Annotated in this window: 45 protein-coding genes (1 of these 45 running past the window's edge); 33 read left to right on the top strand and 12 right to left on the bottom strand. The window is 63.7% G+C overall.

Annotated features, from left to right (window positions below):
- The 18 genes from SPHV1_RS01665 to cobA form a co-directional block, all read left to right on the top strand.
- Positions 1-1,246, top strand: the 3' portion of a protein-coding gene (locus tag SPHV1_RS01665; RefSeq protein ID WP_054944380.1) for a glycogen/starch/alpha-glucan phosphorylase. 1,184 nt of this gene lie to the left of the window's left edge; 1,246 of the gene's 2,430 nt are visible here — the last part of the coding sequence; its start codon lies beyond the left edge, outside the window; it ends in the stop codon at positions 1,244-1,246.
- A complete protein-coding gene (gene glgB, locus SPHV1_RS01660) occupies positions 1,243-3,417 on the top strand; it encodes a 1,4-alpha-glucan branching protein GlgB (protein ID WP_054944379.1) in 2,175 nt (724 codons plus the stop codon). The genes SPHV1_RS01665 and glgB overlap by 4 nt, the downstream gene beginning before the upstream one ends.
- Before the next feature lie 15 nt (positions 3,418-3,432).
- Entirely contained in the window at positions 3,433-4,695 is a 1,263-nt protein-coding gene (gene glgC, locus SPHV1_RS01655) for a glucose-1-phosphate adenylyltransferase (RefSeq protein ID WP_082430722.1), read from the top strand.
- Positions 4,696-4,699: 4 nt separating this feature from the next.
- A complete protein-coding gene (gene glgA / locus SPHV1_RS01650; RefSeq protein ID WP_054944378.1) occupies positions 4,700-6,169 on the top strand; it encodes a glycogen synthase GlgA in 1,470 nt (489 codons plus the stop codon).
- Complete coding sequence (glgX, locus tag SPHV1_RS01645) at positions 6,166-7,971, top strand: glycogen debranching protein GlgX (RefSeq protein WP_054944377.1); 1,806 nt, start codon at positions 6,166-6,168, stop codon at positions 7,969-7,971. The genes glgA and glgX overlap by 4 nt, the downstream gene beginning before the upstream one ends.
- 131 nt (positions 7,972-8,102) lie before the next feature.
- On the top strand, positions 8,103-8,681 hold the full coding sequence (locus SPHV1_RS01640; RefSeq protein WP_054944376.1) for an ANTAR domain-containing response regulator: 579 nt from the start codon (positions 8,103-8,105) through the stop codon (positions 8,679-8,681).
- Between the two features lies 1 nt (position 8,682).
- Positions 8,683-9,891: a CmpA/NrtA family ABC transporter substrate-binding protein gene (locus tag SPHV1_RS01635; protein ID WP_054944375.1), complete on the top strand. Its 1,209-nt coding sequence runs from the start codon at positions 8,683-8,685 to the stop codon at positions 9,889-9,891.
- Positions 9,892-10,113: 222 nt separating this feature from the next.
- Positions 10,114-11,541, top strand: coding sequence for a CmpA/NrtA family ABC transporter substrate-binding protein (locus SPHV1_RS01630; RefSeq protein WP_231634389.1), 1,428 nt, complete (start codon positions 10,114-10,116; stop codon positions 11,539-11,541).
- 28 nt (positions 11,542-11,569) lie between these two features.
- Positions 11,570-12,622 (top strand): ABC transporter permease, encoded by a 1,053-nt coding sequence (locus SPHV1_RS01625; protein ID WP_054944374.1) that lies wholly within the window; start codon positions 11,570-11,572, stop codon positions 12,620-12,622.
- Between the two features lie 32 nt (positions 12,623-12,654).
- Complete coding sequence (locus SPHV1_RS01620) at positions 12,655-14,349, top strand: ABC transporter ATP-binding protein (protein WP_054944373.1); 1,695 nt, start codon at positions 12,655-12,657, stop codon at positions 14,347-14,349.
- Between the two features lie 211 nt (positions 14,350-14,560).
- Positions 14,561-15,799: an alginate export family protein gene (locus tag SPHV1_RS01615; protein ID WP_054944372.1), complete on the top strand. Its 1,239-nt coding sequence runs from the start codon at positions 14,561-14,563 to the stop codon at positions 15,797-15,799.
- Between the two features lie 154 nt (positions 15,800-15,953).
- Positions 15,954-16,775, top strand: coding sequence for a formate/nitrite transporter family protein (locus SPHV1_RS01610; protein WP_054944371.1), 822 nt, complete (start codon positions 15,954-15,956; stop codon positions 16,773-16,775).
- A gap of 96 nt (positions 16,776-16,871) precedes the next feature.
- The gene (locus SPHV1_RS01605) at positions 16,872-18,680 is read left to right on the top strand and encodes a bifunctional protein-serine/threonine kinase/phosphatase (protein ID WP_054944370.1); all 1,809 of its coding nucleotides are present in this window, start codon (positions 16,872-16,874) and stop codon (positions 18,678-18,680) included.
- A complete protein-coding gene (gene cynS / locus SPHV1_RS01600; RefSeq protein ID WP_231634387.1) occupies positions 18,680-19,120 on the top strand; it encodes a cyanase in 441 nt (146 codons plus the stop codon). Before SPHV1_RS01605 ends, cynS begins: the two co-directional genes overlap by 1 nt.
- Before the next feature lie 359 nt (positions 19,121-19,479).
- Positions 19,480-21,987 carry a nitrite reductase large subunit NirB gene (gene nirB / locus SPHV1_RS01595; RefSeq protein WP_054944368.1) on the top strand — a complete coding sequence of 836 codons (2,508 nt, stop codon included), beginning with the start codon at positions 19,480-19,482 and terminating at the stop codon, positions 21,985-21,987.
- Positions 21,987-22,355 (top strand): nitrite reductase small subunit NirD, encoded by a 369-nt coding sequence (nirD, locus tag SPHV1_RS01590; protein WP_054944367.1) that lies wholly within the window; start codon positions 21,987-21,989, stop codon positions 22,353-22,355. The genes nirB and nirD overlap by 1 nt, the downstream gene beginning before the upstream one ends.
- 5 nt (positions 22,356-22,360) lie before the next feature.
- Entirely contained in the window at positions 22,361-24,940 is a 2,580-nt protein-coding gene (locus SPHV1_RS01585; RefSeq protein ID WP_054944366.1) for a nitrate reductase, read from the top strand.
- Positions 24,937-25,731, top strand: coding sequence for a uroporphyrinogen-III C-methyltransferase (cobA, locus tag SPHV1_RS01580; RefSeq protein WP_054944365.1), 795 nt, complete (start codon positions 24,937-24,939; stop codon positions 25,729-25,731). The genes SPHV1_RS01585 and cobA overlap by 4 nt, the downstream gene beginning before the upstream one ends.
- 64 nt (positions 25,732-25,795) lie before the next feature.
- On the opposite strand, the gene SPHV1_RS01575 is transcribed toward cobA, so the two are convergent.
- Positions 25,796-26,569, bottom strand: a complete 774-nt coding sequence (locus tag SPHV1_RS01575) for a zf-HC2 domain-containing protein (RefSeq protein WP_054944364.1) — start codon at positions 26,567-26,569, stop codon at positions 25,796-25,798.
- Positions 26,566-27,063, bottom strand: coding sequence for an RNA polymerase sigma factor (locus SPHV1_RS01570; protein ID WP_054944363.1), 498 nt, complete (start codon positions 27,061-27,063; stop codon positions 26,566-26,568). The genes SPHV1_RS01575 and SPHV1_RS01570 overlap by 4 nt, the downstream gene beginning before the upstream one ends.
- 83 nt (positions 27,064-27,146) lie before the next feature.
- On the opposite strand from SPHV1_RS01570, the gene SPHV1_RS01565 reads away from it, so the two are divergent.
- The gene (locus tag SPHV1_RS01565; RefSeq protein ID WP_054944362.1) at positions 27,147-28,394 is read left to right on the top strand and encodes a S8 family serine peptidase; all 1,248 of its coding nucleotides are present in this window, start codon (positions 27,147-27,149) and stop codon (positions 28,392-28,394) included.
- 137 nt (positions 28,395-28,531) lie between these two features.
- On the top strand, positions 28,532-29,371 hold the full coding sequence (locus tag SPHV1_RS01560) for a hypothetical protein (RefSeq protein ID WP_054944390.1): 840 nt from the start codon (positions 28,532-28,534) through the stop codon (positions 29,369-29,371).
- Positions 29,372-29,484: 113 nt separating this feature from the next.
- Here the strand turns inward: SPHV1_RS01560 and SPHV1_RS01555 are convergent, their stop codons facing one another.
- On the bottom strand, positions 29,485-30,795 hold the full coding sequence (locus SPHV1_RS01555) for a hypothetical protein (RefSeq protein WP_054944361.1): 1,311 nt from the start codon (positions 30,793-30,795) through the stop codon (positions 29,485-29,487).
- Positions 30,796-31,074: 279 nt separating this feature from the next.
- On the opposite strand from SPHV1_RS01555, the gene SPHV1_RS01550 reads away from it, so the two are divergent.
- The 9 genes from SPHV1_RS01550 to SPHV1_RS01510 all read left to right on the top strand — a co-directional run bounded on the left by SPHV1_RS01550 (position 31,075) and on the right by SPHV1_RS01510 (position 41,930).
- Positions 31,075-31,959: a proline dehydrogenase gene (locus tag SPHV1_RS01550; RefSeq protein ID WP_054944360.1), complete on the top strand. Its 885-nt coding sequence runs from the start codon at positions 31,075-31,077 to the stop codon at positions 31,957-31,959.
- Positions 31,960-32,159: 200 nt separating this feature from the next.
- Positions 32,160-33,830, top strand: a complete 1,671-nt coding sequence (locus SPHV1_RS01545) for a hypothetical protein (protein WP_231634385.1) — start codon at positions 32,160-32,162, stop codon at positions 33,828-33,830.
- 4 nt (positions 33,831-33,834) lie between these two features.
- Positions 33,835-35,103, top strand: coding sequence for a glycosyltransferase family 4 protein (locus SPHV1_RS01540; protein WP_054944358.1), 1,269 nt, complete (start codon positions 33,835-33,837; stop codon positions 35,101-35,103).
- Between the two features lie 219 nt (positions 35,104-35,322).
- Positions 35,323-36,357 (top strand): glycosyltransferase family 2 protein, encoded by a 1,035-nt coding sequence (locus SPHV1_RS01535; protein ID WP_369817853.1) that lies wholly within the window; start codon positions 35,323-35,325, stop codon positions 36,355-36,357.
- Positions 36,354-37,235, top strand: a complete 882-nt coding sequence (gene rfbF / locus SPHV1_RS01530; RefSeq protein WP_342743664.1) for a glucose-1-phosphate cytidylyltransferase — start codon at positions 36,354-36,356, stop codon at positions 37,233-37,235. The genes SPHV1_RS01535 and rfbF overlap by 4 nt, the downstream gene beginning before the upstream one ends.
- Positions 37,159-38,214 (top strand): NAD(P)-dependent oxidoreductase, encoded by a 1,056-nt coding sequence (locus SPHV1_RS01525; RefSeq protein ID WP_054944357.1) that lies wholly within the window; start codon positions 37,159-37,161, stop codon positions 38,212-38,214. The genes rfbF and SPHV1_RS01525 overlap by 77 nt, the downstream gene beginning before the upstream one ends.
- Positions 38,215-38,224: 10 nt before the next feature.
- Positions 38,225-39,490 carry a class I SAM-dependent methyltransferase gene (locus SPHV1_RS01520; protein ID WP_054944356.1) on the top strand — a complete coding sequence of 422 codons (1,266 nt, stop codon included), beginning with the start codon at positions 38,225-38,227 and terminating at the stop codon, positions 39,488-39,490.
- The gene (locus SPHV1_RS01515; RefSeq protein WP_054944355.1) at positions 39,487-40,716 is read left to right on the top strand and encodes a class I SAM-dependent methyltransferase; all 1,230 of its coding nucleotides are present in this window, start codon (positions 39,487-39,489) and stop codon (positions 40,714-40,716) included. The genes SPHV1_RS01520 and SPHV1_RS01515 overlap by 4 nt, the downstream gene beginning before the upstream one ends.
- Positions 40,717-40,775: 59 nt before the next feature.
- Positions 40,776-41,930, top strand: a complete 1,155-nt coding sequence (locus SPHV1_RS01510; protein ID WP_054944354.1) for a glycosyltransferase family 8 protein — start codon at positions 40,776-40,778, stop codon at positions 41,928-41,930.
- A gap of 13 nt (positions 41,931-41,943) precedes the next feature.
- On the opposite strand, the gene SPHV1_RS01505 is transcribed toward SPHV1_RS01510, so the two are convergent.
- The 5 genes from SPHV1_RS01505 to SPHV1_RS01485 all read right to left on the bottom strand — a co-directional run bounded on the left by SPHV1_RS01505 (position 41,944) and on the right by SPHV1_RS01485 (position 47,699).
- The gene (locus tag SPHV1_RS01505) at positions 41,944-42,243 is read right to left on the bottom strand and encodes a hypothetical protein (protein WP_231634381.1); all 300 of its coding nucleotides are present in this window, start codon (positions 42,241-42,243) and stop codon (positions 41,944-41,946) included.
- An 80-nt stretch (positions 42,244-42,323) separates the two neighbouring features.
- Positions 42,324-43,835, bottom strand: a complete 1,512-nt coding sequence (locus tag SPHV1_RS01500) for a lipopolysaccharide biosynthesis protein (protein ID WP_054944352.1) — start codon at positions 43,833-43,835, stop codon at positions 42,324-42,326.
- Positions 43,836-43,910: 75 nt separating this feature from the next.
- Entirely contained in the window at positions 43,911-44,828 is a 918-nt protein-coding gene (locus SPHV1_RS01495) for a glycosyltransferase family 2 protein (RefSeq protein ID WP_054944351.1), read from the bottom strand.
- A gap of 260 nt (positions 44,829-45,088) precedes the next feature.
- On the bottom strand, positions 45,089-46,177 hold the full coding sequence (locus SPHV1_RS01490; protein WP_054944350.1) for a GNAT family N-acetyltransferase: 1,089 nt from the start codon (positions 46,175-46,177) through the stop codon (positions 45,089-45,091).
- A 64-nt stretch (positions 46,178-46,241) separates the two neighbouring features.
- Positions 46,242-47,699, bottom strand: a complete 1,458-nt coding sequence (locus SPHV1_RS01485; protein ID WP_054944349.1) for a glycoside hydrolase — start codon at positions 47,697-47,699, stop codon at positions 46,242-46,244.
- Between the two features lie 417 nt (positions 47,700-48,116).
- On the opposite strand from SPHV1_RS01485, the gene SPHV1_RS01480 reads away from it, so the two are divergent.
- From SPHV1_RS01480 to SPHV1_RS24205, 4 genes are all read left to right on the top strand, one after another.
- Positions 48,117-49,211 (top strand): GNAT family N-acetyltransferase, encoded by a 1,095-nt coding sequence (locus SPHV1_RS01480; RefSeq protein WP_054944348.1) that lies wholly within the window; start codon positions 48,117-48,119, stop codon positions 49,209-49,211.
- Positions 49,198-50,340: an aspartyl/asparaginyl beta-hydroxylase domain-containing protein gene (locus SPHV1_RS01475; protein ID WP_231634380.1), complete on the top strand. Its 1,143-nt coding sequence runs from the start codon at positions 49,198-49,200 to the stop codon at positions 50,338-50,340. The genes SPHV1_RS01480 and SPHV1_RS01475 overlap by 14 nt, the downstream gene beginning before the upstream one ends.
- 35 nt (positions 50,341-50,375) lie before the next feature.
- Positions 50,376-51,167: a glycosyltransferase gene (locus SPHV1_RS01470; RefSeq protein ID WP_231634379.1), complete on the top strand. Its 792-nt coding sequence runs from the start codon at positions 50,376-50,378 to the stop codon at positions 51,165-51,167.
- 28 nt (positions 51,168-51,195) lie between these two features.
- A protein-coding gene (locus SPHV1_RS24205) for an IS630 family transposase (protein ID WP_156367193.1) occupies positions 51,196-52,154 on the top strand; the annotation gives its coding sequence in 2 pieces (ribosomal slippage) (positions 51,196-51,537 and positions 51,540-52,154; 957 coding nt in all).
- Between the two features lie 279 nt (positions 52,155-52,433).
- Here the strand turns inward: SPHV1_RS24205 and SPHV1_RS01455 are convergent.
- The 4 genes from SPHV1_RS01455 to SPHV1_RS01440 form a co-directional block, all read right to left on the bottom strand.
- Positions 52,434-52,664, bottom strand: a complete 231-nt coding sequence (locus SPHV1_RS01455) for a hypothetical protein (protein ID WP_079730259.1) — start codon at positions 52,662-52,664, stop codon at positions 52,434-52,436.
- A 462-nt stretch (positions 52,665-53,126) separates the two neighbouring features.
- Positions 53,127-54,281 carry a glycosyltransferase gene (locus SPHV1_RS01450; RefSeq protein WP_054944344.1) on the bottom strand — a complete coding sequence of 385 codons (1,155 nt, stop codon included), beginning with the start codon at positions 54,279-54,281 and terminating at the stop codon, positions 53,127-53,129.
- Positions 54,278-56,419 (bottom strand): Wzz/FepE/Etk N-terminal domain-containing protein, encoded by a 2,142-nt coding sequence (locus tag SPHV1_RS01445; protein WP_054944343.1) that lies wholly within the window; start codon positions 56,417-56,419, stop codon positions 54,278-54,280. Before SPHV1_RS01445 ends, SPHV1_RS01450 begins: the two co-directional genes overlap by 4 nt.
- 55 nt (positions 56,420-56,474) lie before the next feature.
- A partial coding sequence (locus SPHV1_RS01440; protein ID WP_054944342.1) for an outer membrane beta-barrel protein occupies positions 56,475-57,671 on the bottom strand: 1,197 nt, incomplete at its 5' end.

The raw sequence follows: 57,671 nt of genomic DNA, 5'->3' as shown, positions 1-57,671 counted from the left end.
GGCGCGCAAGGCAGGTTGCGACGACGCGCAGATCGCGGCCATCTCGCTCATCGACGAGGGCGGTGAGCGGCGCGTGCGCATGGCCAACCTTGCCTTTGCCGGCGCCCATTCGATCAACGGCGTGGCGGCCCTGCATACCGAGCTGATGAAAGAGACGGTCTTCGCCGACCTGCATCGGCTCTATCCGGATCGGATCAACAACAAGACCAATGGCGTCACTCCGCGCCGCTGGCTGCAGCAGTGCAATCCCGGGCTGACCAAGGTCATCCGCGATGCAATCGGCGATGAATTCCTCGACGATGCCGCCAAGCTGGCCGACCTCAATGCGCTGGCCGGCGATGCCGCGTTGGGTGAGCGGATCGCCGAGGTGAAGCGTTCGAACAAGGTCGCACTGTCCGATTACATCAAGCGGACCATGGGCATCCGCCTCGATCCCGATTCGCTGTTCGACGTGCAGATCAAGCGCATCCACGAATACAAGCGCCAGCTGCTCAACCTGGTCGAGACGGTGGCGCTCTACGACCAGATCCGCAGCCATCCCGAACGCGACTGGATCCCGCGCGTGAAGATCTTCGGCGGCAAGGCTGCGCCGAGCTATCACAACGCCAAGCTCGTCATCAAACTGGCTAACGACATCGCCCGCAGGGTCAACGCCGACCCCTCGGTTGGCGGGCTGCTCAAGGTCGTCTTCGTGCCCAACTACAACGTCAGCCTGGCCGAGCGGATCATCCCGGCGGCGGACCTGTCGGAACAGATCTCGACCGCGGGCATGGAAGCCTCGGGCACCGGCAACATGAAATTCGCGCTAAACGGCGCGCTCACCATCGGCACGCTCGACGGCGCCAATGTCGAGATCAGGGACCATGTCGGAGACGACAACATCGTCATTTTCGGCCTCACCGCCGAACAGGTGGCGGAAAAGCGCGCCGACGGGTACAATCCGCGCGAAATCATCGAAGGTTCGCGCGAACTGGGGCAGGCACTCTGCGCGATCGCCTCGGGGGTGTTCTCGCCCGACGATCCGAACCGCTATGCCGGACTTGTCGGCGGCATCTACGACCATGACTGGTTCATGTGCGCGGCCGACTTCGACAGCTATTCCGCGGCCCAGCGCTCGGTCGATGCGCGCTGGGAAGACAAGACGGGCTGGCGCAAAGCGGCGATCCGCAACATCGCCAATGTCGGCTGGTTCTCCTCGGACCGGACCATCGCGGAATATGCCAAAGACATCTGGAAGGTCATGTGAAGCCAACGAAGAGCGCCCTTGAATCCCTTCTTCTAGGTTCTCACGCCGATCCTTTTTCGTTGCTTGGAATGTATTCCGGTCCGACCGGCACTTTCGCCCGGGCGATCCTGCCCGGAGCCGATACGGTCGAGGCTTTCAGTCTCGACGGCAAGGCGCTCGGCGCGCTCGACAAGGTCGATGACCGCTTCCTGTTCGAAGGCAAGCTGCAGGGCGATCCGCAGCCGGTGCGCTATCGCTGCAGCGCCGGTGCGCATGACTGGCTCGTCACCGATCCCTACAGTTTCGGGCCGGTGCTGGGTCCGCTGGACGATCTGCTGATCGCGGAAGGCACTCACCAGCGCCTGTTCGACAAGCTGGGCGCCCACATCATCGATCACCAGGGGGCGAGCGGCGTCCACTTTGCCGTCTGGGCGCCCAACGCCCGGCTCGTGAGCGTGGTCGGCGATTTCAACGACTGGGACCCGGCCCGCCATGTCATGCGCCATCGCAAGGACATCGGCGTCTGGGAGATCTTCATTCCCGACATCGGCGATTATCGCGCCTACAAGTACCACATCGTCGGGGCCGACGGCGCGGTGCAGCCGCTCAAGGCCGATCCGTTTGCCTTCATGGCCGAGATCCGCCCCAAGAGCGCTTCGATGACTGCGCACCCGGCCAAGCTCGACTGGGGAGACGAGGCGCATCGTGCACACTGGGCATCGGTCGATCCGCGCAAGGTGCCGATCTCGATCTACGAGGTCCATGCCGGTTCGTGGCAGCGCGACCAGTGGAATTGGTTTCTCAACTGGGACGAACTGGCCGAACGGCTCATCCCCTATGTCGTCGACATGGGCTTTACCCATATCGAGTTCCTGCCGATCAGCGAGCATCCCTACGATCCCTCGTGGGGCTACCAGACCACCGGCCTGTTTGCGCCGACCGCCCGCTTCGGCGAGCCGGCGGGCTTCGCACGGTTCGTGGACGGTGCGCACCGTGCCGGCATCGGCGTGCTTCTCGACTGGGTTCCGGCGCACTTTCCCACCGACGAACACGGCCTGGTCCGCTTCGACGGCACCGCGCTTTACGAGCACGAGGACCCGAGGCTCGGCTATCATCCGGACTGGAATACGCTGATCTACAATTTCGGGCGGCGCGAAGTCTCCAGCTTCCTCGTCAACAATGCGCTGTTCTGGGCCGAGCGCTACCATGTCGACGGGCTGCGCGTGGATGCCGTCGCCTCGATGCTTTACCGCGATTATTCGCGCAAGGCGGGCGAGTGGATCCCCAATCCGCAGGGCGGGCGGGAGAACTGGGAGGCGGTGGATTTCCTGCGCGCCACCAACCGCGCGCTCTATGGAACGCATCCCGGCTTCATGACCTTCGCCGAAGAATCGACGGCATGGCCCGGCGTGACCCAGCCTGCCTACGATGCCGAGGGTGGGGAGCGGCCCACTTCGCTTGGTTTCGGCTTCAAGTGGAACATGGGCTTCATGCACGACACCCTGCAGTACATGAGCCGCGATTCCGTCCACCGGCGCTACCACCATAAGGACATCACTTTCGGCCTGATGTACGCCTTCAGCGAGAACTTCGTTCTGCCGCTCAGCCATGACGAGGTGGTCCACGGCAAGGGCTCGCTGCTCAACAAGATGAGCGGCGACGACTGGCAGAAATTCGCCAATCTGCGGGCCTACTATGCGCTCATGTGGGGGTATCCAGGCAAGAAGCTGCTGTTCATGGGGCAGGAATTCGCGCAGCGGCGCGAATGGAGCGAGGAGCGCGCACTCGACTGGGAACTGCGCGATGCCCCCGCGCATGAAGGCATCCGCAATCTGGTGAAGGATCTCAATCGCCTCTACCGCCAGAAGCCCGCGCTTCATGCCGGCGATTGCGACGCGGGCTGCTTCGAATGGCTCATTGTCGACGATGCCGAGAATTCGGTCTTCGCCTGGCTGCGCAAGGCGCCGGGCGCGAAGCCGATTGCGGTGATATCGAACATGACCCCGGCGCTGCGCAGCGGATACCGCGTGCCGCTGCCGCACGAGGGCAAGTGGAACGAGATCCTCAACAGCGATTCCGCGCATTACGGCGGATCGGGCAAGGGGAACCTGGGTCAGGTGAAGTCTGAAGGCGGCGCGGCAACGGTGACCTTGCCGCCGCTGGGTACGATCATGCTCGAATATGCGGGCTGAAGCAGGAGAGGGGTGATGAGAAGTCCAATCGGTCAGCCGCTTGCGCGCGATGCCATGGCCTATGTCCTTGCCGGTGGGCGGGGCAGCCGTCTGGCGGAACTGACAGACAATCGCGCCAAGCCTGCGGTCTATTTCGGCGGCAAGACGCGGATCATCGACTTCGCCCTTTCGAACGCGATCAACTCCGGGATACGCCGCATCGGCGTCGCCACGCAGTACAAGGCGCATAGCCTCATCCGCCACATGCAGCGGGCATGGAACTTCATGCGCCCCGAACGCAACGAGAGCTTCGACATACTGCCCGCCAGCCAGCGCATTTCCGAAATGCTGTGGTACGAAGGCACGGCCGATGCGGTATTCCAGAACATCGACATCATTGCCGCGCACGGGCCGAAGTACATGGTCATCCTGGCCGGCGACCATGTCTACAAGATGGACTACGAGCTGATGCTGCAGCAGCACGTCAATTCCGGCGCGGACGTCACTGTCGGCTGTCTTGTCGTGCCGCGCAAGGAAGCGACCGGCTTCGGGGTCATGCACGTTGACAAGGACGATCGCATCACCGCCTTCGTCGAAAAGCCCGCCGATCCGCCGGGCATTCCCGGGCAGGAGGACATGGCGCTCGCCTCCATGGGCATCTATGTTTTCGAGACGGAGTTCCTGTTTGACCAGTTGCGCCGCGATGCCGACGATCCCGATTCCAAGCGCGACTTCGGCGGGGACATCATCCCCTACATCGTCAAGAACGGGAAGGCGCAGGCCCACCGCTTCACCCATTCGTGCATTCGCGCGGCCGAGGAGATCGAGGAATACTGGCGCGACGTCGGTACGGTGGACGCCTATTTCGAGGCCAACCTGGATCTCACCGATACCGTGCCCAAGCTCGACATGTACGATCGCGACTGGCCGATCTGGTCGGACGCGGTGGTCGCCGCGCCCGCCAAGTTCGTCCATGACGAGGAAGGGCGGCGCGGCATGGCGATATCCTCGCTGATCTCCAACGACTGCATCGTCTCGGGCTCGACCGCCCGGCGTTCGCTGCTGTTTACCGGCGTCAAGATGGGCAGCTATTCCAGCGTCGATGAAGCGGTGATCCTGCCCTATTGCAACATCGGCCGCGGGGCGCGATTGAGCCGCGTCATCATCGATTCCGGCGTACGTATCCCTGAAGGGCTGGTAGTCGGCGAAGACCCGGTATTCGATGGCCAGCGCTTCCGCCGCACCGAAAGCGGTGTATGCCTGATTACCAAGTCCATGATCCAGCGACTGGAGAAGTGAACGAGTGCCGTTGAATGTCCTGAGCGTCGCGTCCGAAGCAGTTCCGCTGATCAAGACCGGCGGGCTTGCCGACGTGGCCGGGGCTTTACCCGGTGCGGTAGCCGATCATGGCGCGGCGATGACCACGCTGCTTCCCGGTTATCCGTCCGTGCTCAAGGCGATGCCCCGGGCGCGGCCCGTTCACCAGTGGGATTCGCTTCTCGGCACGCCGGCGCGGCTGCTGTCGGGCAAGATCGGAACCAAGGGCGCGGAATATCCGCTGCTGGTTCTCGACGCGCCGGAGCTCTTCACCCGCGACGGCAGCCCTTACAGCGACATCTCGGGCAAGGATTGGAGCGACAACTGGCGGCGTTTCGCGGCGCTGGGCCGGGCGGCGGCCGATCTTGCCGGTGGCGCCATGGTCAAGCGCGGCAAACCGCAGGGTTTCGACCTCGTCCATGCGCACGACTGGCAGGCAGCGATGACCTGTGCGTACCTGCGCTATGCACCTTATGGCGAGGCGCGCATCCCTTCGGTCGTGACGATTCACAACATGGCCTTTCAGGGCTGGTTCGGCAAAGAGGTTTTCGCGCAGTTGGGCCTGCCGCCCAAGGCCTGGACGATGGACGGGGTCGAGTATCACGGCGGCGTCGGCATGTTGAAGGCGGGCCTCGCCTGCGCCGATGCAGTGACGACAGTCAGCCCGACTTATGCGCGCGAGATCCGTTCCGGCACGTTCGGCATGGGGCTGGAGGGCCTGATCATTGCGCGCGGCCATGCGGTTTCGGGCATCCTCAACGGCATCGATACCGATGTCTGGAATCCGGCTACCGACAAGGCGCTGGCGGCTACCTTCACGGCGCGAACGCTTGAGCGGCGCATGGCGAACAAGCGTGCGCTGGAAGCCGAGTTCGATCTCGATGAGGACGACGGTCCGCTGTTCATCGTCGTCAGCCGACTGACCTGGCAAAAGGGCATGGATGTCCTGCCCGAAGTGCTGGACCATCTCGTCGGCATCGGCGGCAGGCTGGCGCTGCTCGGCTCGGCCGATCCGCATATCGAGCAGCAGCTGTTCGAAGGCGCCGCGCGCCATCCCGGCCGCGTCGGCATTCGCATCGGCTATGACGAGGACCTGTCCCACCGCATGCAGGGCGGCGGCGATGCGATCCTCGTCCCATCGCGGTTCGAACCTTGCGGACTGACCCAGCTCTATGGCCTTGCCTACGGCTGCGTTCCGGTGGTCTCGCGCACCGGCGGTCTGGCCGATACGGTGATCGACGCGAACCCGGCCGCGCTTGCCGCGGGCTGTGCCACCGGCATCCAGCATGACGGCGTGACTTACGATGCCCTCGCCGCTGCGCTGACCCGCACCGTCGATCTCTATCGCCAGCCCGCGGTCTGGCAGAAGATCCAGAAGAACGCGATGAAGTGCGACTTTTCCTGGAAGGCGAGCGGCAAGGCCTATGCCGATCTCTATCGCTCGCTGATGACATGACGCGGCTCGGCGCGACGGTGCAGGACGGGACCACGCGCTTCGCCGTGCGCTCCCCGAAAGCCGAGCGCGTCTGGCTGTGCCTGTTCAACGGCCGCAAGGAAACACGCCACGAAATGGCGCGCGACGGTGACGTCTGGACGCTCGAATTGCCGGGGGACCTGACCGGGACGCGCTATGGCTACCGCGCTGCTGGAGAGTGGGCGCCGGAGCGGGGCCGCTGGTTCGATTCCGCCAAGCTGCTGGTCGATCCCTATGCCGTGGAACTGGACCGCCGCTTCCGACAGGACCGGCGGCTGTCGGCATTCGGCAAGGATACCGCCGCCATCGTTCCCAAGGCGCGCGTTCCCGCGCCGCTCCCGCCCGTCGCGGTCCGGCCGCCGCATTTTGCCGCCGGCGGGCTGATCTACGAAGTCAACGTGCGTGCCTTCACGATGTGCCATCCCGAGGTGCCCCGGCGCCTGCGCGGGACCGTGGCGGCGCTGGCGCATCCGGCCGTGCTGGCGCACCTGAAAAAGCTCCATGTCATGGCTGTCGAACTGATGCCCGTGGTGGCGTGGATCGACGAGCGGCACTTGCCGCCGCTCGGCCTCGTGAACGCCTGGGGCTATAACCCGGTGGCGATGATGGCACTCGATCCCGGTCTGTGCCCCGGCGGCATCACCGAATTGCGCGAGACTGTCGCGGCGCTTCATGCCGAGGGGATCGGCGTCCTGCTCGATCTTGTATTCAACCATACCGGCGAAAGCGATGTCGAGGGCGGGGTGATCTCGCTGCGCGGTCTTGACGATGCAGTCTATGGCCGTGCGCCGGACGGCTCGCTGATCAATGATTCCGGCTGCGGCAATACGCTCGACTTCGCCAATCCCGCCGTCCGCCGTCTCGCGCTCGATGCCATGCGCCACTTCGTCAGCCGGTGCGGTGTCGACGGGTTCCGCTTCGACCTTGCACCCATCCTCGCACGCGGGCCGGGGTTCGATCCCGCCGCGCCGATCTTCACCGAGATCGACGACGACCCGCTGCTGTCGAACCGGGTGCTGATCGCCGAGCCCTGGGACATCGGTCCGGGCGGTTATCAGCTCGCCAATTTTCCGGCGCACTGGCTGGAATGGAACGACCGCTTCCGCGACGACGTCCGCCGCTTCTGGCGCGAGGAAGAGGGTGTGGGCAAGCTGGCGACACGGCTGGCAGGATCGTCCGACATCTTCGGGCCGCACTGGCCTCATTCCGACTGCCGCTCGGTCAACTTCCTCGCCGCGCACGACGGCTTCACGCTGGCGGACACGGTTTCCTACGCGCATCGCCACAATGAGGCCAACGGCGAGCAGAACCGCGACGGGCACGGCGAGAACTTCAGCTGGAACAACGGTGCCGAAGGGCCGACGGACGATCCTCACGTGCTGGCAAGGCGTGCCCATGACCTGCGGGCGCTGCTCGGCACGCTGTTCGCTTCGACCGGGACGATCATGCTGACCGCGGGTGACGAATTCGGCCATAGCCAGCAAGGCAACAACAACGCCTATTGCCAGGACAACGAAATCGGCTGGATCGACTGGGAAAGCCGCGATCTCGGCCTGGAAGATCATGTCGCCCGGCTCTCGCTCGTGCGGGCGAAACGGCGGGCATGGTTCGCGCGCTTTCCCGATACGGTGGAATGGCACAGGCTGGATGGCGTCCCCAAGACCGTCACCGACTGGGAGAATCCGCATAGCGCAGGCTTCGTTTACGAGGCGCGCGAAGAGGACGGCGGCATTCGCGTCGAAGTGCGCCGTCACGATCGCGAAGTGCGCCTCACTGCAATCTGAATCGACCCGATCGGTTACGCCGCGCTTGCCTTCCGCGCGCTTTGCCGCAATGACCCGCTCCCGCCCGGGGGGGGCATCGAGCATCTGGCCACTTGCCAAAAGGCGCTGCTGCGCTGCACAATGGGGTAATCATGCGAATTGCCGTCATCGACGAAAGCGCCGCGCGCGCCTCGATCATCCAGGAAGGGCTGGCCGCTCTCGATGATTGCGAAATCTATGTCCTGACGGAACGTCGGGGCCTGCTGGCCCGGATCGGTGAGATCAATCCCGACATCGTCCTCATGGATCTGGGTAACCCGTCGCGCGACGTACTCGAAGAATATTTCTCGGTGAGCCGGGCGCTTGACCGGCCGATTGCGATGTTCGTCGACGAGGCGGACGACGAATCGATTGCCGCTTCGGTCGAGGCGGGCGTCTCGTCCTATGTCGTCGATGGCCTGGCGCCCAACCGCATCCGTCCGATCCTCGATCTGGCGATCACCCGTTTCAATGCCTTTTCGCGCCTGCAAAACGATCTTGCCGCCGCCAAGGGCAAGCTGGCCGAACGCGAAACCATCGATGCCGCCAAGCGCATTCTCATGAACGGCAGGGGCTTGCCCGAACCAAAGGCCTATGCAGAACTGCGCAAGGCGGCGATGAACCAGGGCAAGCGCATAGTCGATATCGCCGAGGCCATCGTGACGGCCGACCGGCTGATGGGGGATCATTGACGTGAGTACCGAGCTGACCGTCGGCTTCCTGCCTCTGGTGGATGCATGCCTGCCGATCCTGGCGAAGGAACATGGTTTTGCCGAGGAAGAGGGCGTCACGCTCTCGCTGGTGAAGGACATGAGCTGGGCAACCGTTCTCGACCGCCTGCTTTACGGGCACAGCGACGCCGCGCACCTTGTCGCGCCGCTGGCGATTGCCGCGACGCTGGGACGCGGACGTCCGGCACAGTCGCTTTCGGTTCCCTTCGTCCTTGGCCTCAATGGCAATGCCGTTACCTTGCGGCCCGAAATCGCCCGCATGGTTCGCCCCGAAGGGCAGATCGGCGATCCGGCGGAAGTGGGTGCGGCGCTCAAGGTGATCGCAGAGGAACGCAAGGCTGCCGGCAAGCCGCTGACCTTCGGGGTCGTTCATCGCTATTCCAGCCATAACTACATGCTGCGTTACTGGCTGGCGGGTTGCGGCATCCGGCCCGATACCGATGTCGACATCACCACGGTCCCGCCGCCGTTTTGCGCCGATGCGCTCAAGCAGGGGGAAGTCGACGGGATCTGCGTCGGCGAGCCGTGGAACTCCGTTGCGGTCGAGCAGGGCGCCGGTGAAATCGTCCTGTCCACTGCGCAGATCTGGCGGCGCGGCGTGGAAAAGGTGCTGGCCCTGCGCGAGCAGGTTCTCGACGAGAAACGTGAAGGCGTGCAGCGCCTGATCCGTGCCTTGTGCAAGGCGGGGGCGCACTTCGTCGATCCGGTGAACTGGGAACTCAACGCCGAGATTCTCGCGCGGCCCGAATACCTCGACGGTTCGGCCGAACTGATCCGCCGGGCTATCTCCGACCAGTTGCTGATCGCGCGCGGCGGTGCCCTGATCCACTATCCCGATTTCATGTTCCAGTACCGCGAGGCGGCCAACTTCCCGTGGGTCAGCCAGGCGGAGTGGCTCTACACGCAAATGGTGCGCTGGGATAACGTACCCTTCGATGCGAAGGACGCGCAAAGGGCGGCACGCGTGTTCCGCCCCGACGTTTACCGCAGTGCACTGCTCGGCACGGGGGAACCGCTTCCGGGGGCCAGTTCCAAGGTCGAAGGCAGTATCGAGACGTCCATGGTCGTGGGTACGCAGCAGGGCGCTATCCAGTTGGAACCGAACAGGTTTTTCGATGGGAAGGTGTTCGATCCGAGCGATATCGAGGGCTACCTGTCTCGGCTTGCGTAAGCGCAAATTCGTTGTGCGGTGCAAAAAGTCCTTTACGCGAGCCGGGCGAATCGCTTAAACACTAAGTCACGCAGAACGGTCGGCTCCCAAGGACGGGAGCATCGAAAGATCGGCCTGCGGGTATCAGAAATCAGTGGCAACGCAGCCGCCCGATGTAACCCGTTTGGGTTCGCGTCGAGGCGGTTTTTTGCGTTTGCCTGATGAACTTGGGGATTTGTTCGGATGAGCATGAAGCGGGGGTTCGGGTTTACGCGTCGCGCTACGGTTGTCGCGCTGATGGCCAGCGTCGCGCTGGCCGGTTGCGGCAGCAAGGGCGATGCACCGTCGGGTGACGCGGTGAAGGCTGCAGCGGCGCCGGGCGGCGTGGAAAAGCCGGTGCTCAAGCTCGGTTTCATCAAGCTGACCGACATGGCGCCGCTGGCCATTGCCAAGGAGAAGGGCTTCTTCGCCGAGGAGGGCCTCAACGTCACGCTCGAGCCGCAGGCGAACTGGAAGGTCCTGCTCGACGGCGTGATCGGCGGACAGCTTGACGGCGCCCACATGCTGGCCGGTCAGCCGATCGCCGCAACCATCGGATATGGCACCAAGGCCGACCTGATCGCCCCCCTCAGCCTCGACCTCAACGGCAATGCCATCACCGTGTCCAACAAGGTCTGGGACATGGTCAAGCCGAACCTGCCGATGGAAGGCGGCAAGCCCAAGCACCCGATTTCGGCTGCGGTCCTCCAGCCGGTGGTCGCCAGCTTCAAGCAGCAGGGCAAGCCCTTCAACATGGGCATGGTCTTCCCGGTTTCGACCCACAACTACGAACTGCGCTACTGGCTGGCCGCCGGAGGCCTCAACCCCGGTTTCTACACCCCCGGCGATGTCGGTGGCACGGTCGATGCCGACGTCCAGCTCTCGGTCACGCCGCCGCCGCAGATGCCCGCCACGCTCGAGGCCGGTACCATCGAAGGCTATTGCGTGGGCGAACCGTGGAACCAGGCGGCGGTGCAGAAGAAGATCGGCGTGCCGATCATCACCGACAACGAAGTCTGGCATGACAATCCGGAGAAGGTCTTCGGCCTGCGCAAGGATTTCGCCGACAAGTATCCGGGCACGACCGCAGCCATGCTTCGTGCGATCATCAAGGCGCAGCAGTGGCTCGATGCCGATGGCGGCAAGAACCGCGCCGAGGCCGTGAAGATCCTCTCGCAGCCCAACTATGTGGGCGCCGACGAGAAGGTCATTGCCGCATCGATGACCGGCAAGTTCACGTTCGAGCCGGGCGACACCCGCGATGCGCCGGGCTTCAATATCTTCTTCGACAAGAACGCGGGCTATCCGTTCTATTCCGATGCGATCTGGTACCTGACGCAAATGCGCCGCTGGGGCCAGATTCCCGAGGATCACGATGACCAGTGGTACATCGATCAGGCCAAGGCCGTCTATCGTCCCGACCTGTATCTCGCAGCGGCCAGGGGCCTTGCAGAGAAGGGCGTGATCCCCGCCGATGCTATCCCCGAAACCGACGGTTTCAAGCCGGTCGACAACGGCTTCATGGATCACATCCCTTACGACGGCCACAAGCCGAACGGGTATATCCAGTCGCTCAAGATCGGTCTGAAGAAGGGCCAGAAGGTGACGGCTTCCGGCGTGACCGGCAGCTGACACCCGAGCTAATCCGAGGAGAATTTCGATGGCAACCGCCTTTGCCGATATGGAGCCGAAGGAAATGGCTCAGGCCCAGTCGGAGAATCCCGTGGCCGATACCGCAACCGCAAGGGCTGCGTCCGAAAGCAAGGCCGAAAAGGCCGCGCCGCCGGCCGCTCTCGGCAAAGTGCAGGACGTCATTGCGAAACTCGGCAAGGGGCTGATTGCCCCGATCCTCGGGATTGCTGCATTCCTTGCCATCTGGGCGGCTCTCGCCCCGCAGGTCGACACCTCGCTCGGCGCGCTTCCTGGCCCCTTGGAAGTCGCCGAGCAGGGTGTTGCCCTGTACGATGAATGGCATGCTGCGAACGTGGCCAAGGCCGAGTTCTATGAAGCCCAGGATGCCCGCATGGCGGCGGGCACACAGGCGATGGCCTTCGACTATGCCGGTCCGCCGACTTTCCTCGATCAGGTCCTGACCTCGCTCAAGACGGTCGCGCTCGGGTTCATCCTGGCGACCGTGTTCGCGGTGCCCATCGGCCTTGCCGCGGGCCTATCGCCGATGTTCAATGCCGCGATCAACCCGCTGGTGCAGATCATGAAGCCGGTCAGCCCGCTTGCTTGGCTGCCGATCGTGACCATGGTCGTCTCGGCCACGGTTTCCAGCGCCGATCCGATGCTGGCCAAGAGCTTCGTCATTTCGGCCATCGTCGTGATGCTCTGCTCGCTGTGGCCGACGCTGATCAATACCGCGATCGGCACCGCCTCGATCGACAAGGACCTGCTCAACGTGGGCCGCGTGCTCAAGCTCGGCTGGTTCGCGAAGCTGACGCGCCTCGTCTTGCCCAGTTCGCTGCCCTATATCTTCACCGGTATGCGCCTGTCGCTGGGTGTGGGCTGGATGGTGCTGATCGCCGCGGAAATGCTCGCCCAGAACCCCGGTCTCGGCAAGTTCGTGTGGGACGAGTTCCAGAACGGTTCCAGCCAGTCGCTCGCCCGGATCATGTTCGCGGTGATCGTGATCGGCCTGATCGGCTTCCTGCTCGACCGGATCATGATGATGCTTCAGTCCTTCGCCAACCGCAACCACACGATCTGATCGTCAACCCCACCAGCCGAAGGAAACAGACAATGGCCACGATCCTTTCGCTCAAGGGTGTCTCCAAGTCCTATAAGGGACAGAACGGCGGCGTCACGCAAGTGCTCGACGGCATCGACCTCGACGTTGAGGAGGGCGAATTCATCGCCATCCTCGGCTTCTCGGGCGCAGGCAAGACGACCCTGATCTCATCGATCGCCGGCCTGATCGAACCCGATGCGGGCGATATCCTGCTGCACGGCAAGCAGATCGACGGGCCTGACAAGGACCGAGGTCTGGTCTTCCAGTCCTATTCGCTGTTTCCCTGGCTGACTGTCGAGAAGAACGTCGCGCTTGCCGTCGATGCCGTCCACAAGGACCGCAGCAAGCAGGACCGTGCGGCGCTGGTGAAGCAGAAGATCGAACTGGTCGGGCTGGGCCATGCGATGGACCGCAAGCCGGCCCAGCTTTCCGGTGGCATGCGTCAGCGCGTCTCGGTGGCCCGCGCGCTGGCCATGGAGCCGGAGATCCTCCTGCTCGACGAACCGCTTTCCGCGCTCGACGCACTGACCCGCTCCAAGCTCCAGGATGAGATCGAGCGGATCCGCAAGGAAGAAAAGCGCACCATCATCCTCGTTACCAACGATGTCGACGAGGCTCTCCTGCTGGCCGATCGGGTCGCGATCCTGACGCCTGCGCCTGCCGCCACCATCGGGCGGATCTTCGATGTCGATGTGCCGCGCCCGCGCGATCGCGAGGCGGTGAACGACGATCATCACTTCCAGTCGCTGCGCAAGCAGATTGTCGCCTATCTCGGCAAGCTCAACGAGCAGGGTTCCAGCGTCGGCGAAAGCTCGGTCGAACTGCCCGAAGTGGTGCCGCTGGACCTGTTCGCCGGCAAGGAGGCCGAGCTTCCCGCCGCTTACACGCAAGCGGCGAAATCCGCGGTCGAGCGGCGCTACATGGAGTTCTACAAGCTCCACAAGGTCTACCCGACGCCGAAGGGGCCGCTAACCGTCGTCGAGGATTTCAACCTGCTGATGGACAAGGGCGAATTCATCTCGCTCATCGGTCACTCGGGCTGCGGCAAGTCGACCGTGCTGACGATGGCGGCCGGCCTCAACGAGATCAGCAAGGGCGGCATCATTCTCGACAACCGCGAGGTGGACGTTGCCGGCCCGGACAAGGCGGTGGTCTTCCAGGCGCCGAGCCTGATGCCCTGGCTGACCGCGCGCCAGAACGTCGCGCTGGGCGTCGAGCGGGTCTATCCGCATGCATCCAAGGCCGAGCGCCGGGATATCGTGGACTATTACCTCGACCGCGTCGGCCTTGCCGATGCCAAGGAGAAGATGGCAGCCGAGATGTCCAACGGCATGCGCCAGCGCGTCGGTATCGCCCGGGCATTTGCGCTCTCGCCGCGCCTGCTGCTGCTCGATGAGCCTTTCGGGATGCTCGACAGCCTAACGCGCTGGGACCTGCAGGACGTGCTGGTCGAGACCTGGAACCGCACCAAGGTCACCGCGATCATGGTCACCCACGATGTCGACGAGGCGATCCTGCTGGCCGACCGCGTGGTGATGATGACCAATGGCCCGCAGGCCACCATCGGCAAGATACTCAAGGTCGACCTGCCGCGCCCGCGCGATCGCAAGGCGCTGCTCGATCATCCCAAGTTCTACCAATACCGACAGGAAGTGCTGCACTTCCTGGCCGAATACGATCACGGACCGGCGGCAAAGGCCGCCTGAAACAAGTGAGGCCGCACGCGCGCAAAGCGCGGCGGCCTCGAACGCGCGCGCTCATGAGGGGCGGCGACGGGCAATGGCGCCCGTTCGTCCGACGCGCACTGCGGATCGCACGGTTCGCGCAGGGAGAGGGTCATAGCGGCGGGCAACGGCGTCTGCCTTCGTTCCTATTCGGAAGGGGCGCCCGGGGGGGTGCCCGTGGAGGCTCACGCATATGAAAAAGACATTCTCGCTTGCTGCTCTCGCCGCCACTGTCGCCACGCTGGGCCTTGCCGCGCCCGCACAGGCCAAGGCCGGCGATCCGGTCAAGGTCAGCGACGACGTTACCATCGACCCGATCATCGACGGGGTCCTGCGCTACGAACATGTCGACCAGGACGACATCGACCTCGATGCCGACGCCGTGACCATGCGCCTGCGCGCGGGTGCCGAAGTGACCACCCACGGCCTTTCGCTGTTGGCCGAAGGAGAGGGCACACTGGCGATCGTCGACCACTACAACGACACCATTCCCGGCAATAACGGATATCTGGGCGCAGAACCCTATTCGGTCGTGGCCGACCCGCAGAACATCGAACTCAACCGCCTGCAGGTGGCTTATGCTGCCAAGGGCAGCAAGGTTACGATCGGGCGCCAGCGCATCATTCTCGATGATGCCCGCTTCGTCGGCAATGTCGGCTGGCGCCAGAACGAGCAGACATTCGATGCGGTCCGCGCCGAGACCAGGATCGGCCCGGTGATGTTCGACGGCACTTACGCCATTTCGCAGCGCACGATCTTCGGTGCCGACAGCCCGAACGAATACTTCGACGGCGACATGTTCCTCGTCCAGGGTGGGCTGAACCTGAAAGTCGCCAAGGTGAAAGCCTTCGCCTACCTGCTCGATTACGACAGCCGCATCGCCTTCTCGAGCCAGACTTACGGCGTGCTCGCCAATGGCGCGATCCCGCTTGGCGATGCGTTCAAGCTGAACTTCTCGGCGACCTATGCGCGCCAGAGCGATTATAAGCTGAACCCGGTCAACTTTGCCGCGGACTATATCAACGCCGAGCTGGGCGCATCGATCATGGGCTTCGGCCTCAAGGCCGGCTACGAGGAGCTGGGTAGCGATGACGGCATTGCCGCCTTCCAGACCCCGCTGGCGACCGCCCATGCCTTCAACGGCTGGGCCGATCTGTTCCTGACCACGCCGGCGGCGGGTCTGCGCGACTATTACGGCGGTCTCGCCAAGAAGATCGGCGATGCCGGACCGCTCAAGGGCCTCAACGGTGCGGTCGTCTACCACAAGTTCGAAAGCGATTTCGGCAGCGTGAACTACGGCCAGGAGTGGGATGCCAGCCTTGGCTTCTCGATCAGGAACTACGCCGTGCTTCTCAAATACGCGAACTACGATGCCAAGAACTTCGGCAGCGATACCGAAAAGTTCTGGCTGCAATTGGCATTCAAGTACTGACCGACTTGAGGAGGGGGACTGGCTGCAGTTCAGGCATGGCTCCGGACGTGCCGAAGCAGGGCCCGGACTGCAGCCGGAACCGAACGATTTCAAACGAAGGAAAAGTCTAGCGTACGCATTGGACCTTTTATCTGGCAACGGGGAGTATTCGTAGATGGCATATCTTGCGCCTTCAGAATTTGTCACCAAGCTGATCGACGCCGGTGAATCGAAGATCATGATGTCGACCAAGGACACGCTGGTCCGCGCCTACATGGCCGGTGCCACGCTGGCCCTTGCTGCGGCTTTTGCCGTGACGATCAATGTCCAGACCGGCCAGCCGCTGGCTGGTGCCGTCCTGTTCCCGGTCGGCTTCTGCATGCTCTATCTGCTCGGATACGACCTGTTGACCGGTGTATTCGTGCTGGCGCCGCTCGCGGTGTGGGACAAACGTCCCGGCTGCAATTGGTCGGGTGTCCTGCGCAACTGGGGGCTCGTCTTCACCGGCAACTTCGCCGGGGCGCTGACGACGGCCGTGCTCATGGCCATCTACTTCACGTACGGCTTCGCGGCCGAGCCGAGCGAAGTGGGCATGAAGCTGGCCGGTACGGGCGTTGCGCGCACGGTGGGTTACGCCGAGTACGGCATGGCCGGCTGGCTGACGATCTTCGTGCGCGGCATGCTGTGCAACTGGATGGTCTCGACCGGCGTCGTCGGTGCCCAGATCTCGACCACCGTGTCGGGCAAGGTCATCGCGATGTGGATGCCGATCATGCTGTTCTTCTACATGGTCTTCGAACACTCGATCGTGAACATGTTCCTGTTCCCGACCGCACTGATGCTCGGCGGTGACTTCACTGTCGGCGACTACTTCTGGTGGAACGAGATTCCGACCGTCCTGGGCAACCTGGTCGGCGGCCTGACTTTCACCGGCCTCATGCTTTACACCACGCATGCCCGCACCGGTGCGAAGCGCGTGGTCAAGATGGCAGCCTGAGCTATCCCTCTGGCTGCATTCGATCGGGAGGGGCCCAGCAAACCCTCCCGATCCCTTTTGCGATCACCTGAACCTGCCGCAGGCGAGGACGGATCCTTGCGAAACCAGCTTGCCGTGACAATCGGCCAGTATTCGACAGCCGGGATCAAGGAGGCGAACCAGGACTTCCATGGCGCCTTCGTTCCCGAGGGCGACGAACTGTGGACCAAGGGCGTGGCCCTGGCCCTCGCGGACGGGATCAGCACCAGTGTGCTGGGCGCAGCGGCAGCGGAAACCGCGGTAAAATCATTCCTGACCGACTATTTTGCAACGTCCGAAGCCTGGTCGGTCCAGACCAGCGCGGCCCGGGTGATATGCGCGACGAATTCCTGGATGCACGCGCAGAACCTGAAGGGGCATGGCAGGAACCTGACCGACGAGGAGCGGGAGCGCGGCATGGTCTGCACGCTCTCGGCGCTGATCCTCAAGTCGCGCTCGGCCTACGTCTTTCATATCGGCGATGCGCGTGTGGTGCGGGTCTCCGGCACTGCCCTCGAGCCGTTGACCGAACCGCATCGCGTCTGGCTGGGTGGCGGCCAGAGCTATCTCGCCCGCGCGCTCGGGATCGATCGGCGCGTCGAAATCGATCACCGCAAGGTGCCGGTTGCGAAGGGTGACACCTTCATCCTGACCAGCGACGGCGTTCATGACGTCCTGCCCGATTCCGCCTTCGTCGAGGCGGCGCGCGGAAAGGACCTCGACGCAGCGGCCCGTGCCTTGGCCGATGCTGCACTTGCTGCGGGCAGCGAGGACAACCTCACCGTCCAGATCCTTCGCGTGGACGACCTGCCGCAAAGCGATCCGGTCGATCTGGTCGGGGAAGAGGCAGCCCTGCCGCCTGCGCCGCATTTGACTGCCGGGCATGACTTCGATGGTTTCACGATCCTGCGCGAACTCCATGCCGGGCATCGCAGCCACGTCTATCTCGCGCGCGATGGTGAGACCGGGCAGCTGGTGGCGATCAAGGTACCGTCGACCGAAAGCGGTGCCGACCCGGTCGAACTGCGCCGCCTCATGCTGGAGGAATGGATCGCGCGGCGCGTCAGGAATACACATGTGCTGGGCGCGCCGCCCGCGCGTGCTTCGCGCCGTCACGCCTATGCCGTGACCCATTTTCTCGAAGGCGCGACGCTGGAGGACTGGGTCCGTTTTCAGCCCGGGACCGATCTTGCGGCGATACGCTCGATCGTGAAGCAGGTGGCATCGGGCCTGCAGGCGCTTCACCGCATGGAAATCCTTCATCGCGACTTGCGCCCCGCCAATGTCGTCATTGATCGTGAGGGGACGGCCCGGATCATCGATTTCGGCTCCGCACTTGTGGCCGGGCTCGACGAACTGGCGCCGCGCGCCGACGATGCGATGTTTGCCGGAACCATGCAGTTTACCGCGCCGGAAATTTGGCTGGGTGCTCCTGCAAGCCGGAAGTCCGATCTGTGGTCGCTTGGCGCGATTGCCTATTTCATGCTGACCCGCAGCCTGCCGTATGGGGCGCGTCTCAGCGCGGCGCAGACCCGGGCGGCGCAGAGGAAGTTGGCCTATATCCCGGCGAGCGAGATCAATCCTGAAGTGCCCGAATGGATGGATGCGGCGTTGGCACGCGCGCTCGCGCTCGATCCGGCGGATCGCTACGAAGAGCTGTCCGAATTCATTTACGACATCGCCCATCCCAATACCGCGCTCGCCGCGCCGCCGCCGCGACCCTGGCTGGCGCGCCGACCGGAACGCCTGTGGCAGGCGATCAGCACCGCTCTGGCGCTCGCCCTTGCATTGTCCATCGCCACCCGCGGTAGCGAGCGTGAGCCGGGCGGCGGACATGGAGCCACCAGTAGAGTTTCCACCCCCAGAACCGAGGAGATCCCGGAATGATGACCAAGGCCGATGTCACCGACATGATCTATGAAAAGAAGCGCGCAGGCGGTGTGACCTGGGCGCAGATCGCCGAGATGGCGGGCCTGCAGGAAGTTTTCGTGACATCCGCATGCCTCGGCATGAATTCGCTTCCGCGCGAGAGTGCCGACAAGGTCGCGACCGGCCTGGGCCTGCCGCAGGAGGCGGCAGTCGTGCTCGCCGAATATCCCAAGAAGATGTTCGAGATGACGGTGCCGACCGACCCATGCATCTACCGCTTCTACGAGATCGTCGGTGTCTATGGCGAAACGCTGAAGGAGCTGATCCAGGAGAAGGGCGGCGACGGGATCATGAGCGCGATCGACTTCGACATGACCGTGGAGAAGATACCCAACGAGAAGGGCGATCGCATCGAAGTGAAGATGTCTGGCAAGTTCCTGCCCTACAAGAGCTGGTAGGCGGGTTCGGATACTCTCCCGTCACGCTGAACCCGTTTCGGCATCCGGTACGCTTGCCGCCCCTTCCTGCGCGCCTGCCGACGCAGGAAGGGGCGGCGAGTTATAACCTTATGACATTGAACGTAATTTATTCTTTTCCTGCTGCACTGCAAAAAAGCGTCTTGCGCCGCACACGGCGAATCGGTTAAACACCCAGCAGCGAGAAAGCGTCCGTCCAGCGTTGGACGAATTGAGCGCCTCGCCTTCAGATTTACAGACGCGTGGCAACGACGCCGCCCGTACCTTTCCCGAATGGGAACAGGCACGAGGCGGTTTTTTTGTGTGCGCGTTGCGAACGGAGACGTGACGTGAATGCACCGATGAACTTCGAGAAGGGCGACCTTCCCGGCCAGGTCCGGGAAAGGCTCGTGGTGATCGGCAACGGCATGGCGGGTTGCCGCGCTGTCGAGGAGATCCTTGCGCGCGATCCCAATCGCTTCGACATCACCATCTTCGGCGCCGAGCCGCGGGTGAACTACAACCGCATCATGCTCTCGCCGGTTCTGGCCGGTGAGAAGACCTTCGACGAAATCGTCATCAATACCCAGCAATGGTACGATGAAAACGGCATTACGCTGATTTCGGGCGACAAGGTCGATCACATCGACCGCGCAGCAATGACCGTGATTTCGGCGTCGGGCCGGGCCGAACCCTACGACAGGCTGCTGATCGCCACCGGCTCCGACCCCTTTATCATTCCGGTGCCGGGCAAGGACCTCGAAGGCGTCGTCACTTTCCGCGACCTGGATGACGTCGACAAGATGCTGCACGCCGCGGAAGCTGGCAATGCCAAGGGCGGGGGCAACGCCGTCGTCATCGGCGGCGGCCTGCTCGGCCTCGAAGCGGCGCACGGCCTCTCGCTGCGCGGGATGAAGGTCACGGTCATCCACCTCATGCCCACGCTGATGGAACGCCAGCTCGACGAAGCGGCCGGCTGGCTGCTCAAGACCGAACTGGAACGTCGCGGCCAGACCATCCTGACCGGCGCGAATACCAAGGAGATCCTCGGCAAGGACGGCAAGGTCGCCGCCGTCATGCTGGACGACGGCACCGAGATCGCGGCCGACATCGTCGTCATGGCCGTCGGCATCCGCCCCGCGACCGGCCTTGCCCGCGCCGCCGGGCTTGAGGTCGAGCGCGGCATCATGGTCGACGACCACATGGTCACGTCCGATCCGGCCATCCTTTCCGTCGGCGAATGCGTCCAGCACCGCGGCATGTGCTACGGCCTCGTTGCGCCGCTGTGGGACATGTGCCGTGCCCTGGCCGACTACGTCACCGAAAGCCCGACCGGCTACGAAGGCTCGGTCACGTCGACCAAGCTCAAGGTCTCGGGCATCGACCTGTTCTCGGCCGGCGACTTCTCCGGCGGCGAGGACTGCGAAGACATCGTCATGCGCGATGCCTCGCGCGGCGTTTACAAGCGCGTCATCGTCAAGGACAACAAGGTCCTGGGCGCGGTACTCTATGGCGATACCGCCGACGGCTCCTGGTACTTCGACCTGATGAAGAAGGGCGAGGACGTTTCCGAGATCCGTGAGGCGCTGATCTTCGGCCAGGCCTTCGCGTCCGGGGGTGCGCTCGCGGACCCTAATGCTGCCGTTGCTGCCCTCTCGGACGATGCCGAGATCTGCGGTTGCAACGGCGTTTCCAAGGGCGCTGTCGTTCAGTGCATCGTCGGCGGGGCGCACTCGCTCGACGCTGTGCGCAGCGGCTGCAAGGCATCGGCTTCGTGCGGTTCGTGCACCGGCCTCGTCGAGAGCCTGCTGGCGGTAACGCTGGGCGGTGAGGTCGAGAGCGGCCCCAGGACCATGTGCAAGTGCACCAGCTTCACGCACGACGACGTGCGCAATCTGATCGTCGAAAAACAGCTCAAGGTCATTCCCGAGGTCATGCAGGAACTGCACTGGACGACGCCCGACGGCTGCGCCTCGTGCCGGCCTGCGCTCAATTACTATCTGCTTTGCGCCTGGCCGGGCGAATACGAAGACGACCAGAAGAGCCGCTTCGTCAACGAACGCCTGCACGCCAATATCCAGAAGGACGGCACCTATTCGGTCGTCCCGCGCATGTGGGGCGGGCTTACCAACCCAACCGAACTGCGCGCGATTGCCGATGTCGTGGAGAAGTACAACGCGCCGATGGTCAAGGTGACCGGTGGCCAGCGCCTCGACATCTTCGGCATCAAGAAGGAAGACCTGCCTGCCGTCTGGGCCGACCTCAATGCGGCCGGAATGGTATCGGGCCACGCCTACGGCAAGTCGCTGCGCACGGTGAAGACCTGCGTCGGATCGGAATGGTGCCGCTTCGGCACGCAGGATTCGACCGGGCTTGGCGTCAAGATCGAGAGGATGACCTGGGGCTCGTGGATGCCGCACAAGTTCAAGATCGCCGTCAGCGGTTGCCCGCGCAATTGCGCCGAGGCGACGATCAAGGACTTCGGCGTCATTTGCGTCGACTCCGGCTACGAACTGCACATCGCCGGTAACGGCGGCATCAAGGTCCGCGCGACCGACCTGCTCTGCAAGGTCGAAAGCGAGGAAGATGCGCTCGAGATGTGCGCTGCCTTCATTCAGCTCTACCGGGAGGAAGCGCATTATCTCGAGCGCACGGCACCCTGGGTCGAACGGGTCGGGCTCGATTACGTGAAGGACAGGCTGGCCGAGGACGGCGCCGTCAGGGCCTATGCCGCCCGCTTCCTCTATTCGCAGCAGTTCATGCAGGACGATCCCTGGGCCAAGCGGGCCTCGGGCGAACGCAAGGACCTGCACGCCCACATCGCCACCGTGCGTCCGATGGACACGGCCCTGGAACTGGAGAAGGCATAATGATCGGCGAATGGCTTGATATCGGTCCGATCTCGCAGATCGAAGCCGGCACCGCGCGCACCCTGCCGGTCGAAGGCGGCGAGGAAATCGCGGTGTTCCACACGATGCGCAATGAGTTCTTCGCGCTGCGCAACAAGTGCCCGCACAAGCAGGGCCCGCTCAGCCAGGGTATCGTTCATGGCGACGTCGTGACTTGCCCGCTGCACAACTGGAACATCTCGCTGCGTAGCGGCAAGGCGCTGGGCGACGACGAAGGCTGCGTTCCGACCATTCCGCTCAGGGTCGATGCAGGGCGCATCTATCTCCTGCGTTCTGCCGTGATTGGCACAGGCGCGACGGACGCTGCCCAGACCCGGGCGGCGGCCTGATTGCCATGAAGGTGATCCGCACGACTTGCGCCTATTGCGGGGTAGGCTGCGGTGTCACTGCCCAGGTTTCCGGCGATGGTGATCGGGGGGTCGCCATCGTCGGGGATCGGCAACATCCGGCGAACGACGGCCGGCTCTGTTCCAAGGGAACGCACCTTGGCGAGACGGTGGGGCTCGAAGGTCGCCTGCTCAGGCCGATGATCGGCGATAGCGCGGCAAGCTGGGATGATGCCCTCGATCTCGTCGCCGACCGGATGACCGACTGCATCGCCCAACACGGGCCGGACAGCGTCGCCTTCTATGTCTCCGGACAGTTGCTCACCGAGGACTACTACGTCGCCAACAAGCTGATGAAGGGCTTCGTGGGCAGCGGCAATATCGATACCAATTCCCGGCTTTGCATGGCGAGCGCCGTGGCCGCGCACAACCGAGCCTTCGGCGAGGACGTGGTGCCGTGCTCCTACGAGGATCTCGACGCGACCGACCTTATCCTGCTGGTCGGCTCGAACACTGCCTGGTGCCACCCGGTCGTGTGGCAGCGCATCGAGAAGACCCGCGAGCGGCGCGGGACCAAGATCGTGGTCATCGACCCGCGCCGGACCGAAACGGCCGAGCAGGCCGACCTTCACGTGCCGATCGCGCCCGACGGCGATACTGCCCTGTTCAATGCCCTGCTGGCCGAGATGAAGCGGCGCGGCAAGCTCGACCAGACCTTCCTGCGCGAGCGGGTAGAGGCAGACGAGGGATTCTGGGATGGGCTCGACTGCGATCCCGGCGTCACCGCGGGCCTTTTCGCCAAGCTCTGCAATCTCGTCGCCGAGCATCCGCGCATGGTCACCCTGTTCAGCCAGGGAGCGAACCAGTCGGTGGGCGGCACCGACAAGGGCAATGCGATCATCAACTTCCACCTCGCGACAGGCCGGATCAACCGGATCGGCGCGGGGCCGTTCAGCATCACCGGCCAGCCCAATGCGATGGGTGGTCGCGAGGTGGGAGGACTGGCCAATATGCTTGCGTGCCATCTCGGTTTTTCCGAGCAGGAGCGCGATGACGTATCGGCCTACTGGAACGCGCCGAACATCTGCGCCGGTCCCGGCCTCAAGGCGGTCGACATGTTCCGGGCGATCCATCAGGGCAAGATCAGGTTTCTGTGGGTCATGGCGACCAATCCGGCAGTCTCGATGCCCGACAGCCACTTCGTGCGAGAGGCGCTTGCACGTTGTCCGACCGTGGTCGTTTCCGACATCATCGCCGATACTGACACGGCCAGGTTCGCCCATGTTCGCCTGCCTGCGCACGGCTGGGGCGAAAAGGACGGCACCGTCACCAATTCCGAACGCCGCGTCAGCCGCCAGCGCGCGCTGTTTCCTGCGCCGGGAGAGACCCGCGCCGACTGGAAGATCATGACCGATGTCGCCGCGCGGATGGGCTGGGGCGAAAGCTTCGCCTGGGACAAGCCCGCAGAGATCTTTCGCGAATACGCCTTGATGACGGCGCTGGCCAAGGCGCGCGGCAAGGTTCTAGACCTCACTCCGCACGCCAGGGTTAGCGACGAAGAATACGAAGCGATGGAGCCGTTCCAGTGGGGCGGCGAGCGGCCAATGGCCTGGCGCTTTCCTACCGCCAGCGGCAGGGCGAGGCTTGTATCCGTGCGGCCGCCGGTACCGGTGACAAGCGCCGGGTTCCCGCTGCGTCTCAATACGGCGCGCTATCGCGACCAATGGCACACGATGACGCGCACCGGCCTGTCGCCCACGCTCTCGCAGCACCGGCCCGAGCCTCTGCTGGAAGTGCATCCTGCCGATGCCGAAGCGCTCGATCTCGTCGATGGCGGCCTCGGCCGCGTCGAGACGGCGAGCGGATCGGCGGTCTATCGGATTCAGGTGTCGACGGGGCAGCGACGGGGGGAAGTCTGCGTGCCGATGCACTGGACCGACGCCATGGCCGGGGAAGGGCGCTCCAACCGTTTGCCTTCACAGGCGGTGGATCCCGTCTCCGGCCAACCCGGTTTCAAGAACGGCGCCGCGCGTGTGGTTGCCCTTTCGCCCGAGTGGCGGGCCTTCGTCGTGCGCGGTGACGTCATCGCGCCCGAGGGCCTGCTGTACTGGACCCGTTCGCGCATCAAGGCGGGCTGGCTCTATGAACTCGCGGGCGAGGGGGCAATCGACATCGGCGCGTTGCTGCCCGACGGCGAACGGCTGGAAGTCGCCGACATCGCGCGCGGCATGCGCCGCATCGCGGTGCGCGGGGAAGGGGGCTCGCTCGTTGCCGCAGCCTACCTCACCCGCTCGGGCGAACTTCCCGCGCGCGGATGGGTGGCCGAGCAGTTGGGCCTCGACGAGGCGAGCACGGCCGAGCTGCTCGCCGGACGCCCCAGTGCGCCCTTGCCCGATCGCGGTGCCATCGTCTGCGTCTGCCACGGCGTGGGCGAAAGGGACATCGAACTGGCGGTCAGCGAGGGTGCGGCGACGGTAGCCGAAGTGGGGGGCTGCACCCGTGCCGGCACCAATTGCGGATCGTGCCGTCCCGCTATCGCCCGATTGCTGGAAACCTGTTCGACGCTTGAAAGGGAAGCTGCAGAATGACCGATGTGTTCAAGGGGGACTTCCCGGCGGGATCGGTATGGCTGGTCGGTGCCGGCCCCGGCGATGCCGAATTGCTGACGCGCAAGGCCGAACGCCTGATCGGCGAGGCCAGCGTGGTCTTTTACGACGCGCTGGTCGGCCCCGAAATCCTCGAAATGGCTGCGCGTTCGGCGCGCCTCGTGCATGTCGGCAAGCGGTCCGGCCGCCATTCGAAGGATCAGGAGACGATCGACAAGCTGATCGTCGAAGCTGCGCTGCAGGGTGAAAAAGTCGTGCGTCTCAAGGGCGGCGATCCGGCGATCTTCGGCCGCGCCACCGAAGAACTCGACGCCTGCCGCGAGGCCGGGGTGACCGTGCGGATCTGCCCCGGCGTCACCGCGGCAAGCGCGGCGGCGGCAAGCCTTGGCGCTTCGCTGACCTTGCGCGGCCTCGCCCGCAAGCTGACGTTCGTGACCGCCCATGCCCGCGCCGGCGAGGAGCTCCAGCTCGACTGGTCGCGCCTTGCCGATCCCGAAGCGACACTGGCCGTTTACATGGGCAAGGCCGCAGCCCCGCAAGTCTCTGCCCGCCTGATCGAGGCCGGCCTACCCGCCGATACGCCGGTTGCGCTGGTGGAAAGTGCCAGCCTGCCGCGGGAGCGCCATTTCCATACCCGCCTCGACCTGCTCCCCCTCGCGGCCCGTACCGCGCTGGGCGACGGGCCCGCGCTGCTGCTGATCGGTCAGGCGATGGCCCGCCCGGAAGGCGTGGATGCCGCCGTTTCGGTACCGGAAGCCAAGGCGGCGATCTGAAGTCCGCTCAGTTAGCGGCATCCCCATGCAGACGGGGCGCCGCTGATGTCGCGCAAGCTGCGCGCTAGTCCTTCCACCCGTTCGCCTTGGCGGCTTTCTCCTGCTCGGCGTCGAGCGGTGCGCCCTTGGCCATGTCCTGCGCGGCGGCCATGAGTTCGGAATTGGCCGAGCCAGCCTGCCGGTATTGCGTGCCCTGCCGCGTCCCGCCGTTGATCGTGCGCTCGAGGACCCAGCCGCGATCGTCCTTGCAGGCTATCCCCGAAGTTCCGCCGGACGCGAAGACGCGGCAGTAGTCGCCGTCTCGGCGCTGAAAGCTCGTCAGGATCTGCAGCGATTCCTCCTCGCTGGCGGCAGCCAGTTGCGTGTCCAGCCCGCGTGCCAGCGTGCCCGAGGCCATAAGCGTGCCGTCGCGATCGGAGACCGAGCCCTTGAGCGTCAACTGGGTTCCCATGAACACGCCCAGCGCCAGCGATGCGGCAATGGCGACGCCCGTGCCCCAGCGCTGCATGAAGGGGCGTGCCCTGGCCGTTTCCCTGGCATCCTGTGCGGCCTTCTTCGCCTTTTCGGCGCGGGCAGCGGCAAGGCTTACGACCTTGCGTTCCTCGGCCTGCTTGTCCTCTTCGGCCGCGGTCGCGATCATCGCCTTCCAGGCATCGGGCACGGGTTCCTCGGCGACGGGATCGAGATGGCCGCGCAGGGCTGCCCGCAGCTTGCGTTCGGCATCGAGGCGCAAGGCGAGGTCGGGATCGGATGCGACAGCAGCTTCGATCCGGGCGGCGTCGACCGGCGAAAGCTCGCCATCGGCATAGGCCATCAGCTCTTCGTCGGTCACCTTCATGCCGCTTCTCCCAATTCGCGCAAAAGGGCTTCGCGCCCGCGTCCCAGCCGCGAGGTCAGCGTCCCTTGAGGGATGCCGAGGATGTCCGCGGCTTCCTTGTAGCCAAAGCCTTCGACCATCACGAGAACGACCGCCTCGCGCTGTTCTTCGGGCAGGCGCTGCAGGGCCCGCTCGACATTGCCGAGTTCCACGCGGTTCTCTGCGTCCCTGTCGCCGGGTACGCCCACATTCATGCCTTCGTCCTCATGGGCGAACGTCTGCGACCTGCGCGTTCTTGCCCTGACTTCGTCTATCCATTGGTTCCGCATGATCCTGTATACCCAAGCATCGAGCCGCGTGCCTTCCTGCCACTGCTGGCGGGCCTTGAGCGCCCGTTCGATCGTCTGTTGGCACAAGTCGTCGGCATCGGCACTGTCCTGCGTCAAACCGCGCGCAAACCGCCGCAATCGCGGCAGCAGCGCAGTGAGTTCCTCGCAGAAGCGTGTCATGCTCATCGAATTGCCTTGCCTGGGGATGAAACGGATGGACGGGAACGTTTCATCCCTGAGTGCTATCTTTTTTGTTATCGGACAAGACCATGATGACCCGGAACCTCAAACGATGCGCCCTTGTCTCGGCCGTGCTCCTGCTGGACGCAGGCCCGGCGCGTGCGCAACTGGGGCTGCCATTGCCCGGCGATCCGCTGGGTACACTGGGTCAGGTGACGCAGGATCTGGGCGACAGGGCCCGCGATGCGCTGGATCCGGTGCGCGATGTGGTGCGCAGTGCCCGCAGTCTTGCGCGGGAGCGGGTGCAGCGCCTGACCCGTTTTGCCCGCAATAACTCCGACACGGTGGAACTCGACGATACCGGTGCACCCGCGCGGCGCGGGGAAGTGCTGCTCGTCGATCCGGGCGACACAGACATCGCACTCGTCGGGAGCGAGGGTTATGGCGTGATCGAGCAGGGTACGATCGAGGGGCTCGACTTGACCTATGCACGGCTGTCGGTGCCCGAAGGTCGAGCGCTGGACAAGGCGATCCGGTCCTTGCGCAAGCTGCTTCCCGGGCGCGAGATCACTGCTGACCAGATACATTTTCCCTCCAACAGCGCGTCGAGCGTGGTAGGATCGTCCGCAGTGGGTGCAGGTTTGCCTCGCGGTGGTACCGTTGGCGTGATCGACGGCGGAATCGCCGGTTCCGACCGATTGGCCGGCCAGCGCGGATTTGCCGAAGGAGCGCCCAGGGCCAGCGAGCATGCTTCGGCGATTGCCTCGCTCCTCGCCGGGGCCGGGACGGCAAGGCTCTACGGCGCGGATGTCTATGGGGCCGATCCGGCCGGCGGAAATGCACTGGCGATCGCCAAGGCGATCGGCTGGATGCGTCAGAACGCAGTGCCGGTGGTCTCGATCAGTCTGGTCGGTCCGAAGAATGCGCTGCTCGCCAGGGCGATTGCCGCCGCGCGGGCGCACGGGATGGTCGTGGTCGCTGCCGTGGGCAATGACGGCGCCGCGGCGCCGCCGGCCTACCCGGCGAGTTACCCGGGTGTCATTGCCGTAACCGGGGTCGACGGCAAGGGACGGGTCCTGATCGAAGCGGGCAAGGCGCTGCATCTCGATTATGCGGCCCCGGGTGCCGACATGTCCGCGCTCGTGCCCGGCAAGGGACGCATGGCGCTGCGTGGCACGTCGTTTGCAGCGCCGCTGGCCGCGGCCCGGATCGCGGCCCGCTATCCGCGTCTCGGTAGCTCTGTATCGGCGTTGAAAATCGTTGATTCAGAAGCGGTCGATGGATCGATCCGGACTGGCCGCGGGGTGCTCTGCGGCACCTGCCGCAAGGGCGCCTGAGCAAGAGAATCGAAAAAATTTCCAAAAAAATCGACTCGGCGCGGATGAAAGGCAAAGGGCCATCCGTTCCTTCCACCAGAGACCCCCGAGGCAAGGTTCACGCCGAAGGGAAGGACAGCAAAGGAAGGAGCAAGATCATGAAGAAGCTCACACTGGGAACTGCAATTGCCACTCTCGCAATCGTCGCCCTGCCAGGCGCTGCCAATGCGCAGCTGCTTGGCGGTGGCGGTCTTGGCGGCGGCCTCGGCGGCTCGATCGGCGGCACCCTTGGCGGAAGCGTCGGTTCGGTCGGCGGCACTGTTGGCGGTGCCGGCAGCGCCATGGGCGACATCGGGGTTTCGCGCGCCGGTCGGGCCGTGACCTCGACCGTCAACGGCTCGGGCGAGGCGTCGGCCACCAAGTCGGTCACGGCTCCCGACGTTTCCGCGCCGGACGCTTCCGCGCTGACCGGCAAGGTCACCAATGCCGCCGGCAATGCCCGCGACCGTGCCACCGGCCTCGCCGGAACGGCACACGATAGTGTCGGCAACGCGGTCGGCAGTGCCAAGGGTGCGCTCGGCTCAGCCAGCGGCAGCGCCATGGGTTCGGCCAGCGGTGCGGCTTCGGGCTCTGCCGGTACCTCGGGTGCGGGCGGCTCGGCTTCCGGTTCGGCGAACTCGGCCCTGACCGGCGCTGCGGACCTGCCCGTCGGCTCGGCGCCGTCGGCTTCGCAGTTGACCGATACCGCCGGCAACGCGGTCGGCGCCGTCCGCGATCGCGCCTCTGCACTGGGTTCGAAGGTCCGTGACGCTGCCGGTCATGCCGCCAGCACGGCTGCGAACACCCAGGCAAGCGGTAACGGCAGCGGTTCGGCCAATGCCTCGGCCGGAAATGCCAACGCCAGCGCTTCGGGTTCGGGCAGCGGCTCGGCCTCGAAGCAGGGCGGCGGCGGTTCGGCCAGCGTGGGCGTGAACGTCAGCACCAATGACGGCGCCTGATCCGAAACGGGCCTGAAACCCGTCCCCCCCGCTCTTTCAGGTCCCGCGACCCAGTGTCCTGACGGTCAATCAGACCGCGGGGCGCTGGGTCGCCCGATTCTGCAAGGTGGCCGCTACCGCTTCTGGAGATAGACGAGGATCGGGTAGTTCGGCACCGCGACGGCGATGTTGTGTCCGCCCCGAACCTTGAGCTTCGCGGTGGCATCTTCCAGCGGATCGAAAGCCACGGCCTTGATCTTCCCGTTGTCGAACCATGAGACCAGTTCGACCTGTTTCATGGGCGTCTGGGCCGGACCCGCGTAGTTCCGGTCCCATCGCCAGAACGGGGAACGGCTCCACAGCGCGACGATCAGGCTGCCATCCTCGCGCTGGAGCGGGAGGATGCCGATCGATCCGTCTGCCGTCTTCAGCCTGGCACCGATCGGGCCTTCGACCTTGTCGGAGCGGGTCCTGGCCAGAAACGAAGTCAGGCTATGCAGCGCTTTCGCCGCGGCCTTGGGCCGATGTTCGAAAGTGAAGAGGCCGAAGTGGAATTCCGGCTCGGTTCCCTTGGGATCGCGTTTCTCGTCCAGCAATTCATAGACGTAGCTGCGCCCGATGCCGCTCTCCGCACCCTCGAAGTAGGCGGTGAGGACCAGCTTGGCCTGGGCGACTTCGTCGATGCCGAGCTGCGTGTAATTGGCCCAGTACGGCTTGCCCTCGGGCCAGCCTTCGGGAAGCGTGAAGTTGCCGAATTCGGTATTGGCGCGTTGGGCCCTTGCCGCAGAGCCGGTGAACTTGGCGAAGGCCTCGCGAAGGGCGGGCCCCGGCTGCTGCGCATTGTTGCTGTAGGCATGGACGTTCGCCCAGTCCGCCATTCCCGACAGGTCCGAAACGGCTTCCCCGCCCGTGAAGTAGAGGACCGGAAGATGCGCAAGGCCGGCATGTGCCTTGACCTTGGCATAGAGATCGCGCTGCGCGGCCCGCCCCGCCTCGTCTTTGTGGAGGCCGCGATAGCTGACGGGCCAGTTGTTGATCTCGTTGAAGCCCTCGATACTGACGACCGAGCCGGGGACTTGCGCCATCAGCCTTGCCGCGAAATCGACGTTCCGGTCCATCTGGTCCGCCGTTGCGATCAGGTTGAAGCGCAGGCCCTCGGAGGCGAGCCGGGCATAGTCGGAGAGCGGCACGGTGTCGCCGCCGTCATGGGTGCGCACGTGGACCAGTCCCAGATAGCGCATGTCGTCGCGAACCCGGTCGAGCCGGGCATAGGCGCCGTCGGTGAAGTTGAGGTGGACGTTGACACCCATGGAGTCGACGAATTGCGCTTCCGGAATTGCCCCTTCCGTCACGTCCGCCTGCTTGTGGCTTGCGCCTTCAAGCGCCGGACCGTGGCAGGCAATCATCGCCACCAGTGACAGGATCGTGTATCCGAACGGTCTCATCGCAATGTCGCCGACAGGAGAGGAATGCCAGCGCCTGAAGGCCAGGCGGGCCGCTCCCTGCAGTTTGCATGCTGCATCGGCGACTGCAAGGAGAGCTGCCGCGCAAGAGTATAGAACGACGCGTGATGAACTACTCTTCCGGGTTAAATGCCAATGGACGATACCGGCACCCGCGCATGACCGACTATTGTCAGGGCTTAGGGGAAGTCTCGCGAAGTCACGTCGAAATCCCGAAACGGTCGTCGTGAAGCGATTGGGAAAAGGCATTTGCGGGGAACGATGCGCGAAGCTCTCAAGTCCATTCTCGGTCCGGTATTGAAGCGGGCGACCAGCAAGTACGTCGCGGGCGAAGCCCTTGAGGATGCCGCCGACCTGGCCTTGCGTGCCGGCCGGCAGAACCTTCGCTGCACCTTGTGTTACTGGAACGACGGAACCGAAGATCCCGAAATCGTCGTGCGCGAATATTCGCGGATCCTCTCGCTGATCGGCGAGGGCCGCATCGACGGTGCCCTTGCCGCAAAGCTGCCCGCGCTCAAGGAGCGGGAGGACCTGGTCGAGCAGGTCGTTGCCTTGGCCCGCAAGGTCGATGCGCCGGTCATCTTCGATGCCCACGCGCCGCCGCAGACCGACGATACGCTCAAGACCCTGGAACGCTATCCGCGCGAGGGTGTCGGCCTTGCCATTCCCGGTCGCTGGAAGCGCAGTCTGCGCGATGCCGACCGTGCCATCGAGCTGGGCGTGCGCGTGCGGGTGGTCAAGGGCGAGTGGGTAGATCCGGACCACCCCCATATCGATTTGCGAGAAGGGTACCTCGGCATCATCAGGCGCCTTGCCGGGAAGGCCGCTTTCGTGGGGGTCGCCACGCACGACGCACCGCTGGCGCGCGAGGCCATGCGCATCCTTGCCGAAGCGGGAACGCCATTCGAACAGGAATTCGTCTATCCGCTGCCGATCGAGGCCGCCCTGCGCGAAGGCGCGTCTTATGGGGCCGGCGCGCGGCTCTACATTCCCTATGGCGAGGCCTGGCTTCCCTATTCGCTCAAGCGGGCGATCAAGAGCCCGAAGACGCTGTACTGGCTGGGTCGTGACCTGATCGGCGGCAGGAACTTCGTGCTGCCGTCGCTGGACCCGGCGCAGATGCCCGCAGCGCCGGTCGCGAACTGACGGCTCAAAGGTCGTGGGCAAGCAAATCCGAACAATCCGAACGGATTAGCGCTGCTGCCCGTTTCCCGCGCGCGACCCATTGTAGCTACCGCCGAATAGGGCATGGGAAGCGCGGCGGCAGCGACTTATCGTTTCGACATCAGGCGCTGTCGGGGTGGGCCCCGGTTGCCTTTCGACGCGCCCCCACACGCAGCCGGTTCATGAGGATGCAAGCACTGCGCATTGCGATCGTACTGCCAACGCCCGATCGGCCCGCCGGATGGTGTACGCGTCTGGTGGAGCAGATCGAGGCCGAACCGCGGTTGGACCTGCGCGCCTTCATCGCATGCCCTTCACACATGCAGCCATCCTCGGGCAACGCCCTGGTCCGCACATGGTATGCGTTCGAACGCAAGGTCGTGGGCAAGCTGCAGGCTGCGGACTCTCTCGATCGGGCCAACCGGCGCGGCAACTGCCCGACCCTTGCCAGTGACGATCACCTGGCGATCGTGGGGATGGACCTTGACGTGATCGTCGATCTGTCCGGGCAGGCCGCCGGCATCTTTCCGGCGGAAGTTGCGCGGTTGGGTATCTGGCACCCCGACTTCCTGCGCCGTCCAGCCGGTAGCACGGCCATCGCCGCAATCGTCGCGCGCGATCCCGTCATAGCGATATCGCTCCTGTGTGGGGCTGCGGACAGGGGCGAAGAGACCACGATCGCGACGGCGCGGCTCAACACCAAGTTCGTGGCTTCGCGCAACGAGGACTTCATGCTCGAAAAGGCGGTGCCGCTGATCGTCAACGCCCTGAAGCGGGCACAGGCATCGCAAGCGGTCGAACTGCCTGCCTTGCCCCGGTCCGTAGAGCCGCACCAGCCGGGAGGAGCTGGCCTTTGTACCTATCTGGCTCGTCTTGTCGGCGATGGAGCGGCCAAAGTGGTTGAGAAGGTCGGCGAGAAACTGGGCGCGCGCCCGGGCATGTTCTTTCTCAAGTCCCATGCCGGGGCATGGTCCGAGTTCGATCCCGCAAGGGCGACAGCGCATGTCTCGGCCAAGAATAGCTATTTCGCCGATCCCTTCCTGTGGGAGCGGGCAGGGGCAATGTACTGCTTCTTCGAGGAGTTCGACTACCGCACCGGCCGCGGGCACATCAGCGTAGGGCGCTTCGAAGACGGGCAGCTTGCCGATATCCGGGTCGCGTTGCGCCGGGACTATCACCTGTCGTTTCCCCACCTCTTCGAGCATGAAGGGGAGCTCTACATGATGCCCGAATGCTGCGAGGTTCGGCGGCTGGAAGTCTGGAAGTGCCGCGAGTTTCCGTATGACTGGGCACTGCATGCCACCGCGTTGGAGGGTGTCGTCGCCGCGGATTCGACGTTGAACCTGATCGACGGGACCTGGTGGCTGTTCACCAATATCTCCGATGACGCCTTTCTCGACATGAACACCCAGTTGCACATCTTCAGGACCGATGGGCCCGATCTTGCGCGGTTGGAGCCCCACGCCCTCAACCCCGTCGTTGTCGACGCGCGTGAGGCGCGCAACGCCGGGCGTATCCTGAAACTCGACGGCAGGCTCTATCGCCCCGCACAGGACAATTCGCATGGCACTTACGGCTACGGCGTGCGGCTGATGGAGATCGCGCACCTGTCTCTCGACGATTACCGGGAGGAATTGGCCTTCTCGATCGAGCCGGATTTCGAACCCGGCATCACGGGCTGCCACCATTTGGACGTTCGGGCCGGGCGTGTGGTGATGGATGTTCGCAAGCGAGTGGGCGGCTTTGCGGGCCGTGCAACTGGACGCAAGGCGCCAGGGTCCGCGCCGGCCATGGCGCCTTTGGCTACCGGTCTGCGCTCGGTCCGGACCCGGCATCTCAAGGGGAGCGAGTGACCCGATGACTTCGATCGACCAAATTGTCGTCATCAACGACTTTGCTTCCGCATCGCGCGGGGGAGCCACCGTGATCGCGCTGCAGGCGGTCAGGCTCTATCGCCGGCTGGGGTATCCGGTCACCTATATCTGCGGTGATGCGCCGACGACCCGGTTGGACGACATGGGCGTGACGCAAGTTACGCTCGGCTCGGATGCGCTGCTCGAGTTGCCGGCGCGCCGTGCGCTGATGCAGGGGCTGCACAATCCCGCAGCCGAGAGTCTCGTCGCCGACTGGATCCGCGACAACGACACGCGCGGCACGGTCTACCATCTGCACAACTGGTCGCAGATCCTATCGCCCTCGATCTTCCGGGCACTGCGCGAGGTCGAGGACCGGTTGATCGTGACCTGTCACGACTTCTTCAACATCTGTCCGAACGGCGGTTTTTCGCATTTCCCGAGCGCGACGCCATGTCAGCACCGCTCGCTTTCGGCGCGATGCCTGGTGAGCCAGTGCGACCGGATCAGCACCGCGCGCAAGTATTGGCGCGCATTGCGGCACATGCGGTTGAACAGTGTCGCGCGCTTTGCGGAAAATCGCGCGACATTCACTTTCCTGCACGACCGGATGCTGGAAAAGTTCGCGAACAGCGGATTTCGGGCCAAAAACCTCGTTGCGATACCCAACCCCGTGGAAGCGTGGACCGACGAACGGGTTGAGGCGGAGCGCAACGAGGGTTTCCTCTTCGTCGGCCGGCTGGGGCACGACAAGGGCGCCGACCTCGCGATCAAGGCGGCGGGCGCGGCCGGGCAGAAGATCACCCTGATCGGCAGCGGCAAGCTGGGAACGCTGGAGGCGCGCAAGAACAGGGATGCGCGCGTCATCGGCTGGCAGGATCGGGAAGGCATCGCGGAGATTGCCAGGCATTGCCGCGCGATCATCGTTCCGAGCCGGGTGACCGAACCCTTCGGGCTCGTCATTCTCGAAGCTGCAATGAGCGGGCTCCCGGTCATTCTTGCTTCGCATGCCTACCTTGCCGACGATGCGGTTCGGCTGGGCTTCGCCAAGACGTTCAACATCGATCGTTTCGACCAGTTGGCGAGCCTGATGGGCCAGTTGGCGGCCGACGACGATCAGGTCGGGCAGATGAGCCGGGCCGGCTTCGCCGGTGGCCATGCACTTTGCCACACGCCGGACACCTGGATCGGCACATTCATCGATATCTTCGAGGATAAGCTGCACAGTTCCGGACGCGCGCGCGAGCCGGCATTGCGGCGGTCCTATGCCTGAACGCGCGGTTCGCGGCGAGCCGTCCTCAAGCGTCCGGAACGCTGTTTCCGGGCCCGCCCTGCAATCGTCTGTCGACCTGAGGATTGCTATAAAAACCAATATAATTCAATGATATCCTGATCTCTTTGCCCCTTTGGGCTAGGGTTCTGCTCCTTCGGTCTAACCACAGTGCGTGATTCCTGCCTCAGACCGAACATGCCAATATGATTCGTGAATTGGATGCGATTTTCGATCCCCAAGTTCAACTTTGGCTGCGGGCATCGTCTCCGTTTTATCTTATTCCAGTTTGGTGAAAGCATGACCGATAGCGCCGAAAAAGTCACATTATCTCTGCCAGTATTTAATGGCTCTGACTACATAGCGGACGCTATAGAATCTATTCTCGGTCAGACGCTCACCGATTTCAGGCTGTACGTTACAGACAACGCCTCCCAAGACGACACGCCTGAGATCGTCTCGTCCTATGCCCGCAAGGACAGTCGCATCGTTCTGGTGAGGAATAAGGAAAACATCGGTGCTGCCGCCAACTACAACCTGGGTTTCACCTATCGGGCCGGGAAGTACTTCAAGTGGTGCGCGCACGATGACCGCCTGAGCCCCAACTATCTCGAAGCCTGCGTGGATGCGCTCGAAGCGCGCCCTGACGTCGGGTTGGCTTACGGCAGAACCCTGCAGATCAGCCCCAAGGACGAGATCTTCGAGATACCCGAGTACGAAACGCCCTCGATCGACAATGACGATCCGGCACTGCGCTTCAGGCAGACGATTGCCCTGTCGAAGACCTGCTTCCCGATCTTCGGCGTGTTCCGGCCCGAGCTGCTGGAGCGCTCGATGCTACATCGTTCCTACTACGGTTCGGACCGCGCGCTGCTGGCCGAAATGGCGATCCTCGGCAAGTTCCTGCTGGTCGAGGACGCGGTATTCTACAACCGCGAACACGAAGAGCGCTCGATCAACATCGACGACAAGCTGCAGCGCAGCTTCTGGCAGACCGGACGCAAGAGCCGCAGTGCCGCTGCAGAGCACATCCAGCTGGCGTCCCATCTGTTCCGCATCGCATCGCGGCACGGCGATGTCGTTGCGCCCTACCGGCTTTGGGCGGGGCTGATCCGCCGGAGCCTGACGCCGGTGGAACTCGGGCGCTATTCGCTCGAACTGGCGGGCATGATCTCGCCGAAGACGGCCGCGTTCCTCAAGCGCAATTTTGCCGGGCAGATCGGTCCCCGCCAGCTCAAACAGGTGGTGTTCAAATGACTATGCATGATTTCTCCAAGGTGAGAGTGGGCATCCTGGCCGGCGGCCTGGGTTCGCGTCTGTCGGAAGAAACCGAAACCCGGCCCAAGCCGATGGTCGAAATCGGCGGCATGCCGATGCTCTGGCACATCATGATGATCTACAGCCACTACGGCTTCAACGACTTCAGCGTCGCGCTGGGCTACAAGGGCGAGTTCATCAAGCGCTGGTTCCACGAGCATTTCTCGGTTTCCGGTTCGGTCTCACTGAGCACGCGGACCGGCGAACTGGTGCGCCATTCGCCCGATTGCGCGCCCAACTGGAACGTCGACCTCGTCGAGACGGGGATGAAGGCCGGTACCGGCGGACGCATCAAGAAGCTGGCGCCCTGGCTGGGCGACAACACGATGATGGTCACCTGGGGCGACGGCGTGGCCGACATCGACATTCCCAAGCTGCTGGCGTTCCACAAGTCGCACGGCAAGCTGGCCACGCTCACCGCGGTTCGCCCGCCGGCGCGCTATGGCCACCTCGAATTCGACGGCGACAGGATCACCTGCTTTGCCGAGAAGCCGCAACTTGGCGAAGGCTGGATCAACGGCGCGTTCTTCGTGCTGGAACCGGGCGTGATGGACTACATCGACGGCGAGGAGGAGATGTTCGAGCAGAGCCCGCTCTCCCGCCTGGCGCAGGACGGCCAGCTCATGGCCTACCGCCATACCTCGTTCTGGCAGTGCATGGATACCATGCGCGAGAAGCAGATTCTCAACGATTACTGGATGTCGGGCCAGGCGCCCTGGAAACTCTGGAGGGATACCGTTCATGAAAGTCCTGCTGACTGGGCATCTGGGGTACATCGGGACAGTGCTGGCACCCCGCTTGTTAGAGCGAGCGCATGAGGTAGTCGGTCTCGACAGCGATCTTTTTGCCGAATGCACCTTTGCCGGTGCGATTGCGGACATTGCCTCGATCGGGCAGGACGTTCGCAGCTTCGTTCTTGAACCCGATGCGATAGACCGCCTGCGTGGCTTCGATGCGGTCATCCACCTCGCCGGACTTTCGAACGATCCGCTGGGCGACTATCGCCCCGGACTGACGCAGGAAATCAACACCGGGGCATCGGTCGACCTCGCCCGGCTTGCCAAGGCCGCCGGGATCCCGCGCTTCGTCTATGCCTCGTCCTGCTCCAACTACGGAGCCTCGGACGACAACTTCATCACCGAGGACGGTGCGCTCAATCCGGTGACGCCCTACGGGGTATCGAAAGTGGAGTCCGAGAAGGGCATCGTCGCGCTGGCGGACGAAACCTTCAGCCCCACGTTCCTGCGCGCTTCGACGGCCTATGGCCTCTCGCCCAGACTGCGTTTCGACCTCGTGGTCAACAACCTGACCGCATGGGCGACGACGACCGGCGACGTCCACCTCAAGAGCGACGGATCGCCCTGGCGGCCCATCGTTCATGTCGAGGATATCGCGCTCGCCTACATCGCCTCGGTCGAAGCCCCCCGCGAAGACGTCCACTGCGAGGTCTTCAACGTCGGGCAGACCAGCGAGAACTACCAGATCCGCGAGATCGCCGAGATCGTGCGCGACATCGTACCCGGATCGAAGATCGCCTTCGCCGACGATGCCAGCCCGGACCTGCGCAATTACCGCGTGGACTGCAATTACATCGCCCGGCGCCTCCATGCCTTCAAGCCGCAATGGACCTGCCGGCGCGGCGTCGAGCAACTGTTTGCGGCCTTTACGTCCAGCGGGTTGACCGTCGAGCAGTTCGAAGGGCCGCGCTTCAAGCGCATCGCCCATATCCAGCAGCGCATCCGCGAGGGATCGCTGAACGAAGACCTGTTCCCGGTCCGACAGTTTGCCGTAGCCTGAGGGGGACTACATGAACCAGATTCTCCTGCATCAACCCGGCGTTGCATCGCAGACCGAAACCGCCTGCCGCTGCTGCGGCGGCCAGTCGCTCCATCCGTTCCTCGACCTCGGTTTCACGCCGCTGGCCGACCGGCTGATCCGGCCCGAGGATGGCGATACGCCCGAGCTGACGTTCCCGCTGGTGGTTGCGTTCTGCCCGGACTGCGCGCTGGTGCAGATCCTGGAGACGGTCGCGCCCGAAATCCTCTTCGCGGACGCTTATCCCTACTACTCCTCGTTCTCGCCGGCGCTGCTGGAGCATTCGCGCGCCAACGTCCTGCAACGGCTTGCCGAGCGGGAACTTGGTCCTTCGAGCCTCGTCGTGGAGCTGGCCAGCAACGATGGCTACCTGCTCAAGAACTACGTCGAGCATGGCGTGCCGGTCTGCGGCATCGACCCGGCCGACGGTCCTGCCGCCGCCGCCCGCAAGGTGGGCGTACCCACGCTATGCGATTTCTTCACCGAAGAATTCGCCAGCAAGTTCGTGGGCGAGCATGGCAGGGCGGACATCGTCCATGCCAACAACGTGCTGGCCCACGTGGCCGACACCAACGGCTTCGTCGCCGGCATCCGTAACCTGCTCAAGCCCGATGGCGTGGCCGTGATCGAAATGCCGTACCTCCTGCGGCTGATCGAGCATGTGGAGTTCGACACGATTTACCACGAGCACCTCTGCTACTTCTCGGTCACGGCGCTGGACAACCTGTTCCGGCGGCACGGGCTGTTCCTTAACCGGGTCGAGGAACTGGAGATCCACGGCGGCTCGCTGCGCATCTTCGTCGAGCCCTTCGAGGCCACTGGCGAGAGCGTCGAGACGCTCATGGCGCATGAAAAGGCCATTGGTCTCGATACGCTGGACTTCTTCGCGGAGTTCTCGGCGCGGGTCGATACGCTCAAGGAAAAGCTGCTTGCCCTCATCTATACGCTGAAGAGCGAAGGGCACTCGATCGCGGCCTACGGTGCGGCGGCCAAGGGCGCGACGATGCTGAACTACTGCGGTCTCAATACCCGGCAACTGGATTTCGTTGTGGACCGCAACGTCAACAAACAGGGCATGCTGATGCCCGGCGCCCACCTGCCGATCCTGCCGCCCGAGGAACTTGTCGCCCGCAAGCCCGACTTCGTGCTGATGCTGGCCTGGAACTTCGCGGACGAAATCCTCGCCCAGCAGCAGGAATACCGCGATGCCGGCGGCCGCTTCATCATCCCCGTACCCGAACCGAGGATTGTCGAATGAACCTGGTCGATCCTGCCCTTTCCGCGCAGACGCAAGGCGCGTTGGCGCACGGCGGCGCGCCGGTCGCCTGTCCCAGTTGCGGGGCGGCTCGGACGCAGCTGTTCTACAAGGTGGAGAATGTCCCGACCAACTCCTGCATCCTCTTTGCGACGCGGGAGGAAGCCCTTGGCTGCCTTCGCGGCGAAGTCGCGCTGCATTTCTGCAGTGACTGCGGGTTCATATTCAACGCGAGCTTCGACCAGTTCCTCACCGAATACTCGGGCCGCTACGAAGAGACGCAAGGGTTCTCGCCCACGTTCTCGCGCTTCCACCGCAACCTTGCCGCGGAACTGATCGAGCGCCATGGCTTGCGCGGGCGCGAGGTCATGGAGATCGGCTGCGGCAAGGGCGAATTCCTCGTCCTGCTCTCGCAACTGGGCGAAAATACCGGCGTCGGCGTCGATCCCGGTGCGCTTCCGGAACGGCTCGAAGGCGTCGAAGGCGCAGAGCGGGTGACCCTGATCCCGGAATATTTCCGGCCCGATCACTGCGCCAGCGAGCCGGACTTCCTGTGCTGCAAGATGACCCTTGAGCACATTCCGGATACGGCCAGCTTCATCTCGACGATCCGCGCCGGACTGACGGAGGACAAAGGCACCGTTGTCTTCTTCCAGGTGCCCGAGACCTACCGCATCCTGCAGCATTGCGCGTTCGAGGACATCTATCACGAGCATTGCTCGTATTTCACCGAGACTTCGCTGCGCCGTCTGTTCGAGGATTGCGATTTCGCGGTTTCGCGCACGGCGATCGAATACGACGACCAGTACCTGACGATCGAGGCCACGGCTTCGGGCAAGCAGGAAAGCGATGACGGCTCATCGCTGGCCGAACTGGCGCAGCTCGTGGCCAGTTTCCCCGAGCGGGTGGCGGCACACAAGGCGCACTGGCGCGATACGGTCAAGGCTGCCGCGGCTCAAGGCAAGTCGGTCGTGCTGTGGGGCTCGGGCTCCAAGGCGGTGTCGTTCCTGACCTCGCTCGATCTCGACGAGGAAGTGACCTGCGTCACGGACATCAATCCCAACCGTCACGGCCACTTCATGCCCGGCACCGGCCATCCCATCGTCGCGCCGGAGGAACTGGCCGAGATCAAGCCGGGCCTGATCGTGATCATGAACAGGATCTACAAGGACGAAATCGAGGACTACGTCAGCAGCCTCGGCATTTCCTGCGAGGTGACCTTCCTCTGATATCTGTATTCGAGGCGTGATATGACGCGCTTCCGGTTCAAGTTGTGGAACGTGATATTATGAAGACTTCAATTACAACGGCTTCCGATCGCGGGTACTTGCCTGCGGCATGTTGCCAATTGAAGTCTGTCGTGGACCACCTGCCGCCCGGAAGCCAGGTCGATCTCAACCTCGTATGCTGTGACGTCGACGAGGCGGAGCTTGAAGCCGCCCGCAAGTTTTTTGCGGCGAGGCAGATGACGGTGCGGATCTTTGCCTCGAAAGAAGTCGAAGAGGCGATCCGACCGATCAATACCCGCTGGCCGCGCGCGGCCTATCTGCGCCTCTATTTCGACAGGATCTTCGGTCCGGAGGTCGAGCGGCTGATCTATTTCGATGCCGACACGCGGATCATGACTTCGCTCGCTCCGCTGCTTTCGCTCGACCTGAAGGGCAAGATCGCAGGGGCGGTGCACGACTTCGTCTATTACCTGACCGGCAATATCCGGCGACGCCGCAAGGACCTGTTTCTTGCCGAGGATGCCCCTTACCTGCAGTCCGGCGTCATGGTCTTCGACTGGCCGCGCGTGTTGTCCGAAGGGGTTCTGGACCGTGCGCGCCAGTTTCTGGTCGACCATCCCGAAAGCTGTCAGGAAGCGCCGGATCAGGATGCGCTCAACGTGGCTCTGGAAGACAAGTGGCTGCCGCTCGATCCGCGCTGGAACCTGCATGAAACCTATCTCGAGTTCGGCGGGGCGCTGAAGCCGAAACTGGAACACTACACGTCGACCAAGCCATGGTCGAAGCGGCGTCCGCCGCGTTGGCGGGATGCGGCGGATTGGTACCGCAGCGAGCTGGCCGATACGGTCTGGGCCGGTTTCATCCCCGAGCAGTCGGCCATCGACCGGCTCAACGCGCGGCTGGACCTCTTCAAGTTCCGATACAATCCGAAGATCCGCGATGCGCTGGCCGCGCACGCGCCTTTCGTTCTCGATGCCATGCATGTTGCGCGAGAACGCAACGACGAGGAGGAACTGCCGTGGGCACCGCGCAACGGCAAGGACGTGGAGGACATGGCCATGGCACTGCTGGCCGAGGCGAAGGGCGAACGCGCGGAGATCCGTCCGCCCGAAGCGGTACTCGACGGCTATGGCAGTGGTTCGCCGATCGGCCTGAGCGGCTTCCACACCCGGGCCAAGGCGCCGAGATCGTCCGGCGCGGCCTATTCGCGCTGATCGGGCCTGACGGCTAGAAGAGCATTTCGGCCCAGCGCGAGAGCGGGGGCGGTCCCTCGATAAGCCACTTGATCGCGACGATGCCGATCGTCGCGGAAACGCCGCTCACAAAAATCGCGAACTTGCCCGGGCGCACCTTCAGCGACCGGTGAACGATGATCTGGAAAGCGATCGCTATGATCCAGAAGGCGGCGATCTGCAGCCGGCTTTCGATATGGCGCAGGTGCATGCGTGTGAACATCCCCGCGATCAGGAAGCCGAACGAGGAGGCGAGGAGGAGGCAGAAGTAGTTGGCTCGAGTCAGACTTTGCAAGGTTGCCTCAATCATCCACGGATCGCGCGCAGTGGCGCACCGCACCTGAATTCGTCATGTACACCGGCAGCGCTGTTTTCTCAGGGGACGACCGGGCCGGAATTCGGCTGCGCGGCGGGCATCTGCCAGACCGCAGCGCCCGAGCGCCGGGCGAGCTGGACGATCTCGCGCACCGGGCCGTCCGGGCGGCCCATCATCAGCCAGCTGGCCCCGACTGCAACGACATAGACCGCGCCGCCGGTGCACACTTCGATGGCCAGCTGGACGAGATTGCTGGCTTGAAGCGGAGACAGTGCGCCATGCACGAAGTAGGTGCCCACGGCCATCGCCGCGAGACCGACGAGCGTGACCGTATGGGAGGCGGCCTGCGCGGCGACGGTTACTCCGGTCAGCATCCGGGCGACGATCAGTTCGAAGACCATCGAAATGAATTCACACACGCATCGCCCCAGCGCCGCGCCGATCATGCCGCCAAGCAGGAAGCCGATCACCACCAGCGGGACCTTGAGCACCAGCACGAGGGCCTGCTGCACGAAGAGGATCTTGGTCCTGCCGAGCGCCATGGCCACCGGCTGCAATCCGGTGCTGAACAGGCTGATGGTATAGAAGACCGCACTGATCTGGACGAACGGTACCGCCGCGATCCATTGCGGCCCCAGCGCTACCTTGACGGCCGGTTCGGCGACGAGGGCAAGGCCGATGCCAAGCGGTGCGGTAATCATGGCCAGTGTCGACTGGGCCCGCAGGCAGGCGTTGCGCAGGCGGTTGAGGTCTCCGTTGAGATTGGCGAGGCCGGGAAACAGCGCCATGCGGATCGGCTGCACCATCTCGCGCGAGGGCACGACGGCAAGACTGTCGGCCATGGCGTAGATGCCCAGTTGCGCCCGCGGGACCAGTGCACCCATGATCAGCTGGTCGACCCGCCAGTTGAGCGTCTCGCAAAGCTGCTTGAAGAACATCCAGCCCGAGAACGACCAGATCTCCCGCAGATGGACCAGCGAAAAGCGCGGGCGATAAGGTACGAGCATGTAAGTCAGTGCCGTCGCGACGAGGGCGCCGATGGCGTTCCCGGCGATGATCGCCCAGTAGGACCGGAGCATGATGGCAAGGGCAATGGCCACGCCCAGGCTCATGAGCTTGAGGCTGAGCTGGGAAATGGCGAGGGGCCAGAAGCGCATTTCCTTGGTGACGACTGTCACCATCGGGTTCTGCAGGCCCATCAGGGCGCCGGTCAGTCCAGAGACCAGCAGCACGGGGATCAGGCCCGGAACCGAATAGACGAGCGATAGCGGCCAGGCGAGCAGCACGAAGAAGACGCACAGGGCAAGTGACCGCAGCAGCGCCATGGTCCATGCCGTGTCGACATGGCTTGCGTCGATCTTGTCCTTGCGGATCAACGCATTCGACAGGGACAGTTCGGTGCAGGACTGGACGACGCTGAGGATCGAACTGGCAATGGCGACGATACCGAAGTCTTCCGGCGTCAGCAGATGCGCCAGCACGACAAGGGCGAGTGCGCCCAGCAGGTTGCCGGTCAGGCGCGCGCTACCGAGCGAAAAGACCCCGTGCATCATACCGAGCCTGAGGTTCATGGTCTTATCCCCACGGCCGGGCTGGGGGTGCCCGGTGTGAAAGTGGTTCTGGTCCCGCCGCGATCACACAGGCCGTCAAAGCGAGACGATCTTGCGCGGATCCAGCCTGCCGCGCAGGAAATCGGTAATCGCCAGCAGGTTGCCCAGCAACCGGCCGCGCCGGTCGATGTGCGGTTCGGGAGAGATGCTGCGGACCAGGTTCGCGGAGACGTTCTTCAGCAGCTGGCGCCAGCCGATGTCGGGCTGCATCGTTCCCTTGCGATAGAGGTAGATCACGTTGGCGACCTGCGAATAGCCCAGCCGCTTGCCCGGCTGACGTCCACCGCGGTCGCCCAGATGGATGCCGGTGATCTCCGGACCGGAAATCAGCTTGCCGCGCTTGCTGAGTTGATAGGTGAGGTCGACGTCTTCCAGCCAGCCGTAAAGCGGCAGGTTCTCGTCGAAGCGCAGATCGCCCAGCACGTCGAGGCGCATCACCATGTTGCAGCCATAAAGCGCCTGGCGGGGGACATGCCCGGTTTGTGCCGGACGCTCGCCGTCGACTTCAAGGCGGCGCACCGCCACGTCGAAGGGAATGGGTTCATGCGAGACGCCGTCGTCGACCAGAATCCCGGTCAGCCCCGCGATTTCCGGGTCGGCCAGCAGAAGGGCCTCGGTCGCCTCGAGATAGTCGTTGGCCGGGACGAAATCGTCATCGAAGAAGACGACCACATCCGACTCGTCCTTGACCATCTCGATCCCTGAATTGCGCTGGCAACATGTGCCGCGTGGACCGACAATCACGCGCGTATTGGCGGCCACATCGTCAAGGCCGGCAATGTCGGCGGGACAGGTCCCGATTACGATAGTGCCGTCCGCGGGACGGGTCTGGTGTTCGAGGTGCCGCAGCAGCTTGCGCACGGAATCGGGTCGGCCGTAAGTGGCGATGATGACATGAATCCGAATTGGCTGGCTGCAATTCTCTCTGGCTATTTTCAGGTTGGCAGCTGTCATAAACCTTCGTCACCATTACAATTTATGTGGATCGGGCGGCTTCCGGAAACCTTGGGGCCGGGCACTTTACGTCTGCACAGTTCCGATCTTCGTTCGCCTATTGTCCGATAAACTCTCGCCGATTTCAGGTACTTGATCGACCTCGTAATCGCGGTAACCCGCCTTAGTCACCGCCCCGGTGGGCCCGGAGGAGGGTGAATAATTCGGCCTACCCCGAAATCGGCCGGTGGAAATGGATGTCGTACTCATCGACAGCGCTCCTATCCGGCCCGTTCCGGCAGGGTGACGCCGGAAATCAGCCGGGCTGCGGCGCGGCGCGGCACCGTCCGGTAGTGGCCGAGGGGTAGGCACTCGGCGAGGCCCACCAGCGCCCGCGTGCCCTGCCGCAGCGTGGCGGCCATGCTGCGCGCCTGGCATATCGAACCCTCGCACAGGTCGACCCGGTGGTCGGCGAAGTGGAGCTTGAAGTCTTCGTCGCCCTTGCCGAAGTCGATCAGGGTCACGCCCTGTTCGTTGGCCGTCATCGCGCACTGGTTGATGAGGTTGATCCCCGGGCCCAGCTTGTAAAGCGCCAGGTCGTAGGATGGGAACCACCAGTGCAGCACGCCTTTCGCGCGCATGCCGAAGTGGGCGGCGATCAGGCGATCGCCCGCGTGCAAGGTGCTCATGACGCCGGCGAAGTCGGGCTCGTCGATGGCCCTCAGCCGATCGAGGACTTCGCCAACCCAGCCGCTACCCAGCATCGCCCTCAGGCCCATGCGGGCGTACTGGGCGTTCTTCATTTCAACGTGCCGCTCGTGCACGGTTTCGGAGGGATCGTGGAAGGCGAAGCGCAGCGGGCCGATCTCGGTTTCCGTCTTGCGCTGCCGACGGCGGACTTCGCGCTGCGCCTTGGTCCAGCGCGAATCCTTGCGCGCGATATAGGCCTCGTAGCCGTTCGAGAGATCCATGCAGGGTGAGTAGGAGAAGGTATGCGCACCCTCGGCCAGCGTCGAGAAGGCCGTCGGCAGGTGATTGTAGTCGTAGGCGGAGAGGCCCGCAGCGCGCAGCAGGGCCGGGCCGGAGACGGCTGTCCCGGGCGCAAGGATCGGGCCGTGATAGTCGTTGATGTGCCCGCCGATCGGCTTGGCGACGTCGCCGCGTGTCAGGTGGAACGGGAAGAAGCCCACGACATCGCCGCCCCGTTCCAGAACCGCGACGCGTGCATCCGGTCGCGCCGCAGCCACGGCCAGGGTGAATTGGGGGCGATAGAATGGGCTTTGGTAAAGCGCACCGGCGTCGCACAGCCGGCTCCAGCGAGCGAGAAGATCGCGATCGAGTTGCGAGGGGGGGAGAACTCTTGCTTTCATGCTGCAGCCTCCCGGACGGGGCAGGGGAGCCGGTCCCTGCGGTGGCGTAGTGGCAGGTATCGGGTCATGCCTGATCCATTGCCGTGCGCTTGCGCGCTACGGTCCTTGTCCTTGATGTGCCGTGGACGGGGTCGTGGTTCGCTTGCGCTGCCTCGCGGCCCGGCCGCAGGGCGAGGGCCGCTCCCGACAGGATCGAGAAGATCGCGACCGGATTGGCCAGCGGAGAGGCGATGGCTGCCGGGATCAGGCTGAATACGGCCGCGCTGGCGAAGGCGCCGCCCAGCGTTTGCGATGAATCGGCGCCGATGCCCCAACTCGATCGGCGCGAGGGCTGGAAGATCGTCAGCAGGTACATCACGAAGGAGACGCTGCCGATGACCCCCATCGCGCCGATGATCGCGGTCAGCATGCTGGATGAGCGGAAGCTGCCCGGGCCGATGCCAAGACCATAGGAATCGATCAGGCCGTGGATACCCTGCATGGCCCAGAACAGGCGCTGCTGGCCGGAATCGGTCGAGGATTTCGCGACCGTCATTTCCAGCACGAGGTTTCCTATCGCCGTTGCCACTTCAGGGATCGACGCCATGAGGATCGCGACCATGAACACGATCATGAAACCGACGAGGGCAAGGCGCTGGATCTTCCCCTGCGGCGCGAGAGTGGGAAAGGCGAGGGCGCGGGCGAGGAAGATCAGGGCATAGCCGGCCAGCGCGACATAGGCGGTCGACGAGGTGCTGATGACCAGCATGACGGTCAGGATGGTGGCCAGCAGGCCCGTCTGCCGGGGGCGGATCGAGCGGTACCAAAGCTCGGCATTGACCACGAGGGCAATGAAGCACGACCCGGCGTAGGACGAGGCTTCGGGCAGAAGGCCGCGTATGCGCACGAAACCGTCCACCTCGACGTTCATCTGAACGTAGTCGCCGTTGCGGAAGATCGCGAGAACGTCCTCCAGCGGCGTTCCGCGCGCGACGAGATCGAGCAGTCCGGTAATGATGAAGAACCAGCCGCTCCAGATCGCGGTATCGATGAGGACCTTCTTCGATCCGCGCGCCTGGCAGAAGATGTAGGCGGCAACGGCCAGCAGCAGCGTTCCGACAAGATAAGTGGCCGCCGTCAGGTTCTGCGAGGTCGGGCCGAGGGGAATGACATCGAACAGTCCCGAACCCGGTATCGGGCGCATCGGATAGACTGCGATCGCGCCGCCGAACAGGCGTGGCCCGATGTATGAATTGGCGATGCCGTAGAAGCAGAACAGCACCAGCCAGGCGTTCGCCCGAACGGCATCGGGAAAGTAGCCGTAAAGGCCGCCCTTGGGTGCGAAAATGCGCAAGTAAACGAAGAGCAGGGCGAACTGGACGGGCGGGATCGAGGACCCTCCGAGCGAGGGCAGCAGGATCGCCGCCGATCCGTCGAACAGGCCGCTGACAATAAGGAAGATGAAGGCGCTGCCGGGGCCGCCGAAGAGCACGATCGCTGCGCCGACCACTATCTGGATCAATCCGATGAAGGTGAGTTCCAAAGATAGTTCCCCATGATCCCGCGCGGTTCAGCGGCCGAGCGACTGGCCCGAAGCCTGTTCGGGCATCGACGGGCGCGCTGCTCTCCATGCCTTGGCCCACCCGATCATGTTCAGGAACCTAGCACCGCGAACGCGCGCGCCGCCAATGCGCATCCGGGTTAGCCCTGCCGACGATCCGGCTTTTTTTGGACGGTGAGCAGGTCTCGGCTAACAGCGCCCGCGAGGGCCTTTTCAAGCCGGGAAGCGCTCTGAAAAAGCGGACTAATCCTTATCAGCAAGTGCTCCGTGGGAGGCGCTGGGTCATCATGCAGGCAGTTGGTTCGCTTGTATGCGCCATGACGGCTGCGCGCGTCCCGGGGGATGGGATCTCGCGCAACGCATTCAGATTGGGTCAAAATCAGAGAAGCTGGCTGCCCTATGAAGATCGGTTCCATCGTGCCTGCAAGCGATGCCTCTGCACTGGAGGCCTTGCTGCCACGTTCGATCTGGGAGGGCATGGACCCGATCGATCCTACCCCGATGAAGCATTTCATCTGGCACGAGGCCTGCTTTGCGACGATGTATCGCAATCGCAAGGCCGTCCTGCTTACCACCAACGGGGGCATAGCCGCCTTCGTTCGCAAGGGGGCGTTGCCGACCCTGTTCCTGGCAGGCGCGGAGGAACTGGCCGAACCGGCAGAGGCGGCCTACGCCGATGCCGAAGCGGCGGAGCGGCTTGCCGATGCCATTCTCGACCATCGCCTGCCGGTGAAGCTGGGCCAGCCGCCGGCAGGCACGGTCTTTGCGGATATCTTCGCGGCAAAGGCGCAGCGGCGCGGCCTGCTGGTCACGGCGCCGACCGAAGGTTCCCCCTACATCGAACTTGACGAGAGCTGGAAGGATGCCCTCGCGCGCTTCAATTCGCGCAGACGTGCGGATTTTCGCCGGATGCGCCGCCGTGCCGAGGAAGACGGCGAAGTCGCTTTCGAGTTTCACGAACCTGGCCCCGATGAGGCTGAAGTGCTGCTCGAGCGCGCGATCGAGGTGGAAGCGAAGAGCTGGAAATCGCGCACCCGCACCGCGATTGCCGACAACAAGGTGCAGCTCGACTTCTTCCGCCGCTATGCCCGGCTCGCCGCACAGGAAGGCATCTTCCGGATCGCCTTCATGAAGATCGGACCCGAGATCGCCGCGGCCCAGATCTGCGCCGAATGCGACGGCAGCTTCTGGCTGTTCAAGATCGGCTACGACGAGCGCTTCGCCCGCTGTTCGCCCGGCCAGCTCCTGATGCTCGAAAGCATCCAGCAGGCCGCTGGCCGCGGTCTGAAGCGCTACGAGTTCCTCGGCAAGGCGGCAGGCTGGACTGCCTTCTGGGCTTCCAGCGAACGCCCGCGGATGAAATTCAACTACTACCCCTGGAACCTGCTGGGCGCGGCAGCCCTGGTGAAGGACGTTGCCGCGATGGGGCGCAAGAAGATCAGCCAGTTCATCGAAGGTCGCAACAAAGAAAGATCGCAAGATGGGAACGGTTAAATCCTTCAACGGCATCTTTGCCTTCCTGGTGTTGCAGTTCCTGCTGCTGTTGCTGCTGGAACTGACCGACATCAGCCTGTTCATCGGCGAAGCCTTTTCCTTCGCCGGGCCGATGGGGATGGCCGAGCACCTGTTGCTGGTTTCGGCGATCCTTGCGTTGCTGTGGTTCGCGTGGTCCGCCCTGATGGAGCCGGTAGAGATCTATTGGGGCACGAGCGCCAAAGTCCGCATGCGCAAGTGGATGTTGCCGGCGCTTCTGGCCATTGCCTGCATGATCGCCGCAACAGCTGCGGTCGTCCTGGTGACCCGCCGCGCATCGCCGGCGGGCGTGGAATCCTCACTGGTCTCCTTTGCCCTGCTGCTCGTGCCGACCGCGGTAACGGCACTGCTGCTGGTTTCGGCATTGCGGCGCTGGCAGGCGATCAATTCCGGCATTGCGATCATGCGCGGGGCGCTGGAGCGAACCGGACCGTCGGCAGGACTGGACCGCGTCAGGGCCTCGATCGACTGGGAGGACAGCGCGTCCTCGGTCTCGGTGCGGCCCAATCCGCAGGGTTTTACTTTCGCCGGGCTTACTGCCAGGCCCTGGCACGATCCGAAGGAATTTGCCTGGCTGCCCGCATTCGTCGACGCGGTGGATGACTTGCGGGCGGAAGCGGAGGCAGTCCTGCTCAATCACGAAACGCGGATCGAACATTATCACTACGTCGGCCTCGACGGCGATTTCTGGCGCAACTTCAGCTTCGTCAAGCGGCATGAGGAAGTGCCCGAGAACCTTGCCCTGTGTCCGGGGGTGGCCGGCCTGCTGAAGACGATCCCGGGATATCCGGCCTTTCGCGATGCCATGTTCTCGATCCTCGGCCCCCATGGTTTCATTCGCCCGCATCGCGACGTGTCCAACGTCTTCCTCACCCTGCACCTGCCGCTGATCGTTCCGCCCGGCGGGCACATCGAGGTGGGCGGGATCCGGCGCGAGTGGCGTTACGGCGAGCCGCTGATCTTCGATTCTTCCTATGCCCACGAAGCGGAAAACAGCTCTACGCAGCCGCGGATCGTCCTGCTGGTCGACTTTCCCCACCCCGAATTGACGAAGGCGGAATGCGACTGGATCCGGGCCTCGAAAATCTAGCTTGCGACTGCAAGCACGGGATCAAGGGTGACACATTGACCAGGCAGTGCATCGCATTCGTCACCGACGAGAACTTCTTCCTGCCGACGTTCGTTGCGGCCATCCTCGCCCGCAAGCACTGCTCGCGCGACACCGATGTCGTGATTACCTTCACCGAGGCCTCTGTTGGTCGTCACGTGGCGCAGGACCTGTGTGCGCGCGAGAATATCGTCTTTCAGGACACCAGCGCCTTCTTCACCGAGCAGTTATCGGTGCTCGACAAGTCGAAGTTCGCCGGCCGGATCAGCATTGCCGCCATGGGGCGCCTCCTGTTGCCAGCGGTGCTTCCGGAAATCTACGAGCAGATCATCTACCTGGACGGCGACGTGCAGGTCGTGGGCCCGCTCGATTATCTTGAAAACTACAGGGTGCCCGAGGGCAAGTTCCTCGCCGCACTGGACTACGTTCCGGTGCTCTCCGTCCTCAAAGGGGCGAGCCACGAGGACTATTTCAATTCCGGCGTCATCAAGTTCAACCGCAAGGGCTGGATCGGACGCAGGGCCTTCGATTTCTTCGTTGAGAACGGCGGGGCCTATCACGATCAGGGGGCGCTGAATGCCGTGAAGGGGGACGCGTGGATCCCGATTTCCAACAAATGGAACTTCCCGCGCCAGTTCATGCACCTCGTCGATGACGGTGCGCCGGCTATCATTCATTACATGTCGCACCCCAAGCCCTGGGACGGCGTGTTCTTTCCGTGGAGCCGGCGCGAGCACGATGTCTATCGCGACTATAGCGTTTCTGTGAAAAACCGAATCGTGCCTCTTCCCTGGACCGACTCGCTCTGATTCAGTTGATCCTCTTGGAGGATTGATCATGGCAGCCCCATTACCCACTGAGCTTCGAAATCGGTTCCTGCAGTATTTGGATGAAGGGTTGAGCGGTCGGGCAGCGGCGGCGCGGCTGAAGGTATCGCCGGCGACCGGGTCCCGTTGGTTGCACTCGGCGCGTACCAAGGGACATGTTGAACCTGCGCCCCAGGGGCGGCCCAAAGGCAGTGGCAAGCTGGAGCCCTATCACGAGTTCTTTGTGGAGCTGGTTGGGCAGGATCCCGATATCACGCTGTACGAACTGCGGGACGCATTGGAAGAGGCTGAAGGTGTGCGCGTGCACCATTCCTCCATCGCCATGCTGCTGCAGCGTCTTGGTTATACGTATAAAAAAAGTCGCTGGTGGCCAGCGAGCGCCGCAAGGCGAACGTAAGGCAACGGCGGGTCGACTGGCTCGCCAATCGCCTCCCGGCCATGCGCGAGCAACCTTGGCGCCTTGTCTTCATTGATGAGACATCGGTGAAGACCAACATGACCCGACTGTGCGGACGCGCCCCGCGCGGGGCGCGTCTCGAAATGGAAGCCCCGTTCGGGGCCTGGGGCACGCAAACCTTCATCGCCGGCTTGACCCACAACGAAATGATTGCCCCCTGGATCATCAAGGGCGCGATGGATGGAACAGCCTTCGCCGCCTATATCCGCGAGGTTCTGGCCCCAGAGCTTGAACCCGGCACCGTCGTCATCTGCGACAATCTTGCCGCTCACAAAAATGCCCAGGCCGCCCAAGCGCTGCGAGAGGCTGGCTGCTGGTTCATGTATTTGCCGCCGTATTCGCCAGAATTAAACCCAATCGAGCTGGCCTTTGCCAAGCTTAAGGCGCACTTGCGCAAAGCAGGAGCGCGAACCTTCACCGACCTCTTCGATGCACTCGGCAAGATCTGTGACCTGTTCTCTCCGCAGGAATGCGAAAACTTCTTCAAAGCTTCTGGATATATCTCAGGTTAATCCCGAAACGCTGTATCTGAAGAAATATCCGCAGCTGCGCCGGTTTCGCAGGAGCATTTCGTTGGCGAGGCGGGCGCTCTACCGGTTCCGCTCGTGGGACATGCGCCGCAGGAACGAATACCGGCACTGTTCCGCCAGACTGGCTTCAGTTCTCTATTGAGCTTTGAAAGGACGGCGCGCGTGGCGGGCCGTCAACTGCGATGGCAGTCGGGATGTTGCGCGGCGTAGCATGCGGACGCGGGTTAGTGCGCCCCAACTCGATTCACGCGGCGCCCGCTTTCAGTTCATGCGGTTTTCGGACTCGATCTGGTCTGCCACAGTACGCAGCAGTGAGGGTAGCTCCGAGCGCATCCCGAGCATTTCGTACATGTTGAGCGTGGCGCCCAGCATGGCGAGTGCGACCGTGGACGCGGGAGAGCCATTCCTTATCAGTTTGGCATACCCATCCATCAGGGACTCCGCCACCTCGACGAAGTCGACGAAGTTCGAGGAACTTTGATCTGCGAGCAAGCGTTGTAATCCTCTCATTATTTTTGCAGATCGATCGTCAGACGATGTCATCGGCGCTCATCCAACCCAAGCTGCAAGCGCACTGCTGCAGCACGTACACATGATGCCGAGGCCCCCAGCTCGACGTCGGCTTCAACTGGGTAATCGGTACTTGTGCAATACCGGCAGATAGATGCCTCTGCGGCTTTCGCGCCCGTTATCCGAAGGTACCCGACAGTTGATTTATGCAATACTCTTAGCATCGTCCGGCGCGTTGGCGGAACGGGTAAATGGGCTAAGACTCGTGGATAAGTCCCGTTTTGGCGACTAACTTGCTGATCCTTCTCTTATTAACTTGCATGGCTGACCCTCCGTTTAATTCTGCAAGTGGTCTCAGAAACCTCGTTATCGGTACGGCATCCCAATATGTTGTTCAGCGCTTCATTCGATGGTCCCGCATAGTCATGCGAAACTTGCAACTGTTCAGTACGCTGCGCGCTCCAGTTCGGTGAACTGCCTGAATTTCTGTCCGAAACTCTGCGGCGAGAACTGCGCGGCGCGCTGGATCGCGTGGCGTGGGTCGAACTCGGGCAGGAACGCTTCCATCGTCGATACGGCGTCCACCAGCGCCTCGGTCTCCTGGCTGTCGAAATAGATGCCGGTCCGGCCGTGTTCGACGGTGTCGAGCAGGCCCCCGCGCGCGTAGCCGACGACGGGACGGCCAGAGGCCATGGTTTCGATCGGTGTGAGGCCAAAATCCTCCTCTGCGGTCATCACCAGCGCGCGGCAACGGGCGTAGGCTTTGACAAGCCCGGCAAAGTCGAGCCGGTCGACGATGCGGATATTGGGTCCGGCTTTCGCCTTGAGCGCTTTCGACATGCCGCCTGTGCCGACCATCAGCAGCGGCAACCCGTTTGCATTGAACGCGTCAACGGCAAGGTCCGGGCGCTTGTAGGGCACCATCTGGCCGACCCAGAGATAGTAATCGTCGATCTCGGTCGAGGGCGTGAAGAGACCGGTTTCGACCGGCGGGTGAATGACTTCCGCCTCACGCCGCCAGACTTTGCGGATACGCTGCCGGATAAACTCGGAGTTTGCCGCGAAGCGGTCGACGCGGGCACTGGAGCTGACATCCCAGGCGCGCAACCGGTGGTACATCATCGGCATGGCGCGCCGGGCCAACCAGTTCGCCTCCTTCTTGTAGCGATGGTAATGGTCCCACAGGTAGCGCATCGGTGAATGGCAGTAGCACGCGTGCAGCGCGGTCGGCGCGGTGATGACGCCTTTGGACGGCCCCGCCTCGCTGCTGATGACGAGGTCGTAGCCGCTCAGGTCCAGTTCCTCGAGGGCCATGGGCATCAGCGGCAGGTAGTATTGGTAGAGCTTCTTCGACAGCGGCATGCGATCGATGAAGCTCGTCGTGACTTTGGCCGCCCGGATCTTCGCAGAGACCGCATCGGGATCGTAGACGTGGGTGAAGATGTCAGCTTGCGGATAGAGGTCGAGCATCTGCTCCAGCACCCGCTCGCCGCCGCGCATGGAGACCAGCCAGTAATGGACGATCGCCACGCGGGGCTGCGAGAAAGGCGCGGCGCCCGCGGATGGTCGCCAGTCGCTGCGGCTGGCGACGATGTTCATGAATAGTACTCGCTGTACTTGCTGTAGTAGAACGAGACGTCCTCACGGTCGAAGTAGGCTTTCTTGCGCAGATCGACCTGGTTGAGCGCGACGCCCACGACGTTGACCAGCTTCTTGGGCAGGCGCGCGCGGGCGGTGCGAATGGCAAAGCTGGACGTCTTGCACCAATGGGCGGCTAGGACGACGGCATCGGCCTGGCAGGCGATGGAGCGCGTGGCCGCGATCGGCAGGATCGGCGGCAGGTCGAGGATGATGCGGTCGAAATGCGGCCGCAGCTTCTCCAGCAGGTCGATGAAGGGCTGGCCGGTCAGGAGCTTGTCCGGCGCATCGGACTTGGGGCCGAGCGGCAGGACGCACAATACGCGGTCGCGCAGAAGCTCTTCGACATCGAGCGGCGAAGTGCCGTTGAGCACTTCGATCAGACCCGGTTGGTCGGGGCCGACATCGAGCAGGCGGCTGATCCCGCGCCGGCGCAGGTCGCAGTCGATCAGCATCGTACGCTCGCCGTCGGCCGCCAGTACGTGCGACAGGCAGCACGAGAGCACCGTCTTGCCTTCGCCGGGCAATGCCGAGGTGATCGCGATGACCTGTGCCCGGTTCATCGTCGCCTGGTCGATGGCCGTGCTGAGCACCCGGAAGGATTCGGTGAATACCGACTTGGGGTTGTCGCGGATCGCCGAAATGGCGTGCGGCTTGCCTTCGTGGACGGATGCCAGCAGCGGGATCGAGGCGAGGCAGTTCTCGCCCAGATCGTGTTCGACTTCGTGCGCCGACTTGATGCCGTGGAACAGGGCATCGGCGATATAGGCCGCAATCACGCCAAGCCCGAGGCCGATGACGAGCGCCAGGGCAAGGTTCAGCTTCAGGTTCGGGGAGATAGGCTTCATCGGATCGTTGGCAAGCGAGAGGATCCGGGCCATCGGCTTCGAGGTGCCTTCGGCTGCTAGCAATTGCTTGTAGCTGTTCAGATAGGTCTCGTAGATGCCCTGAGACGCTTCGGCGGAGCGCTCAAGCTCGCTCAGGCCGACCATCGCCGCATTGTTCGAGGCAAGCATCGAGCGGGCATGGGAAAGGCTGCCGGCGATCGAGGCCAGGCGATCTTCGGATACGTCCTTCTTCGCGCGCAAGTTGGAGATCACGCGTCCGATCTCGTCCTGGATCTGCTGGCGGACCTGAGCGAGCTGATTCCGGGTCCGTATCAGTTGCGGGTGATTGGGGCCGTAGCGGGCTTCCAGGCTTGCGACTTCACCGGCGAGCGTTCCCTCCTGCGTGCGCAGAGAGGAAACAACCGGCGAATCCAGCGCTTCGCCGACATCGTCTCCCGATGAGCCCGAACGCAACTGCCCCAGTGCGGTCTGCAGGCGCGCATTGGCTTCCGCCGACTCGGCCCGGGCGCGCGTCATCTCGAGGTTGTAGTTCGAGATTTCCTGTTCGGTCAGCGATGCGCCCGAGGTGCTGAGCAGGTTGTTGGCGATACGGTACTGCTGCAGCGCGCTGGTATCGGCCTGTGCCTGTTCGCGCAGGCTGACGAGGCGCTCCTCGACCTGCTTGCGGATCTGCGAATTGCGTTCCTCGTCCTGCGAGGTCTGCCAGTTCGCGAACTGGTGGGCATATTCGTTGACGATCTGGCGCGCATCGCTGGGAACTGCGGCATCGTAGGAAATGGTCAGCGCGAAACTGGTGCCGGTGCGCTGCGCATTCACCTTTTCCTGCATGAGATCGAAGAGCGTACGCCGCTCCTCGGCGTCGAGGCCTTTATCGATCTTCAGCGCATCGGCGACGCGGCGCGCCATCTGGCGGGACTTGATGATCTCCACCTGGGTGTCGACCAACTGGCTGGTCAGCGGCACCGGGGCCGTCGGCGTATCGTCCGCACTGGGCAATCCGCTGCTTTGTTCGACCAGCATGACGGTCGCTTCCGCGCGATAGACTTTCTTCGACAGCAGGCTGATCGCCAGGCCCGCTAGCAGGCCGAGAATTGCGAAGGCGATGATGATCTTCAGGCGTCGCCGAAAAAAGCTGATGCTTCCGCTGAGATCGAGGCGGTCAGCCGAGGCCAACGACCGCCCGGTGGTTCTTTCCAGCGCCGACGAACCGGGTTCGGCTCCGGACGCAACAATTTCACGAGATCCGCTCATTGCAATTCTCCAGCGTGCGGATTGCGGTCTGCACGCGTAAGGCCAGGCTGGTTCGTCACAAGGCGACCCTTATGCCGGCCGAAACCGATGCCCCGCTGTAGCTGCGGCCGCTCGCGCCGCCGGACTGCTTGCGGTAGCCGCCCTCGACCACGGCCGAGATATTCCTGGTGATGCGGTACTGGACGTTGCCGTAGCCGGTATAGCGGCGATCGGTTCCGGACAGTCCGCGATAATCCTCGCCGGTATAGACGGCGCCTGCCTCGACCAGCATCCTGTCACCCAGTGCCCGTTGTACCTTGAGCCGGAAGTCGCTGCGCACGATCGCGGGAATGTCGCTGAGCGGGCTGGAGTCGACGAAGCGCTCGCCGCTGGCCGTGAGCTTCCATTTGGGCGTCGGCGTCCAGGTCGCCTCGACCCGGTAGTTCAAGCCGGTTGCGGCCTTGGTGCCCGGTGCGTCGAACTTCTGGTGAATGTAGCCGACAGCGGCGATCACATCGACCAGCTTGCTGACTTCGTAGTGGATGCCGGCCAGTGCCGAATAGCCCTTGGAATCGCGCGAAACGCCGAGGTTCTGGTCGTAGGTGACGTCGTTGACCGAGAATTCGCTGTAAAGCCGCATGACCGGGGACAGGCGATAGCTGGCCTTGAGCGTGGCCTTCTTGATCTCGGCGTCGCGGAAGCTCAGGTCGATGCTTGTGTCGTTGATGCTGGCGTTGAGGTATTTGCGCCGGGTGAAGGAACCGGCAAGCCCGGCTTCCAGAATGCCGCCGGTGCGTTCGATGCTGCCCTCGATGTACTTGTCGTCGAAGCGGACCGGGCGATCGGTCAGGAACTGGTCCCCGGCAGTGCCGCGTATCTCGATTCCGCGCAGATACCCGCCCCGAGCATAGACGTCGATGCGGTCGCCGAGGTCGAGATGGGCGTGTCCGTCGACATGGTAGGTCGTGGAGTTTTCGGCGGACGTGTCCGAATATTTGCGGGTCGTAACGCCGGCGCGCACGCCCACTTCGTGACGGGCGAGGTTCGTCGTCAGATGAAATTCGGACTGGAGGAGGGCGCTGGTGTCGTTGGTCCGGTTCTGTTCGACGTTGTAGATATTGGAATCGTAAATGCCCTGGAGGGCCGAAGTGTTGTAAAGGAGCAGGCTGCCGGAAATGGGTATGCCGGCGCCGCGTTCCGGCTCGAAGATGTCGGTGGGCGTCTCGACAACGTCGACCGCCCGCGCCGCGGCGACACGCGGGACGGCGGAAAA

Source organism: Novosphingobium sp. KN65.2, assembly GCF_001368935.1.
In the GTDB taxonomy this organism is placed as follows: domain Bacteria; phylum Pseudomonadota; class Alphaproteobacteria; order Sphingomonadales; family Sphingomonadaceae; genus Novosphingobium; species Novosphingobium mathurense.
Note: the sequence above shows the minus strand (reverse complement) of the source record. Positions and strands in the feature narration are given on the sequence as shown.

Excerpts from the sequence above, each read along its gene's own strand:
- SPHV1_RS01585 (WP_054944366.1), top strand. The coding sequence starts at position 22,361 with ATGAAGGTGATCCGCACGACTTGCGCCTATTGCGGGGTAGGCTGCGGT.
- glgX (WP_054944377.1), top strand. The coding sequence starts at position 6,166 with ATGACGCGGCTCGGCGCGACGGTGCAGGACGGGACCACGCGCTTCGCC.
- SPHV1_RS01495 (WP_054944351.1), bottom strand. The coding sequence starts at position 44,828 with ATGACAGCTGCCAACCTGAAAATAGCCAGAGAGAATTGCAGCCAGCCA.
- cynS (WP_231634387.1), top strand. The coding sequence starts at position 18,680 with ATGACCAAGGCCGATGTCACCGACATGATCTATGAAAAGAAGCGCGCA.
- SPHV1_RS01500 (WP_054944352.1), bottom strand. The coding sequence starts at position 43,835 with ATGAACCTCAGGCTCGGTATGATGCACGGGGTCTTTTCGCTCGGTAGC.
- SPHV1_RS01555 (WP_054944361.1), bottom strand. The coding sequence starts at position 30,795 with ATGAGACCGTTCGGATACACGATCCTGTCACTGGTGGCGATGATTGCC.
- SPHV1_RS01480 (WP_054944348.1), top strand. The coding sequence starts at position 48,117 with ATGAAGATCGGTTCCATCGTGCCTGCAAGCGATGCCTCTGCACTGGAG.
- SPHV1_RS01570 (WP_054944363.1), bottom strand. The coding sequence starts at position 27,063 with ATGAGCATGACACGCTTCTGCGAGGAACTCACTGCGCTGCTGCCGCGA.
- SPHV1_RS01550 (WP_054944360.1), top strand. The coding sequence starts at position 31,075 with ATGCGCGAAGCTCTCAAGTCCATTCTCGGTCCGGTATTGAAGCGGGCG.
- SPHV1_RS01545 (WP_231634385.1), top strand. The coding sequence starts at position 32,160 with ATGAGGATGCAAGCACTGCGCATTGCGATCGTACTGCCAACGCCCGAT.
- SPHV1_RS01575 (WP_054944364.1), bottom strand. The coding sequence starts at position 26,569 with ATGAAGGTGACCGACGAAGAGCTGATGGCCTATGCCGATGGCGAGCTT.
- SPHV1_RS01450 (WP_054944344.1), bottom strand. The coding sequence starts at position 54,281 with ATGAACATCGTCGCCAGCCGCAGCGACTGGCGACCATCCGCGGGCGCC.
- SPHV1_RS01540 (WP_054944358.1), top strand. The coding sequence starts at position 33,835 with ATGACTTCGATCGACCAAATTGTCGTCATCAACGACTTTGCTTCCGCA.
- SPHV1_RS01490 (WP_054944350.1), bottom strand. The coding sequence starts at position 46,177 with ATGAAAGCAAGAGTTCTCCCCCCCTCGCAACTCGATCGCGATCTTCTC.
- SPHV1_RS01610 (WP_054944371.1), top strand. The coding sequence starts at position 15,954 with ATGGCATATCTTGCGCCTTCAGAATTTGTCACCAAGCTGATCGACGCC.
- SPHV1_RS01625 (WP_054944374.1), top strand. The coding sequence starts at position 11,570 with ATGGCAACCGCCTTTGCCGATATGGAGCCGAAGGAAATGGCTCAGGCC.
- SPHV1_RS01515 (WP_054944355.1), top strand. The coding sequence starts at position 39,487 with ATGAACCTGGTCGATCCTGCCCTTTCCGCGCAGACGCAAGGCGCGTTG.
- SPHV1_RS01565 (WP_054944362.1), top strand. The coding sequence starts at position 27,147 with ATGATGACCCGGAACCTCAAACGATGCGCCCTTGTCTCGGCCGTGCTC.
- SPHV1_RS01510 (WP_054944354.1), top strand. The coding sequence starts at position 40,776 with ATGAAGACTTCAATTACAACGGCTTCCGATCGCGGGTACTTGCCTGCG.
- SPHV1_RS01475 (WP_231634380.1), top strand. The coding sequence starts at position 49,198 with ATGGGAACGGTTAAATCCTTCAACGGCATCTTTGCCTTCCTGGTGTTG.
- SPHV1_RS01620 (WP_054944373.1), top strand. The coding sequence starts at position 12,655 with ATGGCCACGATCCTTTCGCTCAAGGGTGTCTCCAAGTCCTATAAGGGA.
- SPHV1_RS01535 (WP_369817853.1), top strand. The coding sequence starts at position 35,323 with ATGCGATTTTCGATCCCCAAGTTCAACTTTGGCTGCGGGCATCGTCTC.
- SPHV1_RS01630 (WP_231634389.1), top strand. The coding sequence starts at position 10,114 with ATGAGCATGAAGCGGGGGTTCGGGTTTACGCGTCGCGCTACGGTTGTC.
- SPHV1_RS01525 (WP_054944357.1), top strand. The coding sequence starts at position 37,159 with ATGAAAGTCCTGCTGACTGGGCATCTGGGGTACATCGGGACAGTGCTG.
- nirB (WP_054944368.1), top strand. The coding sequence starts at position 19,480 with ATGAACTTCGAGAAGGGCGACCTTCCCGGCCAGGTCCGGGAAAGGCTC.
- SPHV1_RS01640 (WP_054944376.1), top strand. The coding sequence starts at position 8,103 with ATGCGAATTGCCGTCATCGACGAAAGCGCCGCGCGCGCCTCGATCATC.
- SPHV1_RS01445 (WP_054944343.1), bottom strand. The coding sequence starts at position 56,419 with ATGAGCGGATCTCGTGAAATTGTTGCGTCCGGAGCCGAACCCGGTTCG.
- SPHV1_RS01520 (WP_054944356.1), top strand. The coding sequence starts at position 38,225 with ATGAACCAGATTCTCCTGCATCAACCCGGCGTTGCATCGCAGACCGAA.
- rfbF (WP_342743664.1), top strand. The coding sequence starts at position 36,354 with ATGACTATGCATGATTTCTCCAAGGTGAGAGTGGGCATCCTGGCCGGC.
- glgC (WP_082430722.1), top strand. The coding sequence starts at position 3,433 with ATGAGAAGTCCAATCGGTCAGCCGCTTGCGCGCGATGCCATGGCCTAT.
- cobA (WP_054944365.1), top strand. The coding sequence starts at position 24,937 with ATGACCGATGTGTTCAAGGGGGACTTCCCGGCGGGATCGGTATGGCTG.
- nirD (WP_054944367.1), top strand. The coding sequence starts at position 21,987 with ATGATCGGCGAATGGCTTGATATCGGTCCGATCTCGCAGATCGAAGCC.
- SPHV1_RS01615 (WP_054944372.1), top strand. The coding sequence starts at position 14,561 with ATGAAAAAGACATTCTCGCTTGCTGCTCTCGCCGCCACTGTCGCCACG.
- SPHV1_RS01560 (WP_054944390.1), top strand. The coding sequence starts at position 28,532 with ATGAAGAAGCTCACACTGGGAACTGCAATTGCCACTCTCGCAATCGTC.